This is a genomic window from Azospirillum brasilense, from assembly GCF_005222205.1.
Taxonomy (GTDB): Bacteria; Pseudomonadota; Alphaproteobacteria; order Azospirillales; family Azospirillaceae; genus Azospirillum; species Azospirillum brasilense_G.
Window position 1 is genome coordinate 113,541 of the sequence record NZ_CP032349.1, and the last position, 56,471, is coordinate 170,011.

General features: G+C 66.6%; 52 protein-coding genes and 6 pseudogenes (2 of these 58 cut by a window edge). 35 read left to right on the plus strand and 23 right to left on the minus strand.

The genetic code is table 11. From position 1 onward, the window contains the following. From D3869_RS29660 to D3869_RS29675, 4 genes are all read right to left on the minus strand, one after another. Positions 1-199, minus strand: the 5' portion of a protein-coding gene (locus tag D3869_RS29660; RefSeq protein ID WP_137143239.1) for an ABC transporter ATP-binding protein. The gene continues 560 nt to the left of window position 1, outside the view; 199 of the gene's 759 nt are visible here — the first part of the coding sequence; it begins with the start codon at positions 197-199; its stop codon lies off the left edge, out of view. Further along, positions 192-1,082 carry a branched-chain amino acid ABC transporter permease gene (locus D3869_RS29665; RefSeq protein WP_137143240.1) on the minus strand — a complete coding sequence of 297 codons (891 nt, stop codon included), beginning with the start codon at positions 1,080-1,082 and terminating at the stop codon, positions 192-194. The genes D3869_RS29660 and D3869_RS29665 overlap by 8 nt, the downstream gene beginning before the upstream one ends. Then, positions 1,075-1,968 carry a branched-chain amino acid ABC transporter permease gene (locus tag D3869_RS29670; RefSeq protein WP_137143241.1) on the minus strand — a complete coding sequence of 298 codons (894 nt, stop codon included), beginning with the start codon at positions 1,966-1,968 and terminating at the stop codon, positions 1,075-1,077. Before D3869_RS29670 ends, D3869_RS29665 begins: the two co-directional genes overlap by 8 nt. 65 nt (positions 1,969-2,033) lie before the next feature. Then, complete coding sequence (locus D3869_RS29675; RefSeq protein WP_211109574.1) at positions 2,034-3,044, minus strand: ABC transporter substrate-binding protein; 1,011 nt, start codon at positions 3,042-3,044, stop codon at positions 2,034-2,036. Positions 3,045-3,051: 7 nt separating this feature from the next. On the opposite strand from D3869_RS29675, the gene D3869_RS34580 reads away from it, so the two are divergent. From D3869_RS34580 to D3869_RS34250, 7 genes and pseudogenes are all read left to right on the plus strand, one after another. Then, complete coding sequence (locus D3869_RS34580; protein WP_282190196.1) at positions 3,052-3,183, plus strand: hypothetical protein; 132 nt, start codon at positions 3,052-3,054, stop codon at positions 3,181-3,183. Between the two features lie 110 nt (positions 3,184-3,293). Next, positions 3,294-3,596 (plus strand): DDE-type integrase/transposase/recombinase, encoded by a 303-nt coding sequence (locus tag D3869_RS29680; protein WP_175426667.1) that lies wholly within the window; start codon positions 3,294-3,296, stop codon positions 3,594-3,596. A 407-nt stretch (positions 3,597-4,003) separates the two neighbouring features. Beyond that, positions 4,004-5,575: a hybrid sensor histidine kinase/response regulator gene (locus tag D3869_RS29685; RefSeq protein WP_175426668.1), complete on the plus strand. Its 1,572-nt coding sequence runs from the start codon at positions 4,004-4,006 to the stop codon at positions 5,573-5,575. 210 nt (positions 5,576-5,785) lie between these two features. Then, positions 5,786-6,199 (plus strand): annotated as a pseudogene (locus D3869_RS34815) (IS5 family transposase); the annotation flags it as partial. A gap of 53 nt (positions 6,200-6,252) precedes the next feature. Further along, complete coding sequence (locus D3869_RS34245) at positions 6,253-7,026, plus strand: hypothetical protein (protein ID WP_247896103.1); 774 nt, start codon at positions 6,253-6,255, stop codon at positions 7,024-7,026. 134 nt (positions 7,027-7,160) lie between these two features. Further along, positions 7,161-7,298 (plus strand): hypothetical protein, encoded by a 138-nt coding sequence (locus D3869_RS33340; protein ID WP_175426669.1) that lies wholly within the window; start codon positions 7,161-7,163, stop codon positions 7,296-7,298. Positions 7,299-7,406: 108 nt separating this feature from the next. Continuing rightward, positions 7,407-7,541, plus strand: a pseudogene (locus tag D3869_RS34250) (IS3 family transposase); the annotation flags it as partial. 4 nt (positions 7,542-7,545) lie between these two features. On the opposite strand, the gene D3869_RS29700 reads toward D3869_RS34250, so the two are convergent. Then, complete coding sequence (locus D3869_RS29700; protein WP_175426670.1) at positions 7,546-9,495, minus strand: di-heme oxidoredictase family protein; 1,950 nt, start codon at positions 9,493-9,495, stop codon at positions 7,546-7,548. A gap of 329 nt (positions 9,496-9,824) precedes the next feature. Here D3869_RS29700 and D3869_RS29705 point away from each other — a divergent pair, with 329 nt between their 5' ends. From D3869_RS29705 to D3869_RS29715, 3 genes are all read left to right on the plus strand, one after another. After that, a complete protein-coding gene (locus D3869_RS29705) occupies positions 9,825-11,135 on the plus strand; it encodes a ferritin-like domain-containing protein (protein WP_137143248.1) in 1,311 nt (436 codons plus the stop codon). A gap of 61 nt (positions 11,136-11,196) precedes the next feature. After that, positions 11,197-13,050, plus strand: coding sequence for a LodA/GoxA family CTQ-dependent oxidase (locus D3869_RS29710; RefSeq protein WP_137143249.1), 1,854 nt, complete (start codon positions 11,197-11,199; stop codon positions 13,048-13,050). Positions 13,051-13,069: 19 nt separating this feature from the next. After that, the gene (locus D3869_RS29715; RefSeq protein ID WP_175426671.1) at positions 13,070-14,245 is read left to right on the plus strand and encodes a tryptophan 7-halogenase; all 1,176 of its coding nucleotides are present in this window, start codon (positions 13,070-13,072) and stop codon (positions 14,243-14,245) included. A gap of 22 nt (positions 14,246-14,267) precedes the next feature. On the opposite strand, the gene D3869_RS29720 is transcribed toward D3869_RS29715, so the two are convergent. Next, positions 14,268-15,926, minus strand: coding sequence for a Hint domain-containing protein (locus D3869_RS29720; protein ID WP_137143251.1), 1,659 nt, complete (start codon positions 15,924-15,926; stop codon positions 14,268-14,270). Between the two features lie 386 nt (positions 15,927-16,312). On the opposite strand from D3869_RS29720, the pseudogene D3869_RS29725 reads away from it, so the two are divergent. Then, positions 16,313-17,050 (plus strand): annotated as a pseudogene (locus D3869_RS29725) (IS5 family transposase). Positions 17,051-17,538: 488 nt separating this feature from the next. Here D3869_RS29725 and D3869_RS29730 read toward each other — a convergent pair. From D3869_RS29730 to D3869_RS29745, 4 genes are read right to left on the minus strand one after another with little or no spacing between them, the layout of a single operon-like run. Then, positions 17,539-17,721 carry a hypothetical protein gene (locus D3869_RS29730; protein WP_137143252.1) on the minus strand — a complete coding sequence of 61 codons (183 nt, stop codon included), beginning with the start codon at positions 17,719-17,721 and terminating at the stop codon, positions 17,539-17,541. A 41-nt stretch (positions 17,722-17,762) separates the two neighbouring features. Further along, complete coding sequence (locus D3869_RS29735) at positions 17,763-17,981, minus strand: ComEA family DNA-binding protein (RefSeq protein ID WP_247896104.1); 219 nt, start codon at positions 17,979-17,981, stop codon at positions 17,763-17,765. Positions 17,982-17,998: 17 nt separating this feature from the next. After that, positions 17,999-18,544 (minus strand): DUF2267 domain-containing protein, encoded by a 546-nt coding sequence (locus D3869_RS29740; protein ID WP_137143254.1) that lies wholly within the window; start codon positions 18,542-18,544, stop codon positions 17,999-18,001. Between the two features lie 54 nt (positions 18,545-18,598). Continuing rightward, positions 18,599-19,063, minus strand: coding sequence for a YbhB/YbcL family Raf kinase inhibitor-like protein (locus D3869_RS29745; protein WP_137143255.1), 465 nt, complete (start codon positions 19,061-19,063; stop codon positions 18,599-18,601). 1,058 nt (positions 19,064-20,121) lie between these two features. Here D3869_RS29745 and D3869_RS33345 point away from each other — a divergent pair. The 5 genes from D3869_RS33345 to map all read left to right on the plus strand — a co-directional run bounded on the left by D3869_RS33345 (position 20,122) and on the right by map (position 25,318). Continuing rightward, positions 20,122-20,910, plus strand: a complete 789-nt coding sequence (locus tag D3869_RS33345; RefSeq protein ID WP_175426672.1) for a hypothetical protein — start codon at positions 20,122-20,124, stop codon at positions 20,908-20,910. Then, the gene (locus tag D3869_RS29755; protein WP_175426673.1) at positions 20,877-22,103 is read left to right on the plus strand and encodes a calcium-binding protein; all 1,227 of its coding nucleotides are present in this window, start codon (positions 20,877-20,879) and stop codon (positions 22,101-22,103) included. The genes D3869_RS33345 and D3869_RS29755 overlap by 34 nt, the downstream gene beginning before the upstream one ends. A 166-nt stretch (positions 22,104-22,269) precedes the next feature. After that, positions 22,270-23,346 carry an IS5 family transposase gene (locus tag D3869_RS29760; RefSeq protein WP_137141134.1) on the plus strand — a complete coding sequence of 359 codons (1,077 nt, stop codon included), beginning with the start codon at positions 22,270-22,272 and terminating at the stop codon, positions 23,344-23,346. A gap of 515 nt (positions 23,347-23,861) precedes the next feature. Continuing rightward, entirely contained in the window at positions 23,862-24,515 is a 654-nt protein-coding gene (locus D3869_RS29765) for a TetR/AcrR family transcriptional regulator (protein WP_137143258.1), read from the plus strand. Continuing rightward, the gene (gene map, locus D3869_RS29770; protein ID WP_137143259.1) at positions 24,512-25,318 is read left to right on the plus strand and encodes a type I methionyl aminopeptidase; all 807 of its coding nucleotides are present in this window, start codon (positions 24,512-24,514) and stop codon (positions 25,316-25,318) included. The genes D3869_RS29765 and map overlap by 4 nt, the downstream gene beginning before the upstream one ends. Here map and D3869_RS29775 read toward each other — a convergent pair. Further along, a pseudogene (locus D3869_RS29775) lies at positions 25,290-26,127 on the minus strand (IS701 family transposase). The gene map and the pseudogene D3869_RS29775 overlap by 29 nt on opposite strands. Before the next feature lie 153 nt (positions 26,128-26,280). Beyond that, positions 26,281-27,081: an IclR family transcriptional regulator gene (locus tag D3869_RS29780; RefSeq protein ID WP_137143260.1), complete on the minus strand. Its 801-nt coding sequence runs from the start codon at positions 27,079-27,081 to the stop codon at positions 26,281-26,283. Between the two features lie 145 nt (positions 27,082-27,226). Here D3869_RS29780 and D3869_RS29785 point away from each other — a divergent pair, with 145 nt between their 5' ends. The 9 genes from D3869_RS29785 to D3869_RS33350 all read left to right on the plus strand — a co-directional run bounded on the left by D3869_RS29785 (position 27,227) and on the right by D3869_RS33350 (position 36,242). After that, on the plus strand, positions 27,227-28,813 hold the full coding sequence (locus D3869_RS29785) for an ABC transporter substrate-binding protein (protein ID WP_137143261.1): 1,587 nt from the start codon (positions 27,227-27,229) through the stop codon (positions 28,811-28,813). A 163-nt stretch (positions 28,814-28,976) separates the two neighbouring features. Continuing rightward, positions 28,977-29,918, plus strand: coding sequence for an ABC transporter permease (locus D3869_RS29790; RefSeq protein WP_137143262.1), 942 nt, complete (start codon positions 28,977-28,979; stop codon positions 29,916-29,918). A 14-nt stretch (positions 29,919-29,932) separates the two neighbouring features. Next, complete coding sequence (locus D3869_RS29795) at positions 29,933-30,841, plus strand: ABC transporter permease (protein ID WP_137143263.1); 909 nt, start codon at positions 29,933-29,935, stop codon at positions 30,839-30,841. A gap of 1 nt (position 30,842) precedes the next feature. Then, entirely contained in the window at positions 30,843-32,447 is a 1,605-nt protein-coding gene (locus tag D3869_RS29800; RefSeq protein WP_137143264.1) for an N-acyl-D-amino-acid deacylase family protein, read from the plus strand. A gap of 22 nt (positions 32,448-32,469) precedes the next feature. Then, positions 32,470-32,853, plus strand: a complete 384-nt coding sequence (locus D3869_RS29805; protein WP_094304977.1) for a RidA family protein — start codon at positions 32,470-32,472, stop codon at positions 32,851-32,853. 94 nt (positions 32,854-32,947) lie between these two features. Next, on the plus strand, positions 32,948-34,006 hold the full coding sequence (locus tag D3869_RS29810; RefSeq protein ID WP_137143265.1) for an alanine racemase: 1,059 nt from the start codon (positions 32,948-32,950) through the stop codon (positions 34,004-34,006). Positions 34,007-34,035: 29 nt separating this feature from the next. Then, complete coding sequence (locus tag D3869_RS29815) at positions 34,036-35,040, plus strand: ABC transporter ATP-binding protein (RefSeq protein ID WP_094304975.1); 1,005 nt, start codon at positions 34,036-34,038, stop codon at positions 35,038-35,040. After that, positions 35,037-36,038, plus strand: a complete 1,002-nt coding sequence (locus tag D3869_RS29820; protein ID WP_137143266.1) for an ABC transporter ATP-binding protein — start codon at positions 35,037-35,039, stop codon at positions 36,036-36,038. The genes D3869_RS29815 and D3869_RS29820 overlap by 4 nt, the downstream gene beginning before the upstream one ends. Positions 36,039-36,077: 39 nt before the next feature. Next, positions 36,078-36,242 (plus strand): hypothetical protein, encoded by a 165-nt coding sequence (locus D3869_RS33350; RefSeq protein ID WP_175426674.1) that lies wholly within the window; start codon positions 36,078-36,080, stop codon positions 36,240-36,242. Between the two features lie 79 nt (positions 36,243-36,321). On the opposite strand, the gene D3869_RS29830 is transcribed toward D3869_RS33350, so the two are convergent. Together D3869_RS29830 and D3869_RS29835 are read right to left on the minus strand one after the other, a co-directional pair. Then, positions 36,322-37,080, minus strand: coding sequence for an SDR family oxidoreductase (locus tag D3869_RS29830; protein WP_137143267.1), 759 nt, complete (start codon positions 37,078-37,080; stop codon positions 36,322-36,324). A 29-nt stretch (positions 37,081-37,109) separates the two neighbouring features. Continuing rightward, positions 37,110-37,916: an SDR family NAD(P)-dependent oxidoreductase gene (locus tag D3869_RS29835; protein ID WP_137143268.1), complete on the minus strand. Its 807-nt coding sequence runs from the start codon at positions 37,914-37,916 to the stop codon at positions 37,110-37,112. Between the two features lie 133 nt (positions 37,917-38,049). Here D3869_RS29835 and D3869_RS29840 point away from each other — a divergent pair, with 133 nt between their 5' ends. Continuing rightward, positions 38,050-38,985: a GlxA family transcriptional regulator gene (locus tag D3869_RS29840; protein WP_137143269.1), complete on the plus strand. Its 936-nt coding sequence runs from the start codon at positions 38,050-38,052 to the stop codon at positions 38,983-38,985. A gap of 192 nt (positions 38,986-39,177) precedes the next feature. Here D3869_RS29840 and D3869_RS29845 read toward each other — a convergent pair. Next, a pseudogene (locus tag D3869_RS29845) lies at positions 39,178-39,521 on the minus strand (transposase); the annotation flags it as partial. A 239-nt stretch (positions 39,522-39,760) separates the two neighbouring features. Between D3869_RS29845 and D3869_RS29850 the strand changes: the two are divergent. Further along, positions 39,761-40,081 (plus strand): carboxymuconolactone decarboxylase family protein, encoded by a 321-nt coding sequence (locus D3869_RS29850; RefSeq protein WP_137143270.1) that lies wholly within the window; start codon positions 39,761-39,763, stop codon positions 40,079-40,081. Positions 40,082-40,391: 310 nt separating this feature from the next. Here D3869_RS29850 and D3869_RS29855 read toward each other — a convergent pair whose 3' ends face one another. The 3 genes from D3869_RS29855 to D3869_RS29865 all read right to left on the minus strand — a co-directional run bounded on the left by D3869_RS29855 (position 40,392) and on the right by D3869_RS29865 (position 43,999). Next, positions 40,392-41,351: a DUF4862 family protein gene (locus tag D3869_RS29855; RefSeq protein ID WP_137143271.1), complete on the minus strand. Its 960-nt coding sequence runs from the start codon at positions 41,349-41,351 to the stop codon at positions 40,392-40,394. A gap of 101 nt (positions 41,352-41,452) precedes the next feature. Further along, entirely contained in the window at positions 41,453-42,841 is a 1,389-nt protein-coding gene (locus tag D3869_RS29860; protein WP_137143272.1) for an MFS transporter, read from the minus strand. A gap of 180 nt (positions 42,842-43,021) precedes the next feature. Then, on the minus strand, positions 43,022-43,999 hold the full coding sequence (locus D3869_RS29865; RefSeq protein WP_137143634.1) for a 2-hydroxyacid dehydrogenase: 978 nt from the start codon (positions 43,997-43,999) through the stop codon (positions 43,022-43,024). An 811-nt stretch (positions 44,000-44,810) separates the two neighbouring features. Here D3869_RS29865 and D3869_RS29870 point away from each other — a divergent pair. From D3869_RS29870 to D3869_RS33355, 5 genes are all read left to right on the plus strand, one after another. Then, a complete protein-coding gene (locus D3869_RS29870) occupies positions 44,811-45,851 on the plus strand; it encodes an L-idonate 5-dehydrogenase (protein WP_137143273.1) in 1,041 nt (346 codons plus the stop codon). Positions 45,852-45,954: 103 nt separating this feature from the next. Further along, a complete protein-coding gene (locus D3869_RS29875) occupies positions 45,955-47,154 on the plus strand; it encodes a mandelate racemase/muconate lactonizing enzyme family protein (protein ID WP_137143274.1) in 1,200 nt (399 codons plus the stop codon). A gap of 31 nt (positions 47,155-47,185) precedes the next feature. After that, positions 47,186-47,950 (plus strand): SDR family oxidoreductase, encoded by a 765-nt coding sequence (locus D3869_RS29880; protein WP_137106645.1) that lies wholly within the window; start codon positions 47,186-47,188, stop codon positions 47,948-47,950. A gap of 82 nt (positions 47,951-48,032) precedes the next feature. Further along, on the plus strand, positions 48,033-48,818 hold the full coding sequence (locus tag D3869_RS29885) for a GntR family transcriptional regulator (protein ID WP_175426675.1): 786 nt from the start codon (positions 48,033-48,035) through the stop codon (positions 48,816-48,818). Positions 48,819-48,969: 151 nt separating this feature from the next. Then, positions 48,970-49,794: a FadR/GntR family transcriptional regulator gene (locus D3869_RS33355; protein ID WP_175426676.1), complete on the plus strand. Its 825-nt coding sequence runs from the start codon at positions 48,970-48,972 to the stop codon at positions 49,792-49,794. A gap of 319 nt (positions 49,795-50,113) precedes the next feature. On the opposite strand, the gene D3869_RS29900 is transcribed toward D3869_RS33355, so the two are convergent. Next, entirely contained in the window at positions 50,114-51,103 is a 990-nt protein-coding gene (locus D3869_RS29900) for an SDR family oxidoreductase (protein WP_137143277.1), read from the minus strand. Between the two features lie 93 nt (positions 51,104-51,196). On the opposite strand from D3869_RS29900, the gene D3869_RS29905 reads away from it, so the two are divergent. Together D3869_RS29905 and D3869_RS29910 are read left to right on the plus strand one after the other, a co-directional pair. Next, positions 51,197-52,153, plus strand: coding sequence for a LysR family transcriptional regulator (locus D3869_RS29905; RefSeq protein ID WP_137143635.1), 957 nt, complete (start codon positions 51,197-51,199; stop codon positions 52,151-52,153). A 77-nt stretch (positions 52,154-52,230) separates the two neighbouring features. Next, the gene (locus D3869_RS29910) at positions 52,231-52,629 is read left to right on the plus strand and encodes a transposase (RefSeq protein WP_247896120.1); all 399 of its coding nucleotides are present in this window, start codon (positions 52,231-52,233) and stop codon (positions 52,627-52,629) included. A gap of 277 nt (positions 52,630-52,906) precedes the next feature. Here D3869_RS29910 and D3869_RS29915 read toward each other — a convergent pair whose 3' ends face one another. The 4 genes and pseudogenes from D3869_RS29915 to D3869_RS29930 all read right to left on the minus strand — a co-directional run bounded on the left by D3869_RS29915 (position 52,907) and on the right by D3869_RS29930 (position 55,736). Continuing rightward, positions 52,907-53,899 (minus strand): MDR family oxidoreductase, encoded by a 993-nt coding sequence (locus D3869_RS29915; protein WP_137143279.1) that lies wholly within the window; start codon positions 53,897-53,899, stop codon positions 52,907-52,909. Between the two features lie 48 nt (positions 53,900-53,947). Beyond that, positions 53,948-54,595, minus strand: coding sequence for a TetR/AcrR family transcriptional regulator (locus D3869_RS29920; protein WP_137143280.1), 648 nt, complete (start codon positions 54,593-54,595; stop codon positions 53,948-53,950). A 146-nt stretch (positions 54,596-54,741) separates the two neighbouring features. Continuing rightward, positions 54,742-54,978: pseudogene (locus D3869_RS29925) on the minus strand (hypothetical protein); the annotation flags it as partial. Positions 54,979-54,980: 2 nt separating this feature from the next. Then, on the minus strand, positions 54,981-55,736 hold the full coding sequence (locus D3869_RS29930) for a TetR/AcrR family transcriptional regulator (protein ID WP_137143281.1): 756 nt from the start codon (positions 55,734-55,736) through the stop codon (positions 54,981-54,983). Positions 55,737-55,879: 143 nt separating this feature from the next. On the opposite strand from D3869_RS29930, the gene D3869_RS29935 reads away from it, so the two are divergent. Then, positions 55,880-56,471, plus strand: partial view of an ABC transporter ATP-binding protein gene (locus D3869_RS29935; protein WP_247896105.1) — the 5' portion only. 551 nt of this gene lie beyond the right edge of the window; the window shows 592 of its 1,143 coding nt (coding positions 1-592); its start codon is at positions 55,880-55,882; its stop codon lies beyond the right edge, outside the window.

Genomic DNA, 56,471 nt, shown 5'->3' on the forward strand with positions numbered 1-56,471 from the left:
GGCCGTCCACATTGACCGCGCCGCCGTCGCTGGACGTGAAGCCGGAGAGGATGTTCAGCAGCGTGCTCTTGCCCGAGCCGTTGGGGCCGAGCAGCCCGACGATCTCCCCCTTGCGGACCGACAGCGACACGCCGTCCAGCACGCAATGGGCGCCGAAGGATTTCCGGATGGATTCGGTGGACAGGATCGTCTCAAGCATGGCGCCCTCCGATGCGTTCGGGGATCAGGCCCTGGGTGCGCCAGAGGAGGAAGGCCAGCAGACCGCCGCCGACCAGGGTCAGCCGCATCGCCGCCACGAACTCCGACGGCAGGCCCAGCGCGTCCTTCACGAAGGGCACGTAGGCCAGCAGGAACTGCATGAGGAAGGCTCCGGCCACCGCCCCCAGATTGTTGCCCAGCCCGCCGACGATCAGCATGGACCAGATCAGGAAGGTCTCGGCGCTGTAGAGCTGGTCCGGCCCGACGAAGGTGGCGTAATGGGCGAACAGGAAGCCGGCGACGGCGGCGATCAGCCCGCTGATGACCAGCGGCGTGCGCCTGAGTGCGGCGAGGTCGTAGCCTAGCGAGGAGGCCAACTGAGGCTCCTCCCGCAGCAGCTTCAGCGCCAGCCCGTAGCGCCCGTTGACGAGGCGCTGGCACAGAGCCCAGCAGGCCGCCAGCAGAACGGCGCACAGCGCGAGCGTGGCCAGCGGCCCCCAGGGCGTCGGCAGGGAGCCGAACAGCATCGGCAGCCCGTGGATGCCCTGCGCGCCGCCGGTCAGCCATTGCTCGTTGGTGGCGAAGGTGCGCAGGATCTCGGCGATGGACAGGGTGGCGATCCCCCAATAGTCCGCCCCCAGATTGCGCCCCAACCGCGCGAAGGCCAGCGCGAGCAGCGCCGCAGCAGCACCGCCCAGCAGCAGCCCGGCCAGCGGGCCCCACTGGTTGGCGAAGGCGATGGCCGCGCCGTAGGTGCCGCAGCCGAACAGGGCGATGTGGCCGAAATTCACCAGACCGGCGAAGCCGACCTGGAGGTTGAGGCTGAGCGCCAGCAACCCGAACAGGCAGGCCATGGTGGAGACGTGGATCAGGAACTCAAACACGCTTCACCTCGCTGACGAACAGGCCGTGCGGGCGGACCAGCAGGGCGGCGACCAGGATCAGGAAGGACATCGCCGTGGCGTAGCTGGCCGGCAGGAACAGCAGCGGCTCCCCCACCAGCGGGCCGAGGTTGACGTTGGTGACCAGCGTCTCCGCGGTGGCGATGATGACCGCCCCGGCCACCGCGCCCAGCGCGTTGCCAAGGCCCCCCAGGATGGCCGCGGCGAAGACCGGCAGCAGCACGTCCATGCCGAGCTGGATGTTCATCTCCCCCTTCAGCGCCAGCCCGATGCCGCCCAGCGCGGCCAGGACGCCGCTGAGGAAGACCACGCTGTTGGTGATGAGGCGCGCGTCGATCCCGGTGGCGGCGGCCAGCACCCGGTTGGTCGCCGTCGCCCGCATGGAGCGGCCCAGCGTGGTGCGGAACAGCAGCAGCGTCAGCACGATCACCGCTCCGGCAGTCAGCCCGACGGCGGTGAGCTGGTGGACCGTCAGCCGGGCGTCCAGGACGCGGATGACCGGGTGGCTGTCCAGGTCGAAACGACGGGAGTCCGGCCCGAAGACCACCAGGAAAACCGCCGACAGGATCATCGTGACGGCCAGCGATCCCACCATGGCGATGGCCGAGCCGGAGGCGAGCAGCCGTTCAAACACCGTCACGTTCAGCAGCACGGCGAGGCCGCCGACCAGCAGGCAGGCGAGCAGCCCGGCCACCGGCAGCGGCAGCCCGGCGCCTTGCAGCAGAAGCGCCAGGAAGGACCCGGCGACCGCGTATTGGACGAGCGCGATGTTGGGGAAGCGGATGAGGGAGTAGACGCAGCTCAGCCCCACCGCGATGAGGGCGAGATCGACGGTCCGGATGAGGACGTCGGAAAGGAATTGTACCATCGTGGAAAGATCCCCCGTGCGATCCGGTCGGGGGCCGGACGCCGCGGCGCCCGGCCCCGGCGCGCTCAGCGGAGCACGAGCTTGCCGTTGTCCACCTTCATCTTCAGGTAGGGCTGGCTGTCGCGCATCCGGTTCGCGTCGAAGGTAATCTGGCCGGTGGCGCCCTCATAGCCCTTGCCCAGCTCCTTCAGCGCCGCGCCGATGGCGGCGGGGTCGGTGCTGCCCGCCTTGTTGATGGCGGCGGCGGCGATCTTCACGGCGTCGTAGGTGTAACCGTTCCAGGTCGTGCGGAAGTCCTCGCCGTACTTCTTCTTGTAGGCGTCCTGATAGGCGCCGCCGTTCGGGCCGATGTAATTGACCTCGAGCCCGTACTGGCCCTGCTTGGTCTTCGGGTCGCTGTCGGCGGTGGACATGGACAGCAGGTAGCCGTACCAGGGCGTCTCGTTCAGACCCAGTTCGGACGCCTCGCGGTTGATGACGGCGCCCTCGCGGCTGTAGGCGGAGTAGACGAACACATCCGGCTTGGCCTGGGCGAGCTGCTGGAGTTCGCGGCGGTAGGTGGTCTGCCCCTCCGGATAGGCGATGGAGGCCAGAACCTGACCGCCCGCCGCCTTGAAATGCTTGGTGAACTGCTCGATCACGCCCTGGCCGAAGGCGTTGTTGGGGGCGATGATGACCGCCTTGCGCCAGCCCTGGGCCATGATGTCGTCGGCGGCGAACTTCGTCGTCACATGGTCGAGGCCGACCAAGCTGAAATGCCCTTCGCCCAGGTCGCGCAGCAGGCCGCTGGTGCTGGCCGGGTTCAGGTGGATGCGCTTCTGCTGCACCAGATACTGGCCGATGGGCAGGGTGTTGCCCGACGAATATTCGCCGATCACCAGCGGCACGTTGTTGACCGTCACCAGCTTGCGCGCGGCGTCGAGCGCGGAGGGCGGACGCCCGCCGGAGTCCTCCACGATCACCTTCAGCGGCTGGCCGAGCACGCCGCCCTTGGCGTTCACCTCCTCCGTCGCGATCTCGATGCCGCGGAGCTGGTCGGCGCCGATGGTGGCGCTGGCGCCGGACAGAGGAATCACCGCGCCGATGGAAACCGGCTCGGCCTGGGCGGAAGAAACATACGTTCCGCACAAAAAAGTCATAGCAAGCGTAAAGCCGATCCTCTTGATCGAAGAAATCATGAAATACCCCCTGTTCTTTGATTATGGGCGCGCCTGATGCACCGGTCCCATAGGCAAGGTTAGCGGGCAAAATTCCGCATTTGTATCCGGCATTATTAGATTTTTTCCTTAATTGTTGCGGAAATCTGCCGAATTTCCGGAAAATTCTTGGTCACCCCCGGTAAGCTACGGCCCTATGAAGCCGCCTTCCATGAGATTTGCCTATCGGCCCGCCACGAGCAGGGCCGCCGCCAAAACAACCGGACCGAGGTCTCGCACCAGCCGCTGCGTCGCCGCGAACGCAAGATGCAGCGGTTCAAATCACCTGGGTCCGCCGAGCGCTTTGTCTCGATGCACGCCGCCGCCTACAACAGCTTCAACCTGCAGCGCCACTTGGTTTCCCGCCGCACCCTGCGCACCGTCCGGGCGCAGGCTATGGCCGATTGGCAGGCCGCGACCGCCGCGGCGTGAACCCGTCGGGGGCTCCGGGCTTCCGGTGCGATGGTTCAGTTCACGTGACAAGGCCGTTCGTGTGACAATGCCGCCCCGTGGCTTTTTCGGTCAGACCTGAATTCGCGGTTTCCTCCGGTCATTGGCATCCCCGCCTTACCAGGAAATTGGGGCTGCGCCAAACCTGGGGCAGCTCATCCGTTTCTCCATCATTGGACGTGGTCTCCTGATGGGCGTACCAAGTTTAGCCAACTGGCCAGGAAACAGAGAGCAGATCTGAAAGAGCAAAAGTACACTGTCCCCAGTGTAGCGAGAAATGCTGTGCCCTTCATTGTTACACAGTTAGGGAGGGCAAAAATTTGGCCTCGAGCAATCTACCTCGGCCGGACAACGAGTCTGCGCGGCTCGATGCGTTGAAGAGATACGACGTGCTCGACACGCCGGCTGAGGAGGTTTTTGACCGGATCACCACTCTTGCTGCCCGCTATTTCGGCATGCCCATTGCTCTGGTCAGTCTGGTGGACGAAACCCGCCAGTGGTTCAAATCCCATTATGGGTTGGAGATATCATGTACGGAACGCCGTCTGGCTTTCTGTGCCTACACCATTTTGGAAGAGCGGGTGATGGTGGTGCCCGACGCAATGCTCGACAAACGCTTCGCCGACAATGATCTTGTGACAGGCCCACCTCATATCCGCTTCTATGCTGGTGCTCCACTCGTCACGGAAGACCGGCATCTGCTCGGAACCTTTACCGTGATCGATCAACGGCCACATTGGGATTTCGGCCCAGACCGGCAGGGTGACCTTGCTGATTTCGCCCGCTTGGTCATGCACGAGTTGGAACGACGCCGTGCTCTGGCTCAAGCCGAAGCCGCGCGGGCCGAGGCGCTACGGGCTAACAGCGCAAAAACGCGATTCCTTGCTGCGGCCAGCCACGATCTTCGTCAGCCTTTCCAAGCTATGGAATTGCTCACCGGTGTGCTCGCCCAGCGCTTGCAGGATCAGGCGGACAACTTGGCGCTGCTGGAGCGCGTGCAAGAGGCACTGCATTCCGGCCAAGGCCTTCTCCATGGACTGCTCGACATCGCCACGCTGGAGGCTGGAACCGTCGAACCAACCATCTCGGAATTCCGGATGTGCAATGTGGTCAAACGGTTGGTGCGTGAGATGTCGGCTTTGGCGGAGCGGAAGGGGATCAACCTGAGCGTCACGGAGTGTCGCCGATCGGTACGCAGCGATCCCCTGTTGCTGGAGCGCATTCTGCGCAACCTGATCAGCAACGCCATAGCTCACACCGAGCGAGGGCGAGTGCTGGTCGGCTGCCGACGCTCTGGTGCCGTGCTGCGGGTGGAAGTCTGGGACACCGGCCCTGGCATCCCGCTGGACCAAATCGATCTCATTTTCGAGGAGTTCTACCAGATCGGCAATCCGGAGCGGAACAGCCGCAAGGGTCTTGGCCTTGGCCTCGCCATCGTGCGCAAGACCGCGGAGTTGCTGGGCCATCACATCGGTGTAAAGTCCACGCTTGGAAAAGGGACGATGTTTTTCGTCGAGGTGCCCCTGACGCAGGCTGAAACTGAACCGGCGGAAACCACGGAAGCGCAGACGCAAACCGAATTTGCCGGACGCACCATCGTGGTGATCGAAGATGAGGAACGGCAGCGTGGAGCGCTTTCCATGTTCTTGGAAAGTTTGGGCTGCCAAGTCATCGCCACCAGTTCGGCCACGGAGGCAGTCAGCCGTGTGAGGGGGGGCTTTCCGCCCGATGTTGTGGTGAGTGACTTCCGCCTCGCCGGACGAAAGACTGGGTTGGAAGCCATCTCTGCCGTCCGCCTGGCGGTCGGACAGCGCGTGCCGGCTGTGCTGGTCACTGGCGATACAGATCCACAGCGGCTGCGACAAGCGAAACGGGGCGGTTATACACTGCTGCACAAACCTTTCCGTCCAGAGGATCTGAAACAAGCTTTGACCAAAGCCTTCACCAATCGTCGCGGGTAGATACAGCATCAGCCGTTTTGAATGCAGGTAATCGTTTGCGGAAGCTATCAATTACCCACAAGCTGGGGAGCGATTTCCCTACATAAGTTAAACCGCGCCGGGTACGTAGGGCGCCATGATGGTCGGGACAGGCCAAATAAGGTCCTGTCTGACGGAGCGGCGTGTTGGAGCTGTTGGAAGCGGTAGCCCCCTCCAGCCGGAACGACCGCGATGCGCCGCCATGAACTCTCGGATGCCCAGTGGGCGCTGGTTTCAGAACGGATGCCGCCGACCGGGCGCCCTGGCGGGCGGTGGCGCAGCCACCGTGAGGTCGTCAACGGGCTGTTCTGGAAGCTGGACACTGGCGTACCCTGGCGCGACATTCCAGCACCTTATGGACCATGGCAGACCATCTACGACCGCTTCGTGCGGTGGCGGCGCAATGGCTTGTTTGACCGGCTGCTGGAGCGTCTACACCTGCGCCTGGGTGGGCAGGGACAGATCGACCGGGATGTCTGGTGCGTGGACGGCACCAACATCCGTGCCACCCAGGCCGCCGCCGCCGGCCGAAAAGGGGGGATGCCCATGAGCCGGACGATCATGCCCTCCCTCGGCCGCTCGCGCGGCGGCTTTGGCTCCAAGATCCATCTGGTGACCGCCCTTCCAAGCCCTGGCCTCAACCAGCACCAGGAAACGACATGCCCCATTTCATCACCGAACCTTCGCTTCCAGCGGCCACACTCGCTGATGACGGCCCTGCCGCCCTTACGAGCCCGGCGCCACTCCCCATGCTGCTGTTCTGTCCCCGCTGCGGCCTTCAGCATATCGACGCGCCGGACGAGAGGGCCGGCTGGACCTACTCGCCCCACCGGAGCCATCTCTGCGCCGACTGCGGCTGCATCTGGCGGCCGGCCGACGTACCGACCAGCGGTGTGCTGGCCATCGCCACTTCGGGAAAGGCGGACAACTGGAACGGCGCCGATGCCGTCGCCGCGGCAGAGGCGGAACTGCTCCGGACCTTCAAGGACATCATGACGCTTGCCGGTGCTGCCCGCGAAGACGCCGCGCAGCTTCCCGGAGTGACCGACATGCTGATCGGCAAAGTCGCAGGCCTGTCGCGCGCTGCCTCCATCATCGCAGCAGCGATGGACGATCCCGCGGAATGCAGCATTCAGGTTGGCGCCTTCAGGGAAGCGTCAATGCATCCTGGCGCGCTTGATCCGCTCCAGGTGGTTGAGCAGGTCGGCCAAATCGTCGGCGTCCTCGATGCTGAGCGAGGACATCTCCCGGTCCCCGACGCGGGCGACGTCGCCGGTCGTGGTGTTGATGACCATCCAGCCATTTCCGGAGGGGTTGGGGGCGATGTCGTAGACCGCGTTCATAAGCCGAGATTGGTTCTCGTCGGTGGCCCACGCCATTGCGAGGAGGGGGTAAACCGGAGCGCAACCGGACAGGCCCCTTTGACGGCCTAAAGCGGATTGCAATCCGCTTTGGACCGCGACGGCGGCCCCGGCCGCACATGCGGCCGAAGCCCGCCGGCAAGTGAGGCGATGTGAGTCTAAAGCGAACGGAAGTTCGCTTTAGGGCCCTGGCGCTGGTCAAGGCCATGGCCGAGGCCGACCTTTCCGGTGAGTTCCTCGATCTCACCGTTTTGCTGGCCCCGCGAGAGGGCGGCGTCTGCCGCCGGGTGCGCGCCGGCATCTCGGTGGTGATCGGCGACCCGGAGGAGTTTGAGGATGCCTGATCCGGTCACCACCATGACCGCCATGCTGCGCGCCGTGCTCCCGCCGGACGTCCCGCCCTCCTTCCGCCGCGCCCTGTCCGCAAGCTTCGACGGCGCAGGCCACCGGCGATCCGGCGCCGCGGACCATGGCGTAGCCTGGAGGCCGTCGAGTTCGCCACCTTGGAATGGGTCGACTGTTTCAATGACCGGCGCATCCTCGAACTCGTCGACACCATTCCGCCCGCCGGAGCCGAAGCGCGCTAGTCGGTCAGAACGGCACCACCGCTCCAGGCAGGGGCGGCAGACGCAAACTCGCCAGATAAGCGATCAGCGCCTGTTGGTCGTCAGTGTTCAAGGCGTAGAAGGCGTTGATCACCGGGTCCGCTTCGCTGCCGGCGCATTGGTAGGGGAACTCGGCTGCGATGCCGGCCGGGCGGGTACCGCCATGGAAGCGGATCGCCTGGACCAGATCCAGCGCGCGCCCGTCATGCAGGTAAGGCCAGCTGTCGGCAACGCCCCACAGGGGCCGGGTCAGGAATAGCTGCGGGGGAACGGCGATGTCCGCCACGTCGGTGCCCTGTGGCGCGATGTCGGCGAGGCAGGGGCCCATGTCGTGCAGGCGCAGGTCGCTCAGCAGCGGCACCGCCAGGGGGCCTTCCGGCGTGTCGAAGGGCAGCCGGGCGCGGGCGTAGGCCGGCAGCGGCCCTGCCGGATCCTCGGCCTTCCCGCCGTCCGGATTGCGCCACGGCATCGACGGGTCCGCCCGGCTCGCCAGCGTGTTCAGGTTGATCTCCAGACCGCCGACCGCGACCGTGTCGGCATCGGCGACCGCCTTGGCGTAGAGGGCGGCGACCGCCGCGTCCGGCGCGCCCTGGCGGACGGCCGCGCCGGCATCCGCCGACGCCTTGGCCAGCCGCGCCCGCGCCTCGCGCACCACCGGCAGATGGTCGGTGCTGGGCAGGGCGTTGACCAGAGTCGGGGAGGCGACGGTCCGCCTGCGCGTTTCCTCGGTGCGCCCCTGGATGCGCGAGGGCAGCGCGATCCCGGCGTCGGAGCCGGCCTGATCGGGATGCCCCAGCACGGTGCCCCACTCGATCGTCACCACCGGCCGGTCGAGCGTCTGCACCGGAAGATGGCAGGACGCGCACATGGCGCTGCCGGCCGGAAGCCCGGCGTCGGTTGCCGTGCCGGCGAACAGCGCCGCGCCGCGGGCCACCCTGGCCTTGGCGGCCGGATCGGCCGGCGTCTCGACCACCGGCGGCCGGGTCATCGCGACGAAGCTCGTCAGCGCCCCGACGTTGCCGTAGCTCAGCTCGTTGATCACCCCGTCGGCGTCGTTGTCGTTGTTCTCCCCGACGATCTCGACCCCTTCCATGCTGAAATGGAACTGGGTCGCGGAGGCCGCGAAGTGGCGGACCGACGAGGCGATGCCCTTCCACTGGAACGGGCGCACGACCAGATCCGGGGAGACCCCGGTCAGCCGGCTGTAATCATAGACGATCCGCTGCGCCTTGCTGTCGTAGGTGGCGCCGAGCCAGCCGAAGGACAGGTTTTTGGCCGCCAGCGGCAGGGTCACCGGCTTGTCGGGCGTGTAGCGGGCGTGGTCGGCGAGAAGGGCCTGCTGCCCGAGCAGCTGCCCGGTGATCTCGTTGGCCAGCGCCTGGGTGTAGCCGGTCCCGAACACGTGCGGCGGGTTGCGGACCAGCTGGGTCAGGGGGTTGGGGAACTGGCTGTTGATGAAGGCGTTGTTGGCGATGCCGGCGGCGCCGCCGATCGCCGGCTGGGTGCGGGTCGCCGGTCCGGGCGGGTTGGCGCCGGCGAGGTCGGGCTGGACGGTGGCGCCGATCGAGGTGTGGCACTCGTAGCAGCTCTGGCTGTCGATGCCGTTCAGGCGCAGGAAGGGGATCGGCGGCGGCACGGTCCCATCCGCCGTCGCGTAGGGGCTGAACGGGGAGTTCGGGTAGAGCGCCTTGCGCTGCCACGCGCGCGGACCGTCCGCGCCCTCGCCCCAGCCGTCCTGCGGGAAGTAGGGATAGCTGAAGAAATGCGCGCCGGATTCCAGGATCCGCCGCAGAGGCACGCCACCCTTCATCACCTCCTGCTGCTGGATCGTCACGCTTTCGGTGATGTTGGCCTGCTGGGCACCCGCCTTGGAGGTGAGGAACGCGGAAAGGCCCATCATCACGATTGGCCATGCCGCGACGCGAACGCTTGCCATGCGCATGAACTCCCGATTTTTGCGTATCGCCCGATACTGTCGGAGCAGCCCTGAAAATCAAACCAAATAATTCATGACAATATACTTAGAGATCTAATTTTTTGTGATCTACAATGCCAAAAATCCCAAAATTATTCGTACTCGTTCAAATAAAATTCGGGGAACTGCATGAGTTTTCAAAAATCATATCATTGTATGTGCATTCTTTACGGGACATTGACTCGTTGATTCTTTGAAATTTCTTCCCGATAGTTGGCGCACGCGACGCATCAACGCGCGCCGGAACAGCGGCGCGCGAGCGGCATCACCGAGCGGGAGGGACGCGGACCATGACTGAGCAACGTCTTCTGGAGCGGGCGCAGGGGAAGGCGGCGGCCCCACTGTCGGTCGCCTACACGCCGATTTCGACCCTCGCGGATCTGCGCGCCGCCGCGCAGCTGGCGATCCAGGTCGAATTCACCACGGTGCCCGCCTATCTGACGGCGCTCTACTCGATCACCGACAAGGGCTCGGCCGCCTACCAGGCCCTGCGCAGCGTCGTGGTGGAGGAGATGTTCCACCTCAACCAGGCGGCCAACATCCTGGTCGGCATCGGCGGGCAACCCAAGCTGACCGGGAGCGTGGTGCCCGTCTACCCGGCCTATCTGCCCTCGGCCAGCACCACCGCCACGCCCTATGTCGGGCTGTACCGCGCCTCGCAGGCGGTGTTCCGCAACGTCTTCATGGCGATCGAGACCCCCGCCCCCTTCACCGCGCCGCCGCAGGGCAGCGACTACCAGACCATCGGCCAGCTCTACAAGGCCCTGTGGGACGGCATCGGGCACTGCGTCGACCAGTACGGCGCGGACAAGGTCTTCGTCGAGAATCCGGCGGCCGAGCAGCGCACCGACATCTACCTCGGCAAGTTCGGCGGCAAGGCCGTGAAGGTGACCGACCTGGACAGCGCCCAGTTCGGCATCCAGCAGATCGTCCAGCAGGGCGAGGGCGCGGTGAACCCGACCCACCCGCTGGTCCCCCAGCAGCCCTACGGCGCCTACGAGCATTACGGCGCCCGCACCGATGGCACCTACGGGCCGATCCTCGGCACGCCCTACGAGCTGTCGCACTATTACAAGTTCCTGCGCGTGGCCGACGCGCCGGATTTCCCCGACACGCTTCCCATCGTCTCCAACCCGCGGGTGTCGGACTTCACCAACGCCACGGCCGTCCAGGCGGTCAAGGCGTTCAACATCGGCTACAGCGTGATGCTGCAGAGCCTGGAGGCCTCCTTCACCAAGGCGGGCGGCGCGGCGGACTCCTATTTCACGCTGGCCCTGCCGCTGATGCACAACCAGCTGCCGACCCTGGCCAATCTGGTGATGCAGCTTCCCGTCTTCCCCGACGGCGACCCAACGGTCGGGCCCAACGCCGCCCCGACCTTCGAGTATGTCGAGGGCGCCAGCTTCGACGGCTTCCTCGCGGCGCTGCAGGCCCTCGACAAACTGCTGGCCGGCCAGGGGCTGCCCGAGCTGCTCGTCGCCCCGGTGGCGCCGCCCGCCCCGCCGGGCCCGGCCCCCAAGCACCGGGAGGCGCTGCACGGGGTGATCGACGGCGTCCGAACGCTGAAGAGCCGCTCCGACGCCACCGGACTCGGGCTGTAACCCGGCACCGCCCAAACGGCACCACCCAGCCCGGCCAGATCGGGACAGCGAGGGGAAAACCATGTCCAACACCGTCTATTCCATCGTCCCCGCCATCGGCATCGCGCGCGTCGGCAACGCGCCGACGGCCTTCTACATCGGCCCCGAGACGGAGGGCGGCCTGCCCACCCTGCCCGACGGCCGAACCGTCGGGGAGCAGGATTTCCGCGACGACGAAGGCCGGCTGTGCCGGCAGGCGGCGCGCTTCCGCTTGATGCGCAGCGTCGACGGCGGACCGCCCGAGGAGGTCACGTTGAAAAGCAAGGGCGTGGCCTCGATCCGCTGGTACGTCCACCTCGCCAACAAGAAGGCGAGCTGGTACGAGTTCCAGACCTCGAAGGGCGAGGACGGCTACGCGCCGAACCACCCGCTGCGCAACGCCGACCGGACCAGCGCGGAGGAGCGGCGCGCCCTGATCATCGACGCCGGGCCCCGCTCGATCGAGGGAAGCGACGCCCCGGCCGAGCACTTCTCGCGCGACACCATCCCGCCGGGCTACGCCGGCAGCTTTCCGCCCGAGGGGCTGAAGCCCTACCCCATCGACACGCTGGGCGAGCTGCGCACCGACGAAGAGGGCCGCCTTCTGGTGCTGGGCGGGCTGGGGCATTCCGGATCGGACAGGCCGTCGCCCCACATCGGGCAATACGCCAACAACGACGGCTGGTGGGACGACACCTCGGACGGGCCGGTGTCGGTGAAGATCAGCCTGTTGGACGATGAGGACGGCCCCCCCGACGTGGAGGTCGGCGGCGCCTGGGTGATGGTCGGACCGCCCTCCTACGCGCCGCAGATCCCCAATCTGGTGACGCTGTACGACACCATCTTCGACGTCGTGGTGCGCAAGCAGGGGCTCCGCCCCGACCTGTTCGCGGACGGGATGTGGAAGAGCGGGCCGACCGGCTACAAGCCCTTTTTCGAGACCGACATCAAGCCGATCTTCGAGCGCGTCGCCCGCTACCCCTGGGTCGCGGCGATCCCGCCGAAGCCGCACAGCTTCGATTTCGCCAGGCTCGGCGATCCGGATCCCAAGCTCAACGGGTTCCGCGCCTACATCCTCGACATCATCCGCCCGCCCGGCGCGGACAACGTCCTGGTGAACGCCAGCACCGGCGCCACCGCCATGCCCTATCTGGCCGGCGACGACGCGCTGGGCGCCTCGAAACCCGGCACCGTCACCGCGGCGACCTCGAAGTACCTGCGCCTGACCGACACCCAGTATTTCCTCCTCCAGCAATGGGCCGACGGCTGGTTCGAGCCGGGGGCCGAACCGGCCGGGACCGCCGGCGATCCGGTCACCCGCGGCGTGCTGGCCAACTGCGTCGGCGGCGCCTTCTCGCCGGGCATCGAGATGACCTGGATCTCCCGCAACCCGGCCATCTACGACGGCCCCTTCCGCATCAAGGCGCGGCCGGACGTGTCCGGCCCGCTCAGCCTCGGCTTCGATCCGGCGACGGGCATGGAGCCGGGCGACATCAGCCGCTACATGGCCGTCCCCTGGCAGGCCGACTTCAACGAATGCTCGTCGCAGCCCATCGAGGGCCGGATTCTGTGGTGGTGGCCGGCGCAGCGGCCGGAATTCGTCTATCTGCCGCCCGATCCCAAGGCCCTCCTGGCCGAGCCCAGCCCGGCCCTGGGGCCGCAGGTGTCGTGGATCGGCACCGAGTACAACCAGAAGGCCGACGACTACATCCAGTTCGCCGACGACCTGGACATGGTAAAGCTGTGGGACCAGCTCGGCTTCGTCTTCAACATCGGCAGCGCCGACGATCCCTATTTCGTCGAGGTGGCGCGCCGGCTTCCCCGCACGCCCGGTTCGCAGGGCGACACCGCGGGAATCGGCGAGCCGGCGCGGCCGCTGGTGGCCGATGTCCCCTGAAGCGTTGTCCCCTGAGGCGTTGCACGACCCGCTTCCGGGCGCGCTTCCGGGCACGGACGCGGCGGACGTCCTGATCGTGGGGGCGGGGCCGGCGGGCTCCGCCACCGCGCTCACCCTGCGCGCGGCCGGCGTGCCGCGCGTGGTCCTGGTCGACCGCGCCGCCCACGGCTCGCCGGAGCGGGCGGCGCTGCGGGTCGGCGAATCGGCGACGCCCAACGTCGGACCGCTGCTGGCCCGGCTCGGCCTGCCGGACGATCTCGGGCGGCTCGGCCATCGCCCCTACCACGGCAATCTCAGCCTGTGGAGCGGCGACGGGGAGACCGCCGACGATTTCCTGCGGCGGGGCAGCGGGCACGGCTGGCATCTCGACCGCGCCCGCTTCGACCGTTGGCTGCGCGACGCGGCGGTGGAGCGCGGCGCCCGCCTCCTGGCCCCCGCCACACTCGCCGGGGTCGAACGCCGGCCGGAGGGCGGCTGGACCGTCGGGCTGCGCGACGCGGACGGGCGGCGCAGCGTGACCGCCCGCGTGGTGGTGGACGCCGGCGGCCGGCGGGCGCCGCTGGCGACCGCGCTCGGCGCGCGGCGGCGGCGGCTCGACCGCCTGATCGCCCTGGCGGTCGAGGCCGCTCCGGCCGCCGGGCCTGCCGGCGGGGGCTTCCGCGGCCGCTCCTTCGTGGAGGCGGTGGAGATCGGCTGGTGGTACGCGGCGGTGCTGCCGGGCGGGCGCGCCATCGTCACGCTGATGACCGACGACGACATCGCCCGCGCCGCCGGTCTGGCCGGCGCGGACGCCTTCCGCTCCGCCTGGGCGGCCACCTCGCGCCTGCGCGATCTGGTTCCGCCGCCGGAAGACGGCCCCGGCGCCGGAGCGGCCCCGGCGGTCTTCTCGGCCGCCTCGCAGCACGTCGACCGGGCGGTCGGCGCCGGCTGGATCGCCGTCGGCGACGCGCTGATCGGCTTCGACCCGCTGACCTCCTCCGGCATTGCCGGGGCGCTCGACGACGCGCTGGCCGCCGCCGACACCATCCTGCGCTGGTTCTCCGGCGACGGCGCCGCGGCGCGCACCGCGGCGATCGGCTACGCCCGGCGCGCCGAGGACACGCTGCGCCGCTATCTGGCCGAGCGGACCCGCCATTACACCGCCGGGGGCCGCTGGCCCGACGCCCCCTTCTGGAGCCGCCGGGCCGCGCGGTGAGCGTGGATGCGGTGAGCGTGGATCAGGCCGACGCCACCCGGTCGGCCACCCAGCTGTCGAAATCCACGTGCAGGCTTTCCGGCAGCTTGGCCCGGACGGCGCGGTCGTCTTGGGCGGCGTCCCGCAGAAGCTGGACCTGGATCTGGTAGTCGCCGACCACGATGCCGTTGGCGATCATGGTCGTCGGCCCGGCCTTCTCGGGATCGAGCCACAGGTTGAACAGGCCGCCGTTGGTCTGGGTCTCCTGGCGGGTGGCGGTTACGGTCGTCGTGCCGTGGCGGGTCAGCACCGTGTCGCCGACCGCCAGCGCCCCCGCATGGACCGTGCCGGACGGCGTCACCACCGGGTGGGTGGCCGATCCGGCGAGGGTGGCGCCGTCGGCGAACTCCAGCACGGTGATCGGCCCGCTGTGCGGCTGCGCCAGGGTCGCCTGCACCGGCCGGGTTCCGTCGCCGCTGACGACGACGTCCTCGGACGTGAAGTCCTCCACCGCCTTGGTCGTGCCGTCGGCGAGCGTGATCTGCGTGCCGGCGACCAGGCAGTGCCAGACAAAGACGATGGGCTTGATGAAGGCGACGCCGTCCTTCGGATCGGTGTCCGGAGACAGCGAGCTGACGATGCTAGACCAGCCCGATCCGTGCGTTTCATGGTCCTCGAAGGTCACGGAGACGCGGGCGCTGAAGAAAGACTGCGTGTCCGCAACCCAATTTTTGGAAGGGAATTCGATGGCGTCGCCCGCATCGTTGTAGGGCGGCCTCAGCAGGAACTTCAGCGTCCGCCCTTCGGGGTCGGTATCGTCGATCCGGAAGTGCGGCAGGTAGCGCGAAGAGTCGCCGCCGGTCAGTTCGGACATGCCACCCTCCTTGTGAGCCAGGTAGAACTCCAGGAACGGGGGGTTTCTGTCGAGCGGAGCCAGCTTGTAATCGAACTTCATGCTCCCGGACAACGGAACAAGCAAAGGATTCGTGCCAAGATCGTGCATATTTTGCCAATACCAGTAATCGACGTCGGTTTTATTCCTTGTACCTTGGTTGTTATCGTAGCCGCGCGCCAGACCGATGACGATGTCGTTCAGGTCGCCGGTCTTGCGGTCGCTGCGGATGGCGGGATCGACGACGACCGGGTCGCGCGACGCCTGGGACGCCCAGGGAGCCGCGGTCGAGGACACCTCGACCGTGCCGTCCTGGTAGGTGATCGCGAAGGAGATGATGCCGGTCGTCGTGCCCGTCGGCAGCGGCGGCAGGGCGGTTTCCGGGTCGGTCTCCACGAAGACCGTCTGGGTGGCGAAGCTGACCGCGACACCGGTGGCCAGCGAGGTCTTGGTGCCGCCGTTCTCGTTGACGACGTTCAGCCAGACGATGGCCTGGGCCACCGGCCGGATCCGGCTCAGGACGGCGCGGGCGGTGACCGCCTTGTTGCCCTGGCTGCTCGAAATATACTCGACATACTGGCCGTCGGTAACGCCGCTGCTCTCGGTCGCCCTGCTCGTCGCCGCGCCTCCGCTCCCGATGGCCTTGAACAGCCCCGGGTAGCGCGCGGGGGTCAGCCCGCTGCGTTCGGCGTTGTCCTGCAGGAACGCCGTGTGCACCGGATCGCCCGCCGGCGGGACGTTCCCGGCCTTCAGTCCCTCCAGGATGTGAACCAGCCGGTCGTTCTGGGGTTGGGTCAATGCAACGCTCATAAGTCAATCGCTCCAATCAATGATTCGTTGATTCGTGAGCAAACAAAAATCATTACTTAGGATACAAAGGTATCGCGCGAGATCAAAACCAGGGATATCGCCATGATTACCCATGTATGATTTTCGACAGCTCAGGATTTATATTTGACTATACTTAGTTTAATTTTCAACCATAGAGAGGGCGCTGATTGCAGCAGGGACGCTTGTTGCCGAACGCCCCCCGCACACATTCCGTGCATGCAGCTTTCCCGCGTACGGCTGCCGCCATAACAGTTGCGCTGAAACAGCCTCCCTGATGTCGATGTGAGTTTTTAGGGTCCGGACCCATAAAGAGCCTTTCCCGAAGGGAATCGTTGTGATTCAGAGCCCTGGAACGGGGCTTTGTGATGAACGACGGTCAGTTCTGGTTGACGGTGGAGCAGGTCGGACGGCTTGAGCCGCACCTTCCGCGCGATGCCCGAGGCAAGCCGCGCGTGGATGACCGACGTGTGATCAGCGGGATCGTCCATGTGCTGAGGTCGGGCGGACGCACCGCCGGTCTACGGCCACCGCAAGGCGCTCTACAACCGCTTCGTCCGCTGGGCGGCCAAGGGCGTGTGGGAGGACATCTTCCATGCCTTGGCGGGGCGGGTGGCCCACCGGCCCAGGTGATGATCGACTCCAGGGGGGTGCGCGCCCTTCGTTCGGCGAGCGGCGGGAAAGGGGGGAGCGCGCCCAAGCCATTGGACGGGCCCGTGGCGGACGAACCACCAAAATCCACGCCCTGAGCGATCCGCGCGGTCAGCCGCTCGCCTTCCTGTTGACCGGCGGTCAGGTGGCCGACTGCACCGCCCGACCGCCTACTCGACCGGATGCCCGCCACCGATCTCCTGCACGGCGACAAGGGATACGACAGTGCCGCTGTTCGCCGGAAGATCGAAGAGGCGGGAGCCGCGCCCAACATCCCGCCACGCGCCAACAAACGCTGGAAAAACTGCTTCTCTCCCTACCTCTACCGGAACCGCAACGTCATCGAGCGCATGTTCGGACGCCTCAAGGATTTCCGGCGCATCGCCACCCGTTACGACCGCTCCGCCACCAACTTCATGGCCGCCGTCCACATCGTGGCAACCGTCGCCTACTGAGTATGAGTCCAGACCCCAGCCTTACCGCTGATCAGGCGACGCGGACGGAGTTCGGGCGTCCAGGATCGAGCATGCGGTTGAGCACCGCAAAGCCAACGGCGACTTCGGTAGCTTGCGCCGCGTCGGAATGGAAACGCAGCGCGTCATTGCGGATACCCTTTCAGCGCGCCATTTGGCTCGCAACACCAGCCCGCTTGTTGTAACCGCTGGTCCGCCACCAAGCTGCGTCCTTTCTCCGTGATCGTCTGGATGTGATGGTCACGCTGGGTCGGCACCGTCTCGGCCGTGGCGCTGACCACCGCATCCACCCGCGGGTTTCTCGATCAGCCATTCTCCCGGCCCGCACAGCTCCAGTCCGGTGCTGTCCATCAGCAGGTGGATGGACCCGCGCCACGCTGTTCGCCCTGCTGCAGCAGGCGGGGAAATCCGCTTCGACAACCCGCGTCAGCCGTTGTTCCTCAAAGCTGTCCAGTTGAGTGGCGTGACGATCAGCTCTTGACGCTGGTGTTCGGGTTCCGCTTGTCCGCGGGCGTGATCGGCCCCTTGCGGCCCTTCGACCCGCCGTTCCATTCCTGCGCCTGGCGGATGTGATCCCCGCCGTCCCGGTCGTTCGGCCGGCTCTTGCTGCCGCTGACGGCCTTGCGACGGAGATGGTCGTCGTCTTCGGTCATGGTTGTCTCCTCTCAAAATCTGTTCAAGATCCGCCTGCGTCTCACACCTCGACCCGGTCGAGCAGGTCGCCAATGGTGACGCCCGGCAGTGTCGTGGCGAGGGCGATCTCTTCGACGGCGATCTCTTCGACGCGGCGAAAGCGGCCGTGCGTCTTGCGGTAGTCGATGATGGCGGCGGCCTGCTCTTCGCCGATGCCCGGGATCGACAGCAACTGCTCCTTGCTCGCGCGGTTGAGGTCGACTTTCAACGTCCTGTTCATGGCTCCCTCGCAACCCATCAGCGCGACACCTTCGTCGGCGGCGTCGGCGAGGACCGGTCGGCATCCTCGTCGAGGACCGTCCCACGGTCGATTTCCAACAGCGTCACCGCGGCTTCCACAATGGCGCTGCGCTCCGCGCGCGGAGGGGTCCACAGGACGCGCAGTTCCATGGGAAGCTGCCGGATGACATCGTCGATTTCGCCCGGCGAAACATGGCGGGCGAGCAGCGCGAAGACGCACCGCGTCGCCAGGTCGGGATCGATCTCCTCGTGGCCGGGAGCCCGGTCGCGCACGCCGTCCAGGAATTCCTGGACGGTCCGCACCCGCGTGGGGTTGGCCGCCGGTTTCCAGCTGTTGAAATACAGGCCGCAGACGAGCATCGGCAGCTGTGCCGCGAGCTGTGCCGCCTCATCGACCGTCAGCCGGTCGCGCAGTTCGTGGAGAACGGCCCGCAGGGACGCATAGGCGGTGTCCTTGCTCGCGGCCTGCATGTCCTCGCGGAGTTCGTTGAGCCAGATGTCGGCTTCCTGCACTGTCCGGTTGATCGCGGCTGGTCTGTCCATTCTCGTCCTCCTTATCGCCTGTCGCGTTCCCTGCGGCTTTGGCGGGCCGAAGCGCTAGTGAGCGTAGGTGCAGACGAGTTCGGCTTCGCCCAGCAGGTGTTTTCCGGCCTCCTTGAGCACCTCGTCGACCGTCGCGTTGGGCCCGAGGCCGAGCGCGTCCACGTCCAACGCCATCAGGCGGAAGCGGTAATGGTGCGCGGCGTGCCCGCGGGGGGGATTGGGGCCGTCGTAATGCGCGTGGCCATAATCGTTGATCCCATGCCCCAGGCTTTCGGTCTTGGCGCCCGCGGTGACGCCCTCGGGCAGGCGGTCGCGCTCACCGGCTACGTTGTAGACGGCCCAATGATGGAAAACGCCGCGTGGCGCATCGGGGTCGTCGACGATCAGGGCATAGCTGCGGGTGCCGGCGGGGGTATCCCTCCATTCCAGCGGCGGCGAGATGTTGTCGCCCTCCGCCGTGTACCTGGACGGGATCGTCTGCCCGTTCGGAAAGGCCGGGCTGTATAAGGCGAACGGCATGCTATCGGCTCCTAGTGTTTGTCGCCGCGCGATGCGTCTCGTTTCTTCAGCTGATCCGCAATCTCGTTGCGGTTCAGCCTGCCGGTGCTGGAACTCGGAGGAGGGCTTCACCTCGACAGAGGCACCCGACGAATCACGCAGCCATTCCCGCTTCACGCAAACACCCATTGAATGCTCCCGAACGTGCTTGGCGACTGAGATCCTCCGGCCTGCCATGGAACGGTGAGCCGGAGGTCCGCGGTCGAGTTATCCGCCGGTGGAAGGCCTTCGGCGGCGGTGTGCAGATCATGCTTCGGAGGCGGTCGTCACCCTCGACGGCGCGGCAGGGGGGTCGAGGAACGCCGAGATTGACGTCGCTGGACGAGGTCGCTGCAGAACCCGCTCTCCCGTATCCACGCCACGAAGTATCGTGCCGCATCGCCGGTCGGCCATCCGGTGTGTACCTAAGGGAGTTCCCCTACCGAGGGCCTCAGTGATGCTGCACGACAGGCGCTTCCATGAGAGCGGCCAATTACCGAGCCACCCATGCTCGATTCCTCGCACATGCCGATGCCGGTGATCCGGGGCGCCGATTGCTGGAAAATGCGCCCTTGCGGGAAACTGACGGCGTCGACGTTCCAGTGTGCGGGCCGGTGCTCTCCGCAAACACATCTTGTGGCTCGACCGGCTGCGACTGAGGGGACCGAACGGGACCCGCGACGAGTTTCACCTCGCAGCCGCCGCCCAGAACCTTCGCAAGTGGCCATCTTCGCAAAGGCGGTGTTGTTCCGACCAGGGACACCGTATCTCAGCCCGTCATTCTCCTGAGCATGTCGAGACGCACGTGACGGGCGCCTGCGGGACGGGCGCCGCATCCCTTCCCGGATCGTTGTCACCGTGGCCGGCAGGACCCGCGCGCCACGGCGGAATTTTGGCGATGCAATGGCGCGCTTCACATCGACGCCCACATCTTTGCAGACATGCTCGCGAGTCCCCGGCCAACCGGAGCACTCCATGGTGACGGGCTCGTGCCTGCCGCGGCGCCCCTTGGTCGAGACAATCCACCCGGAGGAGACACCATGTCGCACGGAGCAACGCCGCAGACCACCGAAACAGCCAACCTCCAGGGCGGCGCCTGGCAGTTCGTCGACAAATCGCCGGACGTGAGCGGCCTGATGCTGATGAACGTCCAGAAGGACAACAAGGAACAGGTCGCCTACACAGCGACATTCGACGATATGGCCCCCGTCGCGGTGAAAGTCTCCCAACTCGCCACCAACGCGCAGCACCTGTACGTCTATGCCAACCCCACCGTGATCAATGGGACGGGCAAGGAATGGACCGGCATGCAGACCAGCCTGGTCTCCAGCAACCACGTCGCCGCCGACGGCGTCCATCCGCCGTTCGCCCACTTCCATGAAAAAGAACCCGCGACGCCGAACTGGACCACCCCGACGCTCGGCCCCTTCACCGTCATCGGCGGCGGCAACAGCACCAAAGGCGTCGTCCCTGGCGGCCCGCACGGGCTGACCGGCGCGGACGAGTTGTACGCCAATGGAACGCTCGGCGCGGGCGAAACGGCACAGTTCCAGAACCTGGGCATCCACCAGTTTCCCTATTCGGTGAACCAGGGACAGGCGCAGGGCGGCGAGTTCTACATCGTCCACACGCCCAACCACCTGCCCATCCACACCAGCCTCACCTACGCCATGCCGAGCCTGCAATCGGTCACCGAGGGCGACGGGAACGACAACGGCCTCACCGGCAACGCCAACAACAACCTGCTGTTCGGTTATGGCGGCAACGACGGTCTCTTCGGGGGCTCGGCCGCGACGTGCTGGCGGGCGGCACCGGGTTCGACCTCCTGAAGGGCGAAGAGGGCGACGACTGGCTGTTCGGCGGCGCCAACGAGGACACCCTGGTGGGCGGCAAGGGCAAGGACCTGCTGGACGGCGGGGCCGGCAAGGACGTCGCCTCTTATGAGGGCGAGGAGGCGGCTGTAACCGTCAACCTGTCGGGGCCGATGACGGCCGGGTTCGTCACGGCGAAAGTGGGCGGTGTCGACGAGGACATCCTGGTCAACATCGAGGACATCTGGGGCGGGCTCGGCGACGATGCGCTCACCGGCGACGCCAAGGACAATTTCCTCAAGGGTGGCATCGGTGCCGACACCCTCAGCGGCGGCGACGGCAACGACCGCCTGCAGGGCGATCCCGGCAAGGACGTCCTGAACGGCGGCTTCGGCACGGACTACGCGGTGTTTTCGGACAATCTGTCCGCGTATGAGATCAAGACCACTGGCACCGAGACGACCGTGAGTTACAAATCCGACGCCGGGAACGTGGACGTTCTGTCCGGGGTCGAGTTCCTGTCCTTCGCCGACCAGACGATCGCGACGCCGAAAGACCCTTCTGCCAACGCTCCCTTCGTGCCCGACCCGAACCCGCCCGCCAAGGCGCCTCCGGGGTCGAACATGATCAACGGCACGGCGGGGAACGACCCCAGCCTGACCGGCACCGGCAACGCCGACGGCATCCTGGCGGGCGGCGGCAACGACACGGTTGACGGCAAGGGCGGGGACGACTTCGTATCGGGCGGTGACGGCAACGACGTGATCCAGGGCGGCACGGGATACGACCTGATCCGCGGTGGCCAGGGGCAGGACACGATCCATGGCGGCCCGGGAGCCGACATCATCTACGCGGACTCCGGGAACGACCAGGTCTGGGGCGACGGGGGGGCGGACCAGCTCTGGGGCGGGCTCGGCGCCGACACGCTGAACGGTGGTGACGACGACGACCTCATCGTCGGCGAGAAGGGTAACGACCTGCTCAACGGCGGGGCCGGGGTGGACGTGTTTGGGTTCTGGCCAGGCGACGGCAAGGACACGGTGACTGGGTTCGAGACCGGCGATAGCTTGGTCTTCAAGAATTTGACCGCCGCCGACGTCGCCGTCACCATGAGCGGCAGCAACACCGTCTTTACCTGGGCCACCGGCAGCGTAACGGTCAACGCAACGAGCGGCATGGCTGAGGGAACCGACTACTTCTTCGTCGGGTAGGGCCATCCTGTTCCACCGCTTCGGCCACCCACAGGCCGTCGCCGATCCGCTCCAGGGGAAGCCGATGTGAGCCAGCCAGCACTAACAGGGTGCGGAAAAAGGGCTGTGCACGGGCGGTTGGTCGTGATTCTTTTCGGTTGAGAAGAACGCGACCGACGAGGGGACGATGCGGGGTTCGGACGAACGCAGCGAGGGTCTGTTCAGCTACGTGAGCTGCGAGGCGCGGGTTCCAGCCAACCACCCGCTGCGAGCGATCCGGGCCATCGTGGACGAGGCGCTGGAGGTGATGTCGCCGGCGTTCGAGGGGCTGTACTCCAAGATCGGGCGCCCCTCGATCCCGCCGGAGAAGCTGCTGCGGGCGCTGCTGCTCCAGGCCTTCTACTCGGTGCGCTCGGAACGCCAGTTGATGGAGCAGCTCGATTACAACCTGCTGTTCCGCTGGTTCGTCGGCCTGTCCATGGACGCCCCGGTGTGGGACGTCACCGTGTTCACCAAGAACCGCGAGCGTCTTCTGGCCGGCGATGTGGCGGCCAAGTTCCTGGCGACCGTGCTGGGTCAGCCGAAGGTCAAGGCGCTGCTGTCGGACGAGCATTTCTCGGTGGACGGCACGCTGATCGAAGCCTGGGCGTCGGTGAAGAGCTTCCGGCCCAAAGACGGCAGCGGCGAGCCGCCGGGGCCGGGGCGCAACGGCGAGCGCGACTTCCATGGCGAGAAGCGGTCCAACGAGACGCATGCCTCGACCAGCGATCCCGAGGCGCGGCTCTACCGCAAGGGCAACGGCCAGCCGGCGAAGCTGGCCTTCATGGGCCACGCGCTGATGGAGAACCGCCACGCCCTGGTGGTGGACGTGCGGCTCACCGCGGCCAGCGGCCTGGCCGAACGTGCGGCGGCGGTGGCCATGATCGAGGCCATCCCCGGCCGCCACCGCATCACGGTCGGCGCTGACAAGGCCTACGACACCAAGGATTTCGTGGCGGACATGCGCGACTTGGGCGTGGCTCCGCATGTTGCCCGAAATACCAGCAACCGCCGCTCGGCGATCGACGGCCGGACCACCCGCCATCCCGGCTACGCCGTCAGCCTGCGGGTCCGCAAGCGGATCGAAGAGGTCTTTGGCTGGATCAAGGGAGCCGGCTTGCGCAAGACGCGCCATTGCGGAGCAGCCCGTGTCGGTTGGATGTTCACCCTAACCGCCACCGCTTACAACCTGATCCGCCTGCCCAAGCTGCTGGCTGCGGCATAATCACGCCCGCAATCCGCCTGAACGGCGGTTCTGGGAGCCTCGGAGCGAGGAAAAACGCTCCGTCCCGACCAAATCGCCCGCTGAAACCCGCATTCTCAGCCTCAGCGGAGGAAAAAGGCCGGAATATGTTCGTTTTTCCGCACCCTGCTAACGGCGGTCCGAAGAGCTCTGTTGCAAACTCTTTCTGTAGGGGGGCACTGCACAAAACTGCGCACATTGTCCGGGATATGAAGACGCGGCATGAACGTGAGCTCCGCCGCGCTCCAGCGCTGCTTTTCGCCCTTTCGCGACAGCGGCCGGATAGCCCGGCCGCTCCTTTTCGCGACACTCTGATTGGCCTGGATCAGAGTGTCCGCTTTGGCACCCTTTGACGGACACGGGCGTCACGTTTTCACTGTTGCGCTCTGCCGACAGGCGGAAGCGGATGGCCAAGTTATCGGCCTGCTACCGGAATCAGGGACGTATCATGTGGAATCAAATAGACAGGGCATTCTAAAATAAGCATTCTAATTGGCATGGTGAGAACGGCACGCTTTTTCGAGAACGACTTCATTGACGCTGCGATGGTGCTGGTTGCCGAGGGTGGCCCCGCCGCCGCGACCATGCAGGCGATCGCCCGACGGGTGGGCGCTCCGACGGGGTCGATCTATCATCGCTTCGAATCCCGCGCGGCCGTCCTCGGCACGGCTTGGAACACCGCTTACGCATCATTCGTCAGGACCCTGGCCCCTCTGCTTCGCAAGGGCTGTCCGCGCGAGGCGGCCATGGCTATCCTTCCCTGGTGCAGGGAGAACGAACATCGTGCCCGATTCCTGCTCCTGAATGAGCCGGCCGCCCTGTTCGAGGACAGTTCGCCCCCGGAACCGCTGCGGAAGATGCTGGAAGACCTGGAAGACGAGTTCGACAGTGCCTTCCATTCCTGCGTCGCGGCTTGCGGAGACGGGACGGTCGGCGATGAGCCGCTGGCACGGGCCAAGTTCCTGATCTTCGACGCGCCGATCGCCATTCTCCGCCCCCACCTTTCCAGGGGCGCTCCGCTCCCGTCCTTCGCTGAACGAATGATTGCCGACCTTCATACCGGGATGCCGATCGCCGGCATGCCCAAGGCCGTCAGGCGGTCGCCGCAGGACGCCGATATCCTCTCCCCCGTGATTCAGGACAATCAATGACCGAAGCGACCGAACACCGAAGCATAAAGCTGCACGCTCCGGAGGATTTCGCCGGGATGCGTGCCGCCGGTCGGTTGGCTGCATCGACATTGGACATGATCACCGGGCATGTCAGGGCGGGGATCACCACAGCGGAGCTTGACCGCCTCTGCCACGAGTACATCGTTGACCACAGGGCGACGCCTGCCTCGCTGGGCTACCGCGGCTATTCCCATGCGACCTGCATCTCGGTCAACCATGTCGTCTGCCACGGCATACCCGGCGACAGGAGACTGGCGGAGGGCGACATCCTCAACATCGACTTGGCGGTGATCGTCGACGGCTGGCATGGCGACAGCAGCCGCATGTATGGGGTCGGCAAGCTCGGCCTACGCGCCAAGCGCCTTATCGACGTGACGTACGAGGCGATGATGCGCGGTATCGAAGCCATTCGACCCGGTGCAACGGTGGGAGATATTGGCTTCGCTATGCAGCGCTATGTGCAGGCGGAGCGCTTCACCGTCGTTCGTGACTTCTGTGGCCACGGCTTAGGCCGCATTTACCACGATGCACCGGACGTGCTGAATTACGGCCGGCCAGGGGAAGGACCGAAACTGCAGCCGGGGATGTTTCTGACCGTTGAACCAATGGTGAACGCTGGCCGGCCGGATGTGAAAATCCTCAGCGACGGGTGGACGGCTGTGAGCCGGGACCGAAGCCTTTCCGCACAGTTCGAGCACAGCGTCGGCGTCACGGAAACGGGCTGTGAAATCTTCACGCTCTCACCGAAGCAGTTCACCAAGCCGCCCTACTTGCCGTGTTGAGCCGCCGGCGCATGGCGGCGAGAAAGGCGAGCGCCAGCATCGAGAGGGTGATGTGCCGGTACCAGCCGTGCCAGCTGCGGACCTCGTAATCGGCCAATCCGCAATCCTGCTTGGCGATCTCGAAGCATTCCTCGATCGCGCACCGCCGGCCAGCCACCCGCGCCAGATCCGTCAAGGTGGTTTCCATTGGCCCGAAGGTGACGTAGTAAGCCTTGTCGGCGTGGTCCTTGCGGTTGCGGCGGATCAACAGCCAGTGATCCCATGGCGGTTCCTGAAGCCGGAACAGGCGCAACCGGGCCCAGTCGTAATAGCGCTGCCCCTTGGCGCCGACGCCGGCGCTCAGTCGCTTCCAGCCATCCTCGGGCACGAGGTCGGCCAAGGCCGAGGCCTTGAGGTGGAGGAACTCGCGCTCAGCGGTCAGGACGTTGAGCACCTCGTTGCCGCGCACCGCCAGCACGTAGGCAACGGCACGCCGCATCCAGGGCCTGCGCGATTATCGCCCGCGCCATCGCCGGCTTGGTGGCGAACGCCACGTCGGCCGGGATGCGGCCCTCGCGCCGATGCGCGTCATCCAGCCAGTCCTCGGGCAGATAGAGGCGGCGGTCGATCAGTGCGTTGATACGCCCGGCGGTGCCGGAGTATTGCCGGGACACGCCGACGGAATGCTCGCCCTTCTTGAGAAAGCCGGTCTCATCGACGATGAGCACACCATCGCGGCCGAGCTGCTCGACGACGTAGGCGCGGCACACGTCGCGGAGGTATTTGCGGGCCTGCCGACGCGGCTCGGCACGCGCGAATTCATTGGAAATGCGGCCGAACAGCTCATCGAGCCGGGACGGCCAACCCGTCAACACATTCACGGCTGCGGTCACGGGAGCCTTCAAAAGCCATCCCGTATTGAAGTCATGTGGGTCGAGTTGTGCAATGGCAACAGCTAATGCGTGGAATTGTCCCAAACATCGTCAACGTCCCAGCGACAGCCGCTCCGCACTAGCCTTCAACGTGTCGATCATCACCTGCTGAGCCTCTTCCGTTGTGTCCGCCGGGACGACGAAGCAGATGGTAGCGATGCACCGGCCGGCCGGATCGCGGACCGGGGCAGCAAGGCAGGTGGTGAAACGGTCGACAAGCGCGGTGGTGCGGACATATTCCTGGGTACGGGCGCGGCGGATGTCCTCCAGGAACTCGTCCTGGGCGATGCGGCGGCCGTCGGGCAGGACGAAGTCATCCGGCGGAATGAAGCGCAGGATCTCGTCGGCCGACATGTGATCGACCAGCAGCCGGCCGGACGCTGTCCAGGGGATTGGCACCTTGATGCCGATCTCGGAGCTGATGCGGAACATGCGCCGGCCTGGCTCATTCAGCACAACCAGATACTTGTCGCCTTCCAGCGTGCAGAACTGCGCCGTCTCCCCCACCGTCTCGGCGATGTGGGCGACCTCCACCCGCGCCTTGCGGATCAGGTCGACGCTGTCGAGGTAATCGCTGCCGTAGTAATGCATCGCCGGCCCGAAATAGACCGTGCCGTCGCCGTCGCGCAGCTCCAGCCAGCGCGCCTCCACCAGCGTGTTGACCAGCTCATACATGGTGGAGCGCGGGGTGCCGGTGTCGCGCGCGATGTCGGCGATGCGCGTCGGGGCGCGCCGGCTGTGCAGATGTTCCATCAACGCGATGACGCGGTCGATGCCGCGGGCACGGCCCGTCGACTTCTCTTCCATCTGCTTCTCCGACATCGGCTTCTCCGCCACGCCGCCACCCTTCATCTGATCCGTGCCCCCTGGTCGTCCTACAACCGCTTAGCACGCGGATTTTCGGCTTGCCAGCGCTCATTGTCCGATATACCGTTTGCTTGTCTGGAATACAAGAATAACGTCCGATATTTCGGACAAACGGTTGGGGAAGGCAAAAATGACAGGGATCACGCGACGTCTGTTCAATACCGCCCTCGGTTCGGCAGTCGCTGTCGGGGGGCTTTCCACCGGTATCTCCGCCGGCATCCTGGGAACCTGGACCACGCCGGCGCAGGCCCAGCAGGGCGGCGCCTCGGTCGTCACGGTCGCCACCATCGGCGAGCCGCCGACGCTGGACCCGGTCGGCACCACGTCCGACCTCGTCAGCATCATCACCCAGCACATGTTCGAGACGCTGTTCACCTTCGACGGCGACTGGAAGCTGGCCCCGCTGGTGGCGTCGGCCCTGCCGCAGGTGTCGGCGGACGGCAAGACCTACACCATCCCCCTGCGCAGCGGCGTCACCTTCCATGACGGCAGCACCGTCACGGCGGAGGATGTGGTCGCCTCGCTCGACCATTGGACCAAGGCCTCGCCGCGCGGCAAGACCGTCGCCCCGCTGGTGGAGAGCATCGCCGCCAAGGGTGCGGACGCCGTCGTCATTGCGCTGAAGGAGCCCTTCGCGCCGCTGACCGCGCTGCTGGCGATGAACAACGGCGCCGCCGCCATCGTGCCGAAGTCGGTGATCGACGGGCCGGGCGCCTTGAAGTCTCTGGTCGGCACCGGTCCCTACAAGCTGCTGGAACACAAGCCCGACCAGTACATCCGGCTGGTCCGCCACGACGGCTATGCCTCTCCCACCGGCACGCCCAGCGGCTATGCCGGCAGCCGCAAGGCCGTCATCGGCGAATTGCGCTTCGTCCCGGTGCCGAACGCCGCGACCCGGGTGTCGGGCGTGCTGGCCGGCCAGTACCAGTTCGCCGACAGCCTGCCGGCGGAAACCCTGCCGCGCATCAAGGATGCCGCCGGCGTCAAGCCGGTGATCGTCAAGCCCTTCGGCTTCCCGCTGATGATCATGAACACCAAGACCGGGGTGATGGCGAACCCGAAGGTGCGTCAGGCGGTTCTGGCGGCGCTGGAACCAAACGACATGCTGCTGGCCGGCCTCGGCGATCCCGCCTTCGTCCAGGCGGAGGGGTCGATCTACGCCCAGGGCACGCCCTATTTTGATGCGGCCAGCGCCAAGCCCTACAGCGACCATGCCGCCGGCAAGGCGAAGGATCTGCTGAAGGCGGCCGGCTACAAGGGCGAGCCGATCCGCATCATGACCTCGGTCCAGTACGAGTTCCTGTACAAGATGAGCATGGTGGCGCAGGCCCAGCTCGAAATGGCCGGCTTCAAGGTCGATCTGCAAGTGCTGGACTGGGCGACTCTGCTGCAGCGCCGCGGCGACGACAAGGGGTGGGACGCCTTCTTCACCTACCACACCTTCGTGCCGGAGCCGTCGCTGATCACGGTGCTGAACCCGAGCTATCCCGGCTGGTGGGACAGCCCCGCCAAGCGCGAGGCGCTCGCCGCCTTCAACCGCGAGATGGACCCGGCGGCCCGCAAGGCGAAATGGGTGGCGTTGCAGACGCTGTTCTACAGCGAGGTGCCCAGCGTGAAGGTCGGCGAGTTCTACAACCTCGCCGCCAGCAGCGACAAGCTGACCGGCTACACGCCGACGCCTTGGCCGTTCTTCTGGAACACCGACCTGAAGGGCTGAGGGCAGTTGAAAGCTCCCTCTCCTGAATGCCCCCTCTCCCCCCGGGGAGAGGGTCGGGGTGAGGGGGATTTCAGTACGTGGCTATCCCGAGAATCCCTGCCGCGCGCCCCCTCACCTTAACCCTCTCCCCGGGGGAGAGGGGATTTCTTCTGGGACCGCAACCATGCTCGTTTACATCGTCCGCCGGTTCGCCGGCATGATGATCGTCATGCTGCTCGTCGCCATGGTGGTCTTCGTGATCGCCCGCGTGGTGCCAGGTGATCCCGCCGCCGTCATGCTGGGGTCTTCCGCCACGCCGGACGATATCGCGGCATTGCGCAGCCGGCTGGGGCTCGATGAGCCGCTGCTGACGCAGTTCCTGCTCTATCTCGGGCAGATCGTCCGCTTCGATCTTGGCGAATCCATTTTCCTGAACCGCCCGGTGGTGCAGGCGCTGGCCGAACGGTCGGAGCTGACGGGTCTGCTGACCATGATGTCAGTGGGGATCGCCATGCTGATCGGCGTGCCCATCGGCATCCTGTCGGCGGCCAAGCGCGGCGGGCTGATCGACCAGGCCGCGGTCGGGCTGGCCATGCTGGCGGCGAGCATTCCCAGCTTCTGGATCGGGCTGACGCTGATCAAGTATCTGGCGGTCGACCATGCCTGGTTCCCGGTCGCCGGCTATGGTCCGCCCGAAGCCGACCTGATGGAGCGGATGCGCCATCTGGTGCTGCCGGCCATCGCGCTCGGCATCCCGAACTCGGCGCTGATCCTGCGCTTCACCCGCACCAGCATGCTGGACGTGATGAGCAACGATTACGTCCGCACCGCGCGGGCCAAGGGGTTGCCGCCGCTGGTCGTCGTGCTCAAGCATGCGTTGCGCAACGCGATGATCCCGATCCTGACGGTGATCGGCCTGACCACCGCGGTGATGATCGCCGGCGCCATCGTGACGGAGACCGTGTTCGGCCTGCCCGGCGTCGGCAACCTGATCGTCTCGGCCGTGCTGCGCCGCGACTATCCGGTGATCCAGGGCGCCCTGCTGGTGGTGTCCGCCATCTATGTGCTGATCAACCTGACGGTCGACCTGCTCTATGCCGTGGTCGATCCGCGGGTCCGTTATTGAGAGGGAGGGTTTCAATGGCAAGCGTCCCCGCCGGTCACGGCAACGTCTCCCTTCCCTCCCCGGCCAAGCCTCACCGCAGCCGCTCGCCGGCTGCCCTGCTGATGCGCCAGCTGTTCCGCCGCCGACTGGTGGTGCTGTCCTTCCTGATCATGCTGGCGATCCTGGCGGTGGCGCTGCTGGCGCCGTGGATCACGCCGTTCAACCCGATGAAGATGGACATCCTTGGCCGGCTGAAGCCGCCGTCGGCCGCCCACTGGTTCGGCACCGATGAATATGGCCGCGACGTGCTGTCCCGCGTGATGCTGGGCGCCCGGCTGTCGCTGCTGGTCGGGCTGCTGGTCGTGGTGGTGGCGACGCTGATGGGCACGCTGCTGGGGCTGGCCGCCGGCTACATCCGGCCACTGGACGGCGTGCTGATGCGGCTGACCGATGCGCTGATGGCCTTCCCGGACATCCTGCTGGCCATCGCCTTCATGGCGGCGCTGGGGCCGTCGCTCTACAACGTCGTGCTGGCGCTCGGCATCGTCTATACGCCGCGTGTCGCCCGCGTGGTGCGCGCCGCCTGCCTCGTGGTGCGCGAGATGCCGTTCATCGAGGCGGCGACGGCGTTGGGCGCCTCCACGCCGCGCATCGTCTTCCTGCACATTTTGCCCAACCTGATCTCGCCGATCCTGGTGCAGGCCACCTTCATCTTCGCCTACGCCATTTTGACGGAGGCGGCACTGTCCTTCCTCGGCGTTGGGGTGCCGCCGACAACACCGACCTGGGGCAACATGATCGCCGGCGCCCAGCAGTATTTCCAGCAGGCCGACTGGCTGATCCTGTTCCCCGGCTGCGCCATCGTCCTGACCGTGCTGTCGCTCCAGATCGTCGGCGACGGGCTGCGCGACGCGCTCGACCCCCGGCTCCAGAAGGCGAAATGAGATGAGTGCCACTTTCCTCATCAAGGGCGCCCGCGTCATCGACGGCACCGGCGCCCCGTGGTTCCCCGCCGACGTGCTGGTGGAACGCGGACGCATCACCGCCGTCGGCCCGATGCTGGACGCGCCCGACGCCGAACCGCTGGAGGCGCAGGGACGCTTCCTGGCTCCCGGCTTCATCGACGCCCATTGCCACGACGACCTGATCCAGTTGCGCCAGCCCGGCCGGCCGGAGAAGGTGGCGCAGGGCGTCACCACCGTGGTGGTCGGCAATTGTTCCTTCGGTCTCTACCCGCAGAGCCCCGACAGCGACGGCCCCTTGCGCGAGCATTTCGGCAACCTGCTGGGCACCGTTTCGGATCAGGAGACCTTCGCCGATTTCGCCGGCTACCGCGCCGCACTCGACGGGCGCGGCACCGCGATCAACCTCGTCTCGCTGGTCGGGCACGCCGCCCTGCGCCTCGCCGTCATGGGCTGGCAGAACCGCGCCGCCACCGCCGAGGAGCGCGAGGCGATGGCGGCCCTGCTGGCCGAGCAGCTTCGCCAGGGCGCGCACGGCCTGTCGCTCGGCCTCGTCTATCCGCCCAGCGCCTGGGCCGACCGCGCCGAGCTGGTGCGGCTGACGGAGGTTGTGGCGGAGCATGGCGCGCTGCTGACCGCCCATGTCCGCTCCTACGAAGGCGGGCTGATCGCCTCGGTGGACGAGTTCCTCGAACTGCTGAAGGCGGGTGGAGCGAGCGGCCTGCTGTCCCATTTGCAAGCGGCTGGGCGGCCCTACTGGGGCAGCCTGCCGCGGGCGGTGGAGCGGCTGGAGATCGCGCGCAAGGGCGGCACCGACGTCAGCTTCGACATGTACCCCTACCCGGCCGGCTCCAGCACCATCCTGCAACTGTTGCCCCCCTCGGCTCTCGCGGGCGGGGTGGAGGCGCTGCTGGCGCGCATGGCCGATGCGGACGGGCTGGCGGCCTTGCGCCGCGCCGTGGAAGACGGAGAGGCGCAAGGCGATGCCGGCTGGGAGTCCAAGATCCGCCTGATCGGCTGGGGAAATGTCCGTATCGGCGGTGTCGGCGAGCCGAGCCTGCGCACGCTGGAAGGGCTGTCGCTGACCGACATCGCAGAGGTGGCGAAGGAACAGCCCTTCGACACGCTGGTCCGCCTGATCCGCGCCGACCGTGGCCGCACCAACATCGTTATGTTCCAACTGGACGACGCCGATCTGGAAACCGCGCTGTCGCACCCGCTGCACATGCTGGGGTCCGACGGGCTGCCGCGCGAAACCGGCAAGCCGCATCCCCGCGCTTTCGGCAGTTTCCCACGCTATCTCGCCCGTGCCCTGAACGGCGAGGGCAAGCTGGGGCTGGAGGATGCCGTGCGCCACATGACCGCCGTCCCGGCGCAGCGCTTCGGCCTGTCCGACCGCGGGCTGATCCGGCCGGGCATGGTGGCCGACCTGACCCTGTTCACCGCCGATGTGGCGGACCGCGCGACCTTCCAGGACCCGACGCGCCCGCCCCACGGCATCACCGACGTGCTCGTCGCCGGACAGTTCGTCCTGCGCGACGGTGGGCACACCGGCGCGCGTCCGGGCAAGGCCCTGGTCCGCGTCTGATATTCAAACCTGTGAGGACCGAATGACCAACCGCAAGCCGATCTTCGCCGAAAAGGGTGCGAAGCCCGCCGGCCAATACAGCCACGCGATCGTCGCGAACGGCTTCGTCTACGTGTCGGGCCAGGGGCCGCACCATCCGGAGACCGGCGCGCTGCCCGAGGATTTCGCCGGCGAGGTGCGCCAGACCCTGCGCAACCTGGAAATCATCCTGAAGGCCGCCGGCACCGACCTTGCCCATGTGGTGAAGGTCAACAGCTATCTCAGCGATCTCGGCCGCTTCCAGGAATACAACGCGCTCTATTCGGAGTTCTTCCCAACCGAGCCGCCGGCCCGCACCACCATCGGCTGCCAGCTGAACAACATCCAGGTGGAAATCGACTGCATCGCCGTCCTGCCGCAAGCATAGGCATGCCGGCGTAACATCTTCTACACACGGCCGATCCCATGGCTCCGCCGCCGGGATCGGCCCATTTCCCGAATTCGTGTTCCGGAGCGGTCCCATGCGCGTCGACGATCTCGACACCCCCGTCCCCGTCATCGACCTCGACAGGGTCGAGCATAACCTGACCAAGATGCAGGCCTATTGCGACCGGCACGGGTTGGCGCTGCGCCCGCACATCAAGACCCACAAGCTTCCCCAATTCGCGCTCCGCCAGATCGAGCTGGGCGCCGTCGGCATCACCTGCCAGAAGATCAGCGAGGCGATGGTGATGGCGGAGGCCGGCTGTGCCGACATCCTGCTGACCTACCCCATCGTCGGCGCCGCCAAGGTGAAGCCGCTGGCCGAGCTGGCCGGCAAGACCAAACTGACGGTGGCGCTGGACAACGCCGTGGCCCTCGACACCGTGGCGGCGGCCGCGGCGGAAGCCGGCGTCGAGATCGGCATTCTGGTGGAGTTCGACAGCGGCGACGGCCGCTGCGGCGTGCAGACCCCGGATGAGGTTCTGACACTGGCCCGCCGCGCCGCCGGCAACGGCCTGACCCGCTTCCGCGGCCTGATGACCTACCCGCGCGGCCCCCGCACCGTTCCGTTCGTGGCGGAGACGCGCGCCCTGCTGGACGGCGCCGGCATAGCGATGGAGACGGTATCGGTCGGCGGCACCCCCGGCTGCTGGGACACCCACGAGCTTCCCGGCGTGACCGAGCTGCGCGTCGGCACCTACATCTATCACGACCGCGCCACCGTCGGCGCCGGGGTGGCGACGCTGGACGAGTGCGCCGTGCATGTCCACGCCACCGTGGTCAGCCGCCCCACCCCTGACCGCGCCGTGCTGGATTGCGGCAGCAAGACGCTGTCGAGCGACCGCGTCGCCCCGTCGGTGGGCGAAGGGTTCGGCCTGATCCTCGACTGCCCCGACGCGGTGATCGTCCGCGTCAACGAGGAGCACGCGGTGGTCGACCTCAGCAAGTGCGCGGAGCGGCCGGAAATCGGCGACCGCGTGCGCATCCTGCCCAACCATGTCTGCGTGGTGACCAACCTGCACGACCGCATGGCGATCAGCCGCAACGGCGAGGTCGTCGGCGACTGGCCGGTGCCGGCCCGCGGCTGCACCCGCTGATCCGCTGAACCCAATTCCGGGATCCCGTCATGGACACTGACCTCACGCTCGACATCCGCAACCTGCAAACCCACTTCACCGCCGATCCCGGCGTGTCGAAGGCGGTGGACGGTGTGTCCTTCGCCGTGCGCCGCAACGAGACGTTGGCCGTCGTCGGCGAATCCGGCAGCGGCAAGTCGGTGACCAGCCTGTCGGCGATGCGGCTGATCCCGTCGCCGCCGGGCATCATCGCCGGCGGCGAGATCCTGTTCCGCGGCCGCGACGGGCAGGTGCGCGACCTCGCCCGCCTCAGCGAGCGCGCCATGCGCAGCGTTCGCGGCAACGAGATCGGCATGATCTTCCAGGAGCCGATGACCTCGCTGAACCCGGTCTACACCGTCGGCGACCAGATCGGCGAGGCGCTGCGCTACCACCAGGGGCTGGACCGCCGGGCAGCGCGGGCGGAGGCGCTCGCCATGCTGAAGAAGGTCGGCATCCCGGCGGCGGAGCGGCGGTTGGACGAATATCCGCACCAGATGTCGGGAGGCATGCGCCAGCGCGTGATGATCGCCATGGCGCTGGCCTGCCGCCCCACCCTGCTGATCGCCGACGAGCCGACCACCGCGCTGGATGTGACCATCCAGGCGCAGATCCTCGACCTGATGCGGCGATTGCAGGAGGAGACCGGCACCTCCATCCTGTTCATCACCCACAATCTGGGCGTGGTGGCGGAGGTGGCTCACCGGGTGGTGGTGATGTATGCCGGTCGCATCGTCGAGGAAGGTGATGTCCGCTCCCTGCTGAAATCGCCGAAGCACCCCTACACCCGCGGGCTTCTGGCCTGCATGCCGCATCTGGGCCAGCGCCGCGGCGACGGCGGCCGGCTGCACGCCATCCCCGGCAGCGTGCCGAGCCCGTTGAACCGCCCGCGGGGGTGCACCTTCGCCCCGCGCTGCCCGCTGGCCGAGCCGGCCTGCACCGCCGCCGAACCCGTTCTGGAGCCGGTCGGCCCCGACCATTCCGCCCGCTGCCGCCGCTGGAGAGATGTGCAATGACCGCCGTCACCGTGTCCGAACAGCCCCTGTTGAGCGTGCGCAATCTGGAAAAGCGCTTTCCCGTGCGCGGTGGGCTGCTGCAACGGCCGGTCGGCTGGGTGAAGGCGGTGGACGACCTGTCCTTCGACCTGAACCGCGGCGAGGTGCTGGGGCTGGTCGGCGAATCAGGCTCCGGCAAGACCACCGCCGGGCGCAGCATCCTGCGACTGATCGAGCCGACCGGGGGCTCCATCCGCTTCGACGGACAGGAGATCACCGACCTGCCGACGGCCGAGATGCGGGCGCAGCGCCGCCGCATGCAGATCGTCTTCCAGGACCCCTATGCCAGCCTCGACCCGCGCCAGCGCGTGCGCGACGTGATCGGCGAGGCTCTGGTGATTCACAACATCGGCACCCGCGCCGACCGCCGCGACCGTGTGGCCGCGCTCTTGGAGAAGGTCGGCCTGACCGCCGACGCCATGGATCGCTTTCCGCACGAATTCTCCGGCGGCCAGCGCCAGCGCATCGGCATCGCCCGCGCGCTGGCGGTGGAGCCCGACTTCATCGTGGCGGACGAGCCGGTGTCGGCGCTCGACGTCTCGGTGCAGGCTCAGGTGGTGAACCTGCTGGGCGACCTGCAGCGCGAGCTGGGGCTGGCGGTGCTGTTCATCGCCCATGATCTGGCGGTGGTGCGCTACATCAGCGATCGGGTTGCGGTGATGTATCTCGGTCGCCTGATGGAGATTGCTCCGAGCGACTCGCTCTACGAGCGCCCGCGTCACCCCTACACCATGGCCCTGCTGTCGGCCGCCCCCGACCCGGACCCGGATGCGCCGAAGTCTCGCATGCTTCTGGACGGCGACGTGCCGAGCCCGATGAATCCGCCGTCGGGCTGCGTCTTCCGCACCCGGTGTCCGTTCGCGTTGCCGGCTTGTGCGGCGCCAGAGGCGCGGACGCTGCGGGAGGTGGCGCCGGGGCATTCGGTGGCGTGCATCCGGGATGATGTGCGGGTGGGGTGAAGACCTGTATTGCGCTAGATGTTCAGTCCAGCCGAAGGCATGCCCGACGACGGCACCGAGCGGCAGGCCGAGCGCGCTGGCCATGACCGGCAGCAACGGGGCAATCATGAAGCCCTCGGCGCCGATGGCGAAGGTACCGAGCGCCAGGAAGGCGGGCGGCAGCAGGGTTCTATCCGCCGCGCCCTGCGCGGCCACTGGGGATAGGGCCGGGGATAGGGGCTGTGACATGGTTCGGGCTCCGCTCCAACCCCGCCGGCCGACACAGGCCGGCGGTGGCCTGGACTCAGACAGGGATGGGGTTGGCGATCATTGCGGCGTTGAAGTCGTTGACCAGCCGGTGCTCGCCGGCGCCGGGGTTGTCGCGGATCGCCGTGATCGCATCGACCACGATCTCGGGATCATCGCCGGCGAGCTTCTCCATCGTCTCGGTGATGAAAGCGTCGAGGGGCATGGCGCGCGGGTCGCCGCTCTTGCGGATCAGGTCGGTGTCCACCCAGGGAGGCGCGATCTCCTGCACCCGCACCGAGGTGTCGCGCAGCATGAAGCGCTGCGACAGGGTGTAGGAATGCAGCGCCGCCTTGCTGGCGGAGTAGACCGCGTTGCCAGCCAGCGGCAGATAGGCCAGCACCGAGGTGTTGTTGATGATGGTGGCGCGCGGTTGCGCCTTCAGATGCTCGATCAGCGCAGAGGTCATGCGGATCGGGCCGAGCAGGTTGGTATCCAGGATCGCCTGGCTGACCGCGTCGTCCAGCGGTTTCGACGGATCGTCGAAGGGCATAATGCCGGCGTTGTTGACGAGCACGTTCAGCGCCGGGAACTCCGCCGCCAACCGCGCCGCGACGGCGGCGATGCTTTCGGGGTCGGTGATGTCCAGCTCCAAGCCCGCCATGCCGGGGTTGGCGGCGGTGACGGCGTCCAGAAGCTGGTGGCGGCGGCCGGCGATGATGACCTGGTTGCCCAGGCGATGGAACGCCTCGGCCAGCGCGCGGCCGATGCCGGAGGTGGCGCCCGTGATGAAAATGGTGTTGCCGGTGAGTTGCATGGCCGATCGTCCTTGATAAGGGGGGCGCGTCAGGCGGCCGGCGCGGCGCGGTAGCGCGCGGCGGGCTCGCTGCGGGACAGGTTGGGCAGCATGGCTTGGCGGGCGGCCTCGTAGGCCTGCCACTGCGCGGCGTCGGGCAGGGCCGGAATGGTCACCAGTTCGCCTATGTCGAGGCCGGCCAGCGCGGCATCGACCATGGCCTCGGCGGGCATGACGATCTCGCCCGGCAGATGCTCGACCGGCGTGCCGGCGATGCCCCAGAAATCGGTGGCCGTGGCACCGGGCAGCACCGCCTGGACCCGCAGGCCCCTGCTCGCCAGCTCGTGGTGCAGCGATTGGGTCAGCGCCAGGACGAAGGCCTTGGCCCCACCATAGACGCCGTTGAGGATCTCCGGCCCGATGGCCACGATGGAGGCGATGTTGACGATGGTGCCGTGCCCGCGCGCCACAAAGGCGGGGGCCGCCGCGTAGGTCAGCCGCATCAGCGCCGTCACGTCGAGGTCGATCATCCGCTCCATGGCATCGACATTGGCTGAGAGCAGCGGGGCGGTCGCACCGACCCCGGCATTGTTGACCAGCGTGGTGATGCTGGCGTCGGTCGCCAGCACCCCCTCCACCGCGCGCAGGTCGGCCTTGTCGCCCAGATCGGCGGCGACGACCTCGACGGAGCGGCCGGTGCGATCGGCGATCTGCGCGGCGAGGCCGGCAAGCTTGGCACGGTTGCGGGCCACCAGGATCAGGTCATGGCCACGGGCGGCCAGCCGGTCTGCATAGATCGCGCCGATGCCGGAGGAGGCGCCGGTGATGAGCGCGGTGCCGAGAGGGGAGAGGCTCATGGTCTTTCGTCCTGTCTCTTTGGTCTTATCTGCGGGCCGCGTCGGTGCCGCCCGGCGTGAGGACATCATTAAAGCCTCTGGCGCTTGGCATGAATGTCGTATATCCCTCGTTTCAGGACATGAGGAATCCGCCATGCGCATCGGTTTTGTCATTTTTCCGGGTTTCCAGATGATGAGTCTGGCCGCCGGCTCGGTGTTCGAATTCGCGAATCTCTGCGCGGGCGAACCGCTCTATGAGCTGATCACCGTGTCCGAGCGTGGCGGGCCGGTGCGCAGTTCCACCGGCATGGCGGTGGACAGCGTGTGCTTCGCGGATCAGGACTTCGACACGGTGCTGGTCGGCGGCGGGGTGGAGGTTCCCCGGCCGAGCGAGGGGCTGCGCGCCTGGATCGCCAGCCGCCTGCCCGCCGTGCGTCGCCTGGGCGCAATCTGCACCGGCGCCTTTGTGCTGGCCGAATCCGGGGTTCTGGACGGGCGCCGCGCCACCACCCACTGGCTGGTGGCGCGTGAGCTGAGGGAGCGCTTTCCGGCCGTCCAGGTGGAGGAGGACCGCATCTTCATCATCGACGGGCCAGTCTGGAGTTCGGCCGGCATGACGGCGGGCGTCGATCTGGCCCTGGCGATGGTGGAGAAGGACCTCGGCAGCGACGTCGCGCGATCGGTCGCCCGCAAGCTGGTCATGTACCATCGCCGCGGCGGCGGCCAGACCCAGCATTCGGAACTGCTGGAGATGGCGGCGAAGTCCGACCGCATCGAGGCGGCGCTGACCTACGCGCGGCAGAACCTGAGGAACCCGCTGACGGTAGAGGAACTGGCCGATGAAGTGGCGTTGAGCCCGCGCCAGTTCAGCCGCGCCTTCCGGGCGGAGACCGGGCAATCCCCGGCCAAGGCGGTGGAGCAACTGCGACTGGAGGCGGCACGGCTGATGCTGGAGCAGACGCGGCATCCGGTCGAGATCATCGCCCGCGAGAGCGGCTTCGCCGATCCGGAGCGCATGCGGCGCGCCTTCCTGCGCGCCTTCGGCCAACCGCCCCAGGCGATGCGACGCGTGGCGCGGCTGACCGTATGATCGGCCGGGATACCCACAGCGCTTCCGGGGGGCGCCATGGAACCGGCGTGGCGCGCCACCACCGCGGCTACCAGCTCGGGGTCGGACTCGATCACAAACAGCAGTGGATCCCCGCTCTTGCTCAGTTCCGCGTAGCGGTCCTGAAGATCGAACAGCCCAGCTTGACCGGCCATGTCCCGTCCTCCGTCGTCCTCAAGCCAAGGGGATCACCAGAACGCCAGCAACGCTACGGTTTCTCGAGGCGTCCAATTGCCCTTCATGCCGAGCTGGGTCCGGCATCGGGATAAGTTCGGCGAGCTTGCGGAGGTTCTGGGCGGCTGCGAGGTGGCACTCGTCGCGCGCGCCGTTCGCCCCCTCAGTCGCAACCGGTCCAGCCTCAGGATGCGTTTGAGGTGGGCGAACAGCAGCTCGACCTTCTTCCTCTCGCGGCGCGAGGAGGCGTAGGCGTCCGTGGCGGCGATGGTCCACGCCATGTCGCGGGCCCCTTCATGGATAGAGCGTGGGACCTTGCGCGCGGGCGTGTTTGGACACGCCCGCCCTAATGCTGTCGCGAAAAGGCGCAGAAAGAAGTGCTGGAGCGCGGCGGAACTTACGTTCATGTCGCGTTCTCATATCCCGGACAATTTGCGCACTTTCGTGTAGTGGCCCCAAGGTGTCATGGTAGGCGAGTGAACATCCAAGTACGAATTATCGTACGAATTATCATGATCATTACGTCGCAGGCACCAACCGGCAGGAACCTCAAAGGAGGCTGCGACTAGAGCGGAATGAGCCAATGACCGATACACCACAAGCAAGCAATGCCTTCCAAACGTTCATAAAAGAAGCCCCGTCCTACCAGCAAGCGTGGCTCGAAGCGGTGAACAAGCTGGGAGTGGCCTCCGCCCTGGACGCCAAAACCGCTGAGCTTGTCTACATCGGAATTCTGGCCGCCGCCCGTCTGGAGAGCGGCCTGCCTTTCCATGTCGCCGACGCCAAGCGTTTGGGCGCCACGCGCGACGAGGTCGTCAGTGCCGTGCTAGCGGGTCTTCCCGCAGTCGGCAGCGCCGTGATTCAGGCGCTGCCGGTAGCGCTAGCAGCCTACGACCGCAGCTAAGGAGACCCGTTGCGAATGGGACTATCTGGTTCGAACATCGGGACGTAGATCGCCATGGAGGCGGCAGGACAGGCATCCAATAAAATGCGCAAAGTCGAAGCGCACTTTCGTTCTGGGGGGACACGAATCTACATGGCGACAGTCACTTCGCTCCGCCCCTTCCCCACTGACATGCAGTACGCCACCGCTGCCCTGATAGCCGCCTCGGCCAACTGAGCGTTTTCATGATGGTCGACTTGCCCTGCCCGGACTCGCCCCAGTCGCAGAGGTCCCGGCGCCGTCAGCACCGTCGCCGTGAGGATCGCCCTCATCAGGTCGAGCGTGCCGCGTCGAGCGCGTCGAGCGTGCCGCGGATCAGGGCGATGCGGTCCGCCGTGCCGGCCTGTCGGGGCCGTACGGCGACCTTGACGCCTTCATAGAGCAGGTCGGGGCCGGCGGCGTCGAGCGTCGCCGCGACATGGCCCCGCTCCATCACGGATTCTCCAACCTGTTCGCGGAGCGGCGGATGCACGTCGCTCCAGGCCGGACCGTAGGCGCCATCGCGGCCGGTCGCACCGGAGAACATCACGCCACGCAGCAGCCCGGCCGAGCGCAGGTGGCGCGCGTGCCGCTCGGGAGCCGTTGCGTCGCGCTCCTCAATGGCGGATCGCCCCCAGTTCACGGCCATGCCCAGGGGCGTCGTTGCCTCTGCCGCGGCGGCCGTCACCGCCGCGATCTCGACATCGAGGGGAAGCAGACCCTTCTGCCAAGGCCCGGCCGTGGGGCGGGCGTCGCAATGTTCGACGACGAGCGCCGTGCCTCCCCAGTCCCAGGACGCGATCTCTCGAAGCGACCCCTCCAGGGCACGGCCCCCCTCCCCGGCCCCGGCCGCCGGAAGGGATGGGAAGGCGTGGACCTCGATGGCCAGGACGCTCTGCCCACGCTCTATGAAACCGGCGACCGCCCGGTGGGCCGCGGCGACCAGTTCCACGGCCCTGGCGCGTCCCACCGCGTCGGTGGAGGCCAGCCCGACGGTCGGGTCCTTGACCGCGGCGGAAGCGGCGGCGCCGATGAGGGTCAGCACATGCTGCCCCTGCCCTGCCCCGCGTTCGAACAGGTCGGCCAGGATCGGGAAATCCTCGTCCCAGCCGGGTGCTCCCCAGGAGATTTCCAGGCCATCGACGCCGGGAAGGGACAAAACCGCCTCCAGGTAGGATCGCCGCTCCGCCACGGCGTCCGGCTGGGCGGCGTAGGCACCGACGATGCGAAACGGCTTGTGTCGGGAGTTCATGAGGCTGCGTCTCCGCTTTGGTCAGACCTGCCGGGGTTCGGACGTTCGGGGCCGCTCCCCCGTTCCGGAGGAGCGGCCCCGGCTCATGGATCGCGCCGTGGTCAGGCGCGGCTTTCGGAGGACCGGGCCTCGCCCCATTCGGCGTCCGTCGGCTTGCTCAGGTCGCGGTTGAGCGTCTCGGGCAGCGAATAGGTGACCAGGAAGGACACCAGCATGGTAACGGCCATGTAGATCGCCACGGGAACCCAGGAGTTGGCGTACCAGGCCAGCAGCGAGGCGCTCAGCAGCGGAGCGATGCCGCCGCCGATGATGGACGAGAACTCGCGGCCCAGCGTCACCCCGGCGTAGCGGTAGCGGCTGCCGAAGATCTCGGGGAAGAAGCTCATGTGCACGCCGGTCACGCCCTGGGCCGCGACCATGTAGCCGAACACGATGATCGCGGTGATCAGGACCGGCGAACCGGTGTTGAGGCCAGGGAAGACGAGGAACGGCGTGACGGTGAGCAGGCCGGTCAGCACGAGGGTCATGCGGCGCCGGCCGAAATGGTCGGACAGCATGCCGGTCAGGAAGGCGGCGAAGGACGCGGCGATGGCGGCGGCCAGCTGCACCGGCGGGATGAAATGGGTGTCGACGCCCACCACGCTCACCAGATAGGTGATCATGAAGACCTGATAGATGTAGGACTGCGTCGACACGCCCCAGTTCATCAGGATCACCTTGACCACGTTCTTCTTGCCGTGCTTGGCGACGACCTTGAGCGGGGCCTGGTTCTTGACGTCCACCTTCTTCTTCAGTTCGATGAAGATCGGGCTCTCGGCGAGCTTCAGCCGGATGACGAAGGCGGCGATGGTGACGAGGATGCTGCTCCAGAAGATCGCGCGCCAGCCCCAGCTCATCAGCATGTCGGTGGGGAGTTGCTGGGCCCCGATCCAGGCGATGGCGCCCAGCGCCGTGCCGAACGCAGCACCCACCATGATCAGCGACGAGAGCCGGCCGCGCTGGCCGAGGGGGGCCGTCTCGGTCAGCAGCGTGGCGCCGCCCGACTGCTCGGCGCCCGCGCCGAAGCCCTGCAGGAAGCGGCAGAGAACCAGCAGCAGCGGCGCCCAGATGCCGGCCGTTTCATAGGTCGGCAGGCAGCCGATGGCGAAGGTCGCCCCGCCCATCAGGAACAGCGTCGTGACCAGCACCCATTTGCGGCCGTACTTCTCGCCGTAATGCGAAAAGAACAGCCCCCCCAGCGGCCGCGCCAGGAAGCCGATCGCATAGGCGCCGAAGCTGGCGATGATCCCCGCCGCCGGCGAAATCGTCGGAAAGAACAGTTTGCTGAAGATCAGGGCGGACGCGGTGCCGTAGATCACGAAGTCGAAGTTCTCGAGCATCGTGCCGATCAGACCGGCAAGCGCAGCCCGCCTGACATTGCTCGCATCGGCGGGGGTTGTGTCCTGGGCGACGCTGTCCGGTTGGGCGATGGTGCTGGATATCTCGGTCATAGGCTGCTTCCTTCACGAACCACCGGAACGGTGGGGTGATGAGGGCACGCGACGCGTGACACGCGGTCACGGGGCGCCACGGGGGAATGGGGCCGACGGAGCGGCGCACGGGAATGGGAGGTGCGGATCGCCCCCCGGTTCGTCAGGACGTCGGCGAACCGGCTGGGGGACGGGCGGGGCCTAGCGGGGGAAAACCACGTTGCGCAGCGATTCACCGGCCGCCAGGCGACCGATGTTCGCGGCGATGTCGTGCACCCGGCCCTCGAACGTCTGCCGCGTGACGCCGGAGATGTGCGGCGTCATCAGGACGTTGTCGAGCGAGGCGAAGGGCAGCGACGACGGCTGGGCGTGGGCGCCGCCGGTGGGATACTGGTACCAGACGTCGATGACGGCGCCGCCGATCCGCCGCTCCTTAAGCGCCTCGTAGAGCGCTTCGGGATCGACGAGCGGGCCACGGCTGACGTTGACCAGCAGGGCGTCGGGCTTCATCGCCGCCAGCTGCGCGGCGCCGATCATGTGATGGGTGTCCGGCCGCAGCGGCAGACACAGCACGACGACGTCGCTCTCGGCCAGCAGCCGGTCGAGCCCATCGACGCCGGCCGCCCAGTTCAGCCCTTCCCTCTCTGCATCGACCGGTCGAGGCGTGACCGTGACGCCCGACGCGCCGAACGCGCGCATGAGTTGCCAGGTGCGCGACCCGATGTGCCCGTAGCCGATGATTCCGACGGTGGCCCCGGCCAGGGAGTTCAGCTGACAGCGCTGCGATTCGTAGACCGACGAATCCCAATGCCCTGTGCGCAGCGCGCGGTCCTGCTGCAGGAACTGGCGGCGCATGACGACGCTGGTCGCCGCCACATACTCGGCGATCGAGGATTCATGGCAGAAGGTGTTTGCGCAAACGGCGCCTTCGGGAAGAGCTTTGGTGTCGATGCCGTCATAGCCGGCACCGCCGACATGGACAAGGCGCAGGGAGTCGGCCGCGGCCCCCATCGCGGCGGTGAAGCGTGGACCGACGAAGACGTCGGCGCCCGCCAGATCGGCCACGACCGCCGCCTCGTCGAACGCCGGATGCCAGGAGAGAACGGTGCCCGCCGGAAGCTGCGCCTCCATCAGCGCGCGGTGCGGCACGAAATTGGCGTCGGCGATGACGACGCGCAGCGGGTGGGATGGTGGCGCGACCCCGTCGCGGTCGCCGGCCTGTGATGTCCCGTTGGGCATGGCACTCATGACTCCCTCTTGAGATTATTCACTCGGCATCGTTTGGTGACGGCGCAACGCCGTCGGTGAAACCGATTGTCTGACCTGTCGCCTCCGCCGCCCGGCCCTGACCGCTCCGTTCGGGAAGCCATTCATCGCAGAGGTCACCGTTGCGGCACCGCGCGGCTTCGCGAACCCCTGCGGCTCCTGTAGGACCGCCACAAAGGCATCACCGGGAATTGGTACACTGGTCTTCTGCCTCACTGGATATTCCAGCGTGCCAGAGCCTGTCAACAGCTTAACGCTGGGCATGCAAAATGTTGCGACCGCGTGCGGCTAACGGTCGCAGCGGAATGCCGCCCAAAGCTCTTGCTTCGACCGTTGCGCGCCGTGACAGCGCGGCGGGAGGGTGGCTGGCACCTGGGAGATCGCGCTGCGCGCGCTATGGCACGCCCTCATGAAGGAATATATGCCATTGATATCGCTTGATTAATAGATCGGCACCTGTGGCTGAAGCGCACCGCGCATCGATGCCCCCAGCACCCGCAAGCCTCGGAAAGATGTTGGCGCTCCCCACTCTTCGTGTTGACAAGCCAACATGCGAGCCGTAGCTATTAGACCAGTAGACCAATTCGCCGTTTGGTTCATTGGAGCCCCGGCAACGGACTTTCCAACACCGGACGGGTCCAAGGCCCGCCCCCGCCCCCCTCTTTCAATGGCTCACGCGGCTCCGGGCGCGATGTCGCGCCGGACCCCCATCAGGAGAAATCAGATGCGCGGCTGTGTTCTGCACGGACAGAAGGATCTCCGCCTCGAAGCCCTGGACGAACCGTCCCTGCGCCCCGGCGAGGTCCGGGTCAAGATCGCCGCCGGCGGGATCTGCGGGTCCGACCTGCATTACTTCTTCGAAGGGCGCGTCGGCGACTTCAACGTCCGGGAACCGATGGTGCTGGGGCACGAGATCAGCGGCGATGTCGTCGAGGTCGGGCCGGACGTCACCCGGACCAAGGTCGGCGACCGCGTCGCCGTCAACCCCGGCAAACCGTGCCGCACCTGCCCGCACTGCCTGGGCGGCCGGGAGAACCTGTGCGCCAACATGATCTTCTTCGGCAGCGCGTCGCGGTTTCCCCATGTCCAGGGGGCCTTCCGCGAAACGCTGGTGGTGCGTGATTTCCAGTGCTTCCCGGTCCCGCAGGACACGCGCCACAGCAACCTGGTCTTCGCCGAGCCCTTCGCCGTCGCCCTGCACGCGGTGGCGCAGGCCGGCAGCCTGCTCGGCCGGCGCGTCCTGATCACCGGCGCCGGGCCGATCGGCTGCCTGATCGCGGTCGCCGCGCGTCGGGCGGGCGCCGCGCACGTCACCATCACGGACCTCTCCGACAACGCCCTGGAGATCGCCGCCAAGGTCGGCGCCCATGAGACGGTCAACGTCCTGTCCGACAGCGAGACGCCCGACTGCTGGCAGGCCGACCGCGGCTGCTTCGACGTGAGCTTCGAGGCGTCGGGCAGCGCCAGGGCGGTGGAGACCTGCGTCCTCAGCACGCGGCCCGGCGGCGTGGTCGTCCAGGTCGGCATGCTGGCGCCGGGCCTCACCCCGATCCCGCTCAACCGGCTGCTCGCCAAGGAGGTGACGCTGAAAAGCTCCTTCCGCTTCCATGAGGAGTTCGCCTGGGCCGTCGCCGCCCTGACCACGGGCGGCGTCGATCTGTCGCCGCTGGCCACCGCGCAGTTCCCGTTCGAGTCCGCCGCCGAGGCGTTCGACGCCGCGCATGACCGCAGCCGGAACATGAAGGTGCAGATCGTCTTCGGGTGACCGCTCCCCTGACCGAGCCGTTCGACCGGACCCGCCTGCCCCGGCGGGGTCCGCCATGGAACCGACCGCTTGCGGACGTCCGCAAGATCTTTGCGAGTGACCAATGAAAATCACGCAACTGGAAACGTTGAGGACGGAGGAGTTCTCCAACGTCGTTTGGGTCCGCGTCCACACCGACGCCGGAATCGTCGGCCTGGGCGAGACCTTCTACGGGGCGGGCGCGGTCGAGGCGCACATCCACGACGTCCTGGCGGCGCGCCTGCTCGGCAAGGACCCGCTGCGCATCGAGGCTCACGCCCGTGAGCTGGTCAATCTGCCGATGGCGCAATCCTCGACCGGCGCCGAGTACCGCGCCGCATCGGCCATCGACCTCGCGCTGTGGGACATCCTCGGCAAGGTGTGCGGCCAGCCGGTACACCAGATGCTGGGCGGCCTCTGCCACGACCGGGTGCCCGTCTACAACACCTGCGCGGGCTACGGCTATGTGAGATCCAACAAGATCAAGCCGGTCGACACCTGGAACCTGGGCTCCAGCGAGGGTCCCTACGAGGATCTCAACGGCTTCATGACCGACGCCGGACGGCTCGCCGAGAGCCTGCTGGAGCAGGGCATCACCGGCATGAAGATCTGGCCGTTCGACCCCGCGGCCATCGCCAACGACGGGCGCTTCATCACCGCCGAACAGATGAAGCGCGCGGTCGAGCCCTTCGAGAAGATCCGCAAGGCCGTCGGCGACAGGATGCAGATCATGGTCGAGTTCCACTGCCTGTGGAACCTGCCGACCGTCAAGAAGATCGCCCGCGTTCTCGAAGATTACGAGCCGACCTGGTACGAGGACCCGATCCGCATGAACTCGGTCAACGCGCTGGCCGAACTGGCCGCCTCGACGAGCGTGCCGATCTGCGCGTCGGAGACGCTGGGATCGCGCTTCCCCTACAAGGACATGCTGGAAGCCGGCGCGATCGGCGTGGTGATGACCGATCTGGTGTGGACCGGCGGCCTGACCGAAGGGCGCAAGATCGCCGCGCTCGCCGATACCTACCATCGCCCCTACGCGCCCCACGACTGCACCGGGCCGGTCGCCTACGTCGCCGCCGTGCACTCCTCGCTGTCCAACCCGAACACGCTGATCCAGGAGTCGGTCCGGGCCTTCTACACGGGCTGGTACACGGAACTGGTCACCGAGGTCCCGCGCATCGTCGACGGCCATGTCCTGCCGATGGAAGGGCCGGGCCTCGGCACGGAACTCCTGCCCGCCGTCTTCGAACGCCCCGACCTGAGCGTCCGCCGCAGCAGCCTCTAACCGGCAGCCTCCAACCGAAAGTTCCACCATCATGACGACCATGTTCGACCTGACCGGCAAGACCGCGCTCGTGACCGGATCGGCCCGCGGCCTGGGCAACGCCATCGCCGAAGGGCTGGCCGAGGCCGGCGCCGCGATCATCCTCAGCGACATCAACCCAACCGCCCTGGCCGACGCTGCGGCGAAGGCGCGCGACAAGGGCTACACCGTCCACGAATCCGCCTTCGACGTCACGGACGAGGACGCGGTGACCAAGGCCTTCGCCGACCTCGACGCTCAGGGGATCGCCGTCGACATCCTGGTGAACAACGCCGGCATCCAGATCCGCAGCCCGCTGGTCGATTTCCCTGTGGCGGATTTCCGCAAGGTCATCGACACCAACCTGACCAGCGCCTTCCTCGTCGGCCGCGAGGCGGGCCGCCGCATGGTCGCGCGGCGGGCGGGCAAGATCATCAACATCGGCTCCCTGACCAGCGAGCAGGCCCGCGTCACCGTGGCGCCCTACGCCGCGGCCAAGGGCGGCATCCGCCTCCTGACCAAGTCGATGACCGCGGAGTGGGCGGAGTTCAACGTCCAGGTCAACGCCATCGGCCCGGGCTACATCGTCACCGAGATGAACAAGCCCCTGATCGAGAACGAGGAGTTCGATTCCTGGGTGAAGAAGCGCACGCCGGCGCGCCGTTGGGGAAACCCGACGGATCTGGTCGGCACCGCGGTGTTCCTGGCCTCCCCGGCCTCCGACTTCGTCAACGGCCAGTTGATCTTCGTCGATGGCGGCTTCATGGCCATCTATTGACCTCGCAATGGTGCGGCCCCGGCCCGCGTCCGAGCGCTTGGCGGATGGGAAAGCCGGTCCCATCGGAACAGGTCCGACTGACATGAATCCGACCCCGTCGCGGCACGCCGCATCAACCGAAACGGTGGCCGAACCGGCGGCGTACCCGGACGGGCGCGAGACTGATGCGCCGTGGCCTTGGCAAGCAGACACCCAATTGATCTATCGGGATCTGAGGAACGCCATCCTCTCGCTCCACCGTCGGCCGGGTGAGATCCTTGACGAGCGGTCCCTTGCCGAGGCCTACGGCGCCACCCGCCCGAAGGTTCGGCAGGCCATCAACCGGCTGTCCGATGAACAACTGGTCGAGCGCCAACCGCACCATCGAAGGATGCGGCTGGGGGTGGCGCGCATTCCCTTGCGGGCGCTGCCGGAGGCCGGGGAAATGCGCAAAGCCCTGGAAACCCGCGTCGTGCGCTACGCGGCCCGCCGGGCAACGGCCGATCAGATCGCGCGGCTGCGCGCAGCCATCGAACGCCAGCGTGTTTGTGAGACGGCCGGAGACATCGACGGCTTCCACGCGGCGGACGAGGCGTTTCACGCGCTCCTCTCCGAGGTCGCCGGTTATCCGGGCTTCTGGACGACGGTCGGCAGGGTCAAAGCGCAGCTCGACCGCTGCCGCCGCCTCGGCCTACTGGTCTTCGGGGGCATGGGGCCGGTGATCGTCGAGCATGAGGCCATTGTTGCGGCCATCGCCGCGCACGACCCCGACCGCGCCGCCGCGCTGATGGCCTCCCACCTCGACGGCGTGAGCGGAACGATCACCAAACTGCGCAGCGAGGTTCCACGCTATTTTTACGAACCCGAAAACCCACATTCCTCGCGCTGAGACAAGCACCAGATTGCCCTGTGCCATGCCGCCGATTGGTGACGGCGCCCCTCCTTTCCGCCCAGGCGCGCGGTTGACTTGTCCGCTGCGGATGCCTAAAGAACTGGAGCGACAGCGTACCAGAGAACCAGTTCAGTGACCGGAGAGCGGCATGGATGACCCAGATTTCGACGTCTCCCGCCACCTGCAGAAAATCAAAGTCCGACGCCCGCCCGACATCATCATCGAGCAGATCAGCGACCTGATCGCCCGCCGGATCATCAAGGCGGGCCAGAAGCTGCCCGCGGAGCGGGTGCTGGCCGAGCGCTTCGACGTCAGCCGCGGCACGGTGCGCGAGGCGCTCCGCCGCCTGGAGTTCTTCGGGATCGTCCGCACCTCGCCGCAGAGCGGCACGGTGGTGGAAAATCTCAGTGAACATGTGCTGCTTGGTCTCATCAACAACATTCTCAACGCGGACGACACCAGCCCGGAGATGCTGATCGAGGTGCGCGGCGCGCTGGAGGCCTTGTCCGCCCGGCTGGCGACCGAGCGTGCGCACAGCGGCCAGATCGCCGAGATCCGCAAGGCCCAGCAGCGGATGCGCGAGCAGGCCGAAGCCAACGCCTACACCTTGGAGGAGGACCTTCTGTTCCACCTCAAGGTCGCGGAGGCGACCAACAACAACCTGCTACGCTCGCTGATCGCTTTGATGGGGCCCGACGTGCTCCGCTTCTCGCACCAGCACGCCACCTACAAGGATGGTCGCATGCATGCCGCCGCGAACGAGCATGACGCGATCATCGAAGCGATCGAGCGCCGTCAGCCGGAGGAAGCTGAACGGCTGATGAAGCAGCACATCGACAAGTCCTACGAGCATTACCGCCGTACCGGCGATCTTCCGGAGGATGACCGGGACGAGAATAGCGGGGCCAAGCGCGACAAGCCTGCGCGCGCCCGACGCGCCAAGACATCACAATCCATGCGGGAGTCGGGGTGAAGACGGCCTTGCCCATGATGAAGTTGCGCAACGGCGCGCTAAAGCGGATTGCAATCCGCTTTGGACCGCGACGGCGGTCCCGGCCGCACATGCGGCCGAATCCCGCCGGCAAGTGAGGCGATGTGAATCTAAAGCGAACGGACGTTCGCTTTAGGGATGTGCGCCCCCAGGGTGTGGTGGTGGGAAGTGGGCACCGAGGGACTGGAGATCTAGGGTCACTACACGAAAGTGTGCAAATTGTCCGGGATGTGAGAACGCGGCATGAAATTAAGCTCCGCCGCACTCCAACGCTCTTTTCTGCGGTGTATCACGGGCACCGTCAAGTTGACGATGCCGTTGCCGCGGTTCGTTGGCACCCAGGAAGGCACCCGAGCCCGACCAGGGTGGCGCGCACCGCCTCGTCGAGCGGGGTGTGGGGCTCAGCCCCAAGCTCAGCCGTCAGCCGGGCATTGTTCAACTTGACGGGAGTCTCCCAGAGGTAACGCATCTCTACCAATTCCCGAAACAGCGGGACGAATGGGGAGGCTGCGGTCATCAGGAGCCATGGAAACCGACGGACGGGGAGATCAGGCTCGCCAACCACGCGCCGGATCGCTTCCAAGACCCGTGTTCCGTCTTCGTCCCAATGCCCTCCCATGTGGAAGGTGGCGAATGCATCCTGCGCCTCACGTTCAGCCAAACGCACCATTGCCTCCGCAACGTCAGGGAGGTAGGCCCATTGATGTCCGACGTCCGTTTTGCCAGGATAAGTGATGGAGCGGAGTCGGCGTCCGGGCTTCACGAGCCCTTGCGAGAACCAGCTGTTTCCCGCCCCTGGGCCGAAGAAATCGCCGGCGCGCACGATCAGAACTCGAACGTCCCCTTTGTCCGAGGCCATCCGGAGGTGCCGTTCCATTTCGACGCGAATGGCGCCCTTGCGGGTGAGCGGGGTCTGGGGAGAGGACTCGTTCAGCAGCGGGAACGCGTCGGGCCCATAGTTGTAGACTGTGCCCGGAAGGAGGATGCGGGCGCCACTCGCGCGTGCCGCGGCAATCGTATTGGCCAGCATCGGAAGCACCAGCTTCCCCCAGTTCCGGTAGCCTGGGGGGTTTACCGCGTGCACGATGAGCGAGGCTCCCTGCGCCGCGTGCGCCACGGCTGAGGCCGACAGGGCATCGCCGCGAATCCACTCCAGGCCGCCTTGCGCGCCGGCTTTGCCGGGATCGCGGGCAAGCGCGCGGACGGTCCATCCACCGTTGCGCAGACGCCGGGCGACGTGCCCACCGATGCCCCCCGTCGCGCCGAGGACCAAGGCTGTCCGATGTGTCATATCCAACTCCTGCCGCTGCGTGTTGCGGCAGGTTGCTCCGTGCTGCTTCTCAACGGAATTGTGGAAAGCCGTTCGGCTGCTATACTGAAATGCATGAACCAGGAACCCGCTTGGGACCTATACCGGACCTTCCTCGCCGTCCTGCGGGAGGGATCGCTGTCGGCTGCCGCGCGGTCGCTTGGCCTCACCCAGCCGACGGTATCGCGCCACATCGAGGCTCTCGAAGACGCTGTAAGACTGAAGCTCTTCGTCCGGTCGCAACGGGGACTGACTCCGACCGAGGCGGCGTTGGAGCTTGAGCCTTACGCCGACACGATCGCCTCCACCGCCTCCGCGATGCTCCGGGTCGCTTCGGGGCATGGTGCCGTGGTCGGCGGAACGGTGCGGATCAGTGCCAGCGAGGTTGTCGGAATAGAAGTCCTGCCCCCGATCTTGACGGCACTGCGGGAACGACACCCTCATCTAACGCTTGAGCTCGTGCTCTCGAACACGGTTGAGGACCTGCTCCGTCGAGATGCCGACGTCGCTGTGCGAATGGTCGAGCCCGCCCAGGAGGCGCTGGTTGCCAAGCATGTAGGAGTGATCGCGCTTGGACTGCACGCGCATCGTCGATACTTGGACCGTCGGGGCACGCCCACCACGCTGGGCGACTTGGCCCGACACGACGTGATCGGCTTCGACAGGGAGACACCAGCGATCCGGACGATGCTTAAGCGGGTCCGCGACGTGGACCGATCCGCCTTCGCGCTGCGGGCCGACAGCGACCTTGCCCAGCTTGCCATGCTTCGGGCCGGCTTTGGCATCGGCGTCTGCCAAGTCCCGGTTGCTGCACGCGATCCCGACCTCGTCCGGGTGCTCGCAGACGCGTTCGTGCTGAACCTTCCGACCTGGGTGGTGATGCACGAAGACCTTCGATCGAGCCCCCGGTGCCGCGCCGTGTTCGACGCGCTCGTTGACGGATTGGCAGTTCACTCGAATGCAGGAGCGTCCAGCGCGCATCGCGAACCTGGGACCCGGCCCGAGATGCCACCGGACAGACCGGAGTGGTAGGGAGGACGTTGTCTTGCACCGGTCTGCATGGGATTGCGCCGCCTGTTCCAAAACAGGGTTATGTCAATGGCAACTTGGTGGACGTCTTCCTTAGCCCAACGCGCGACCAAGTCGCGACCAAAGCATTCGTTCGCCAAGCGATCAAGGTGACCGGGATCATCCCCGAGACCATCACCTCCGACAAGCACTCCGGCTACCCGCCGGCCCTTGAGGAGGTGTTCGGTGAGGATGTCGAGCACCGTACCTCGAAATACAAAAACAACCATTTGGAGCAAGATCACCGCGGAGTGAAAGGTCGCACCCCGCCCGATGCGCAGCTTCAAGTCCTCAGGCAGTGCTGCTCAGCTCTGCCGGGCTTACGACGAGATGCGCAACTTCCTGCACCCGTCGACCCGGAGCAAGCCTCAGCAGCGCTACGACAGGCGATCCATGTCCAGAGGGTCGCTGCCCTGCGCGACATGCTTGCTGTCGCGTAATTCACGCTGTCCGCCTCCGGGGCCCCTGCATCGTCAGCTCAGGCGTGGCGCGACACCTGACAGATTGTCCTTTCCGATGTCATGAAAACGAGGAGTTTATCTACGGCAGCATCGCCGAAACGATCAAACTGACGCGAAGGCTGACGGAACCCAACGGAGAGCTTGCTGCGCAAGGCTGGGCCTTCCTGGTGGGTTCCGAGATGCATGAGCAACGATGTCGGCGGAGACCGCCGTTAAGCGACCGTCCAGAGGGGTTGTGGAATTCTGATCAGTGCACTTATGCGGGTGTGGGAGAAATCGCGACGGTGACGCGGCCACGGACCTGCCCGTCGAGCAGGCTGGCGGCGGTGGGAATCACATCGGAGAAGGCGATCTCCTTCGTCAGGCCATCCAGCTTGGCCGGATCGAGGTCATCGGCCAGGCGGCGCCAGGCCTCGATCCGCAATTCCCTGGGGCACATGACGCTGTCGACCCCGGCCAAGGTCACGCCGCGCAGGATGAAGGGTGCCACGGTCGTGGGCAGCGACATGCCACCGGCAAGACCGCAGGCAGCCACCGTGCCGCGATATTTCATGGCCGCGCAGACATTCGCGAGGATCTGGCCGCCAATGACATCCACGGCGCCGGCCCAACGTTCCTTGGCCAGCGGCTTGCCCGGGTCCTGGAACTGTTTGCGGTCAAGCACCTCCTTGGCGCCCAGCGCCTTGAGGTAACCGGCCTCTTCCGGGCGGCCGGTGACGGCCACCACATCATAGCCGAGCTTCGACAGCAGCGCGACGGCGACGCTGCCGACCCCACCGGCGGCGCCGGTGACCAGAACCTCCCCCTTGTTCGGCGTGACGTCATGCCGTTCGAGCGCCATGACACAGAGCATGGCCGTGTAGCCTGCCGTCCCGATCGCCATCGCCTGACGGAGCGTGAACGGGCTTTGCAGCGGGACCAGCCAGTCGCCGTTGACGCGCGCCTTTTCCGCAAGGCCGCCCCAGTGCTGCTCGCCGACGCCCCAGCCGTTGAGGACGACCTTGTCGCCGGCCTTGTAGGCGGGGTGTGCCGAATGCTCCACGACACCTGCGAAGTCGATGCCCGGGACCATGGGATAGCTGCGGACCACCGGCGCCTTCCCGGTGATCGCCAGAGCATCCTTGTAGTTCAGCGTCGAATGGGCAACGCGGACGGTCACGTCGCCCGCCGGCAGGCGGTCGTCATCGACGGTGGACAGGCCGGCGCGGACGTCCGTGCCGTCCTTCTCGATCAAGATGGCTTGAAACATTGAACCCTCCTACGGGTTGGGTGCGGGTGACGTCCAAAGACGCTTGGTCTATGCCTGACGATGCAAGGCCGCGAAGAAGCCGCGGGAAAAGGCGTCGAGAGCGGCGGGGCTTCGTTCCAGCTTTGCCCGCAGCACGGCACCCTCCCAGCCGATCCAGAAGAACTCGGCCAGGTGATCGCAATCCAGATCGATCCCAATTTGTCCGGCCGCTTGCGCTGCCCGCAGACAGCGGGATGTGCGCGCCTGCCAATCCAGAAAGACGAGATGGAGCTTTTCACGGAACGGCTCGGGAAGCGTGCCCATTTCCTGGCCGAGATTGCCGACCAGGCATCCACGGCGGAAGTCGAACCGCGCCATGCCCGTCTTGGCATCCTCGACGAAGTCGCGCAGACGCTGCAGCGGAGGACGGGTCTCATCCAGGAACCAGCGGTCCAGCTTCCGCGCGAAGTATTCCGCATAGGCCGCGATCAGCGTGCCGCCGAATTCCTCCTTGCTGCCGAAGTAATAATAGAAGGATCCCTTCGGCACGCCCGCCGACGCCAGGATTTCCTCGATCCCGACGGCGGAAAATCCCTTTTCCGTGAGTATGGCGACGCCGGTCCTGACCAGCCTCTCCCTGGTGTCCAGATAGAGGCCGTCCCGCTTCGGAGGACGGCCCCGTCGGCGAGGCTTCAAAGAAGGATCGGTCGTGCTCATGTGGCCAATTATAGACCGACCGTCTATAAAAATAAAGCGCCAGTTTTACGCGGCGCACGGCGGCGCCGTTCCACCGAACGGGGGACAGCGCGACCGAGCCGATGTGACGGTAAGGCCGCCCATCGCATCGGCTCCCGCCCCTATCCTCACGCCGGTTGGCTGAAGACCACAACGGGTGGCAGGCTTCCTTTGAACCACTCCACCTCGGCAACCCCGGTGTGCCCGCAGTTGGCCTGCGCCAGCTTCGAGGTCGACAACCCGGTCGTCAGATTGTTGATGTCCCCGTACCGGCACAGGCTGCCGATTTCCCGGGCGTTCGCCGGGTCGAACCAGCCGCCCTCGTTGATGCGGATCACACCGCGGCAGATGGCGTCGGTGAACCTTGTCACCCTGATGCGGCATGGCGGTTAGCGCTCACAGCTGGCTGGATCGGGCCTTCGAACTGCACCATCGCAAGATACCATTGATCGGACAGCGCTTTTGCGAGGCTGTCGGCGGTGGGGAAGGACCGGCACAGCAACGCGTCGCCATGGACGAACCGTTCGCGCAGGCTTTCGATCGTCATCGCGATCAGCAGGCGCAGGACGCCCTCGAACCTGCCGCGCTCCTCCGCGCCGAAGGGATGTCCGCGACGGCGGGCGACGGCGACGATGATGCGATCGACCCATTCGGAATTCATCCGCTCGCGCATGCGCAACACCTCGGGATTCCGCGTGGCCAGTTCCGAGAACAGGCTGTAGAAGCCTGCGTTCGCCTCATAGGCGCGGCAATAGTCGGTGTTGGCGGTCAAGATCGCCTCGTAGCTGCTTCGTGGCCCCTTCGATACGGTGCGGCGGTGGGTGACATATTCGAAGAACAGGTTGACGAGGACGACGGCGCATTCGTCCATGTCTTTGAAATGATTGTAGAAGGTTCCGCGTGACAGCCCAGCTTCGTCCAGCAGGGCCTCCACCGTCATCAGCTTTCCCCGTGTGGTGCGCAGGTGGCGGGCGACCAGGGAGAGCAGCATGTAGCGCGTCCGCTCCCGCTTCGGGCGCGTCCGCTCCCGGCTTTTGATCGCCAGCACCTCTTCAAAGAAGAGAGGGGGAACGGTTTCATCCCGCACAGCTCCGCTGCCCTGAATTTTCTCATCCTGCTGCATTTTTATGCCCTCGCTCCCCAACCACCATGGCCCCGACAAAAATGTTCTGCGAGCTGACGTTCACTGCTTGACGCAAGCCAATTTTATACATAGCGTCATATTTAGACAATGCGTCATCACTGGATAGGCCCATGGTACCTACGATGGTGGATGTCAATAAACCCTCCAGCGGCACCTTGAACAGGGAAGCTTTTTCGAAAGCGAAGGCGACCGGTGCGACGATCGAGTTCCAATCCGTCCGCAAGGTATATGGATCGATAACAGCACTGCACGATTTTTCTCTGACCATTCATCCCGGCGAGTTCCTGACGATCCTCGGGTCGAGCGGATCGGGCAAAACGACGGCTCTGAATGCACTTGCGGGTTTCTCCGGGGCGGACTCGGGCGACATCCTCATCGACGGCAAGTCGGTGATCGACGAGCCGCCGGAGCGCCGGAATCTGGGGATGGTGTTCCAGAACTATTCCCTGTTCCCGCACATGACGGTGTTCGACAACATCGCCTTCCCGCTGCGGATGCGCCGCGCCCCGCGTAGTGAGATCAACGAACGGGTGGAGCGGGTCCTGGAGATCGTCCGGCTCGGCGCGCTCGCCAAGCGGATGCCCCGCGATCTCTCCGGTGGACAGCAGCAGCGAGTGGCTTTCGCCCGCGCCATCGTGTTCGAGCCGCCCGTCCTGTTGATGGACGAGCCGCTCGGCGCGCTCGATCTCAAGCTGCGCGAAGCGCTGCAGTTCG

Bases quoted from the DNA above. Each gene is read 5' to 3' on its own strand.
- D3869_RS29670 (WP_137143241.1), bottom strand. From the start codon at position 1,968: ATGGTACAATTCCTTTCCGACGTCCTCATCCGGACCGTCGATCTCGCC.
- D3869_RS34580 (WP_282190196.1), top strand. From the start codon at position 3,052: ATGGAAACCGGCTCGGCCTGGGCGGAAGAAACATACGTTCCGCACAAA.
- D3869_RS34245 (WP_247896103.1), top strand. From the start codon at position 6,253: ATGCCCCATTTCATCACCGAACCTTCGCTTCCAGCGGCCACACTCGCT.
- D3869_RS33340 (WP_175426669.1), top strand. From the start codon at position 7,161: ATGGCCGAGGCCGACCTTTCCGGTGAGTTCCTCGATCTCACCGTTTTG.
- D3869_RS29700 (WP_175426670.1), bottom strand. From the start codon at position 9,495: ATGGCAAGCGTTCGCGTCGCGGCATGGCCAATCGTGATGATGGGCCTT.
- D3869_RS29705 (WP_137143248.1), top strand. From the start codon at position 9,825: ATGACTGAGCAACGTCTTCTGGAGCGGGCGCAGGGGAAGGCGGCGGCC.
- D3869_RS29710 (WP_137143249.1), top strand. From the start codon at position 11,197: ATGTCCAACACCGTCTATTCCATCGTCCCCGCCATCGGCATCGCGCGC.
- D3869_RS29720 (WP_137143251.1), bottom strand. From the start codon at position 15,926: ATGAGCGTTGCATTGACCCAACCCCAGAACGACCGGCTGGTTCACATC.
- D3869_RS29730 (WP_137143252.1), bottom strand. From the start codon at position 17,721: ATGACCGAAGACGACGACCATCTCCGTCGCAAGGCCGTCAGCGGCAGC.
- D3869_RS29735 (WP_247896104.1), bottom strand. From the start codon at position 17,981: ATGAACAGGACGTTGAAAGTCGACCTCAACCGCGCGAGCAAGGAGCAG.
- D3869_RS29740 (WP_137143254.1), bottom strand. From the start codon at position 18,544: ATGGACAGACCAGCCGCGATCAACCGGACAGTGCAGGAAGCCGACATC.
- D3869_RS29745 (WP_137143255.1), bottom strand. From the start codon at position 19,063: ATGCCGTTCGCCTTATACAGCCCGGCCTTTCCGAACGGGCAGACGATC.
- D3869_RS33345 (WP_175426672.1), top strand. From the start codon at position 20,122: ATGTCGCACGGAGCAACGCCGCAGACCACCGAAACAGCCAACCTCCAG.
- D3869_RS29760 (WP_137141134.1), top strand. From the start codon at position 22,270: ATGCGGGGTTCGGACGAACGCAGCGAGGGTCTGTTCAGCTACGTGAGC.
- D3869_RS29765 (WP_137143258.1), top strand. From the start codon at position 23,862: ATGGTGAGAACGGCACGCTTTTTCGAGAACGACTTCATTGACGCTGCG.
- map (WP_137143259.1), top strand. From the start codon at position 24,512: ATGACCGAAGCGACCGAACACCGAAGCATAAAGCTGCACGCTCCGGAG.
- D3869_RS29780 (WP_137143260.1), bottom strand. From the start codon at position 27,081: ATGAAGGGTGGCGGCGTGGCGGAGAAGCCGATGTCGGAGAAGCAGATG.
- D3869_RS29785 (WP_137143261.1), top strand. From the start codon at position 27,227: ATGACAGGGATCACGCGACGTCTGTTCAATACCGCCCTCGGTTCGGCA.
- D3869_RS29790 (WP_137143262.1), top strand. From the start codon at position 28,977: ATGCTCGTTTACATCGTCCGCCGGTTCGCCGGCATGATGATCGTCATG.
- D3869_RS29795 (WP_137143263.1), top strand. From the start codon at position 29,933: ATGGCAAGCGTCCCCGCCGGTCACGGCAACGTCTCCCTTCCCTCCCCG.
- D3869_RS29800 (WP_137143264.1), top strand. From the start codon at position 30,843: ATGAGTGCCACTTTCCTCATCAAGGGCGCCCGCGTCATCGACGGCACC.
- D3869_RS29805 (WP_094304977.1), top strand. From the start codon at position 32,470: ATGACCAACCGCAAGCCGATCTTCGCCGAAAAGGGTGCGAAGCCCGCC.
- D3869_RS29810 (WP_137143265.1), top strand. From the start codon at position 32,948: ATGCGCGTCGACGATCTCGACACCCCCGTCCCCGTCATCGACCTCGAC.
- D3869_RS29815 (WP_094304975.1), top strand. From the start codon at position 34,036: ATGGACACTGACCTCACGCTCGACATCCGCAACCTGCAAACCCACTTC.
- D3869_RS29820 (WP_137143266.1), top strand. From the start codon at position 35,037: ATGACCGCCGTCACCGTGTCCGAACAGCCCCTGTTGAGCGTGCGCAAT.
- D3869_RS33350 (WP_175426674.1), top strand. From the start codon at position 36,078: ATGCCCGACGACGGCACCGAGCGGCAGGCCGAGCGCGCTGGCCATGAC.
- D3869_RS29830 (WP_137143267.1), bottom strand. From the start codon at position 37,080: ATGCAACTCACCGGCAACACCATTTTCATCACGGGCGCCACCTCCGGC.
- D3869_RS29835 (WP_137143268.1), bottom strand. From the start codon at position 37,916: ATGAGCCTCTCCCCTCTCGGCACCGCGCTCATCACCGGCGCCTCCTCC.
- D3869_RS29840 (WP_137143269.1), top strand. From the start codon at position 38,050: ATGCGCATCGGTTTTGTCATTTTTCCGGGTTTCCAGATGATGAGTCTG.
- D3869_RS29850 (WP_137143270.1), top strand. From the start codon at position 39,761: ATGACCGATACACCACAAGCAAGCAATGCCTTCCAAACGTTCATAAAA.
- D3869_RS29855 (WP_137143271.1), bottom strand. From the start codon at position 41,351: ATGAACTCCCGACACAAGCCGTTTCGCATCGTCGGTGCCTACGCCGCC.
- D3869_RS29860 (WP_137143272.1), bottom strand. From the start codon at position 42,841: ATGACCGAGATATCCAGCACCATCGCCCAACCGGACAGCGTCGCCCAG.
- D3869_RS29870 (WP_137143273.1), top strand. From the start codon at position 44,811: ATGCGCGGCTGTGTTCTGCACGGACAGAAGGATCTCCGCCTCGAAGCC.
- D3869_RS29875 (WP_137143274.1), top strand. From the start codon at position 45,955: ATGAAAATCACGCAACTGGAAACGTTGAGGACGGAGGAGTTCTCCAAC.
- D3869_RS29880 (WP_137106645.1), top strand. From the start codon at position 47,186: ATGACGACCATGTTCGACCTGACCGGCAAGACCGCGCTCGTGACCGGA.
- D3869_RS29885 (WP_175426675.1), top strand. From the start codon at position 48,033: ATGAATCCGACCCCGTCGCGGCACGCCGCATCAACCGAAACGGTGGCC.
- D3869_RS33355 (WP_175426676.1), top strand. From the start codon at position 48,970: ATGGATGACCCAGATTTCGACGTCTCCCGCCACCTGCAGAAAATCAAA.
- D3869_RS29900 (WP_137143277.1), bottom strand. From the start codon at position 51,103: ATGACACATCGGACAGCCTTGGTCCTCGGCGCGACGGGGGGCATCGGT.
- D3869_RS29905 (WP_137143635.1), top strand. From the start codon at position 51,197: ATGAACCAGGAACCCGCTTGGGACCTATACCGGACCTTCCTCGCCGTC.
- D3869_RS29915 (WP_137143279.1), bottom strand. From the start codon at position 53,899: ATGTTTCAAGCCATCTTGATCGAGAAGGACGGCACGGACGTCCGCGCC.
- D3869_RS29920 (WP_137143280.1), bottom strand. From the start codon at position 54,595: ATGAGCACGACCGATCCTTCTTTGAAGCCTCGCCGACGGGGCCGTCCT.
- D3869_RS29930 (WP_137143281.1), bottom strand. From the start codon at position 55,736: ATGCAGCAGGATGAGAAAATTCAGGGCAGCGGAGCTGTGCGGGATGAA.